The 56168-nt window shown below is 71.6% G+C and carries 52 protein-coding genes and 1 tRNA gene (1 of these 53 running past the window's edge); 23 read left to right on the top strand and 30 right to left on the bottom strand.

The window, feature by feature from the left end:
• The 3 genes from ACWD4B_RS18405 to ACWD4B_RS18395 all read left to right on the top strand — a co-directional run.
• Positions 1-18, top strand: partial view of a hypothetical protein gene (locus ACWD4B_RS18405; protein WP_451421695.1) — the 3' portion only. The gene continues 600 nt to the left of window position 1, outside the view; 18 of the gene's 618 nt are visible here — the last part of the coding sequence; its start codon lies beyond the left edge, outside the window; the stop codon is at positions 16-18.
• A gap of 375 nt (positions 19-393) precedes the next feature.
• A complete protein-coding gene (locus ACWD4B_RS18400) occupies positions 394-612 on the top strand; it encodes a hypothetical protein (protein WP_451421694.1) in 219 nt (72 codons plus the stop codon).
• 85 nt (positions 613-697) lie between these two features.
• Entirely contained in the window at positions 698-886 is a 189-nt protein-coding gene (locus tag ACWD4B_RS18395; RefSeq protein WP_451421693.1) for an antitoxin, read from the top strand.
• Between the two features lie 12 nt (positions 887-898).
• On the opposite strand, the gene ACWD4B_RS18390 is transcribed toward ACWD4B_RS18395, so the two are convergent.
• Positions 899-1465 carry a GNAT family N-acetyltransferase gene (locus tag ACWD4B_RS18390; RefSeq protein WP_451421692.1) on the bottom strand — a complete coding sequence of 189 codons (567 nt, stop codon included), beginning with the start codon at positions 1463-1465 and terminating at the stop codon, positions 899-901.
• A gap of 729 nt (positions 1466-2194) precedes the next feature.
• On the opposite strand from ACWD4B_RS18390, the gene ACWD4B_RS18385 reads away from it, so the two are divergent.
• The 5 genes from ACWD4B_RS18385 (at position 2195) to ACWD4B_RS18365 (ending at position 7663) form a co-directional block, all read left to right on the top strand.
• On the top strand, positions 2195-3814 hold the full coding sequence (locus tag ACWD4B_RS18385; protein ID WP_451421691.1) for a M4 family metallopeptidase: 1620 nt from the start codon (positions 2195-2197) through the stop codon (positions 3812-3814).
• A gap of 112 nt (positions 3815-3926) precedes the next feature.
• Entirely contained in the window at positions 3927-4421 is a 495-nt protein-coding gene (locus ACWD4B_RS18380) for a hypothetical protein (protein ID WP_336416077.1), read from the top strand.
• A 121-nt stretch (positions 4422-4542) separates the two neighbouring features.
• On the top strand, positions 4543-5538 hold the full coding sequence (locus ACWD4B_RS18375; protein ID WP_451421690.1) for a zinc-binding dehydrogenase: 996 nt from the start codon (positions 4543-4545) through the stop codon (positions 5536-5538).
• A 117-nt stretch (positions 5539-5655) separates the two neighbouring features.
• Positions 5656-7164 (top strand): MFS transporter, encoded by a 1509-nt coding sequence (locus ACWD4B_RS18370; protein WP_451421699.1) that lies wholly within the window; start codon positions 5656-5658, stop codon positions 7162-7164.
• A gap of 4 nt (positions 7165-7168) precedes the next feature.
• Positions 7169-7663, top strand: a complete 495-nt coding sequence (locus ACWD4B_RS18365; protein ID WP_451421689.1) for an N-acetyltransferase family protein — start codon at positions 7169-7171, stop codon at positions 7661-7663.
• Between the two features lie 25 nt (positions 7664-7688).
• Here the strand turns inward: ACWD4B_RS18365 and ACWD4B_RS18360 are convergent, their stop codons facing one another.
• Positions 7689-8795: an aminopeptidase P family protein gene (locus ACWD4B_RS18360; protein ID WP_451421688.1), complete on the bottom strand. Its 1107-nt coding sequence runs from the start codon at positions 8793-8795 to the stop codon at positions 7689-7691.
• 252 nt (positions 8796-9047) lie between these two features.
• Between ACWD4B_RS18360 and ACWD4B_RS18355 the strand changes: the two genes are divergently transcribed.
• Entirely contained in the window at positions 9048-11195 is a 2148-nt protein-coding gene (locus ACWD4B_RS18355) for an MMPL family transporter (protein WP_451421687.1), read from the top strand.
• A gap of 70 nt (positions 11196-11265) precedes the next feature.
• Here ACWD4B_RS18355 and ACWD4B_RS18350 read toward each other — a convergent pair.
• Positions 11266-11338: transfer RNA gene (locus ACWD4B_RS18350), tRNA-Thr, on the bottom strand.
• Positions 11339-11499: 161 nt separating this feature from the next.
• Between ACWD4B_RS18350 and ACWD4B_RS18345 the strand changes: the two genes are divergently transcribed.
• The 3 genes from ACWD4B_RS18345 to ACWD4B_RS18335 all read left to right on the top strand — a co-directional run bounded on the left by ACWD4B_RS18345 (position 11500) and on the right by ACWD4B_RS18335 (position 14042).
• Positions 11500-12636, top strand: a complete 1137-nt coding sequence (locus ACWD4B_RS18345) for an ABC transporter ATP-binding protein (RefSeq protein ID WP_451421686.1) — start codon at positions 11500-11502, stop codon at positions 12634-12636.
• A 185-nt stretch (positions 12637-12821) separates the two neighbouring features.
• Complete coding sequence (locus ACWD4B_RS18340; protein WP_451421685.1) at positions 12822-13238, top strand: hypothetical protein; 417 nt, start codon at positions 12822-12824, stop codon at positions 13236-13238.
• Positions 13239-13316: 78 nt separating this feature from the next.
• On the top strand, positions 13317-14042 hold the full coding sequence (locus tag ACWD4B_RS18335) for a nucleotidyltransferase family protein (protein ID WP_451421684.1): 726 nt from the start codon (positions 13317-13319) through the stop codon (positions 14040-14042).
• A gap of 184 nt (positions 14043-14226) precedes the next feature.
• Here the strand turns inward: ACWD4B_RS18335 and ACWD4B_RS18330 are convergent, their stop codons facing one another.
• From ACWD4B_RS18330 to cysS, 3 genes are all read right to left on the bottom strand, one after another.
• Entirely contained in the window at positions 14227-15849 is a 1623-nt protein-coding gene (locus tag ACWD4B_RS18330; RefSeq protein WP_451421683.1) for a DoxX family protein, read from the bottom strand.
• A 129-nt stretch (positions 15850-15978) separates the two neighbouring features.
• Positions 15979-16929, bottom strand: coding sequence for a 23S rRNA (guanosine(2251)-2'-O)-methyltransferase RlmB (gene rlmB / locus ACWD4B_RS18325; protein WP_451421682.1), 951 nt, complete (start codon positions 16927-16929; stop codon positions 15979-15981).
• A 59-nt stretch (positions 16930-16988) separates the two neighbouring features.
• Positions 16989-18383 (bottom strand): cysteine--tRNA ligase, encoded by a 1395-nt coding sequence (gene cysS, locus ACWD4B_RS18320; protein ID WP_451421681.1) that lies wholly within the window; start codon positions 18381-18383, stop codon positions 16989-16991.
• A 152-nt stretch (positions 18384-18535) separates the two neighbouring features.
• Here cysS and ACWD4B_RS18315 point away from each other — a divergent pair, with 152 nt between their 5' ends.
• A complete protein-coding gene (locus ACWD4B_RS18315; protein ID WP_451421680.1) occupies positions 18536-19684 on the top strand; it encodes an acyltransferase family protein in 1149 nt (382 codons plus the stop codon).
• Positions 19685-19793: 109 nt separating this feature from the next.
• Positions 19794-20990 carry an acyltransferase family protein gene (locus tag ACWD4B_RS18310; RefSeq protein ID WP_451421679.1) on the top strand — a complete coding sequence of 399 codons (1197 nt, stop codon included), beginning with the start codon at positions 19794-19796 and terminating at the stop codon, positions 20988-20990.
• 40 nt (positions 20991-21030) lie between these two features.
• On the opposite strand, the gene ACWD4B_RS18305 is transcribed toward ACWD4B_RS18310, so the two are convergent.
• The 4 genes from ACWD4B_RS18305 to ACWD4B_RS18290 form a co-directional block, all read right to left on the bottom strand.
• Positions 21031-21429, bottom strand: a complete 399-nt coding sequence (locus ACWD4B_RS18305; protein ID WP_336415321.1) for a PPOX class F420-dependent oxidoreductase — start codon at positions 21427-21429, stop codon at positions 21031-21033.
• Between the two features lie 147 nt (positions 21430-21576).
• Positions 21577-22074, bottom strand: a complete 498-nt coding sequence (ispF, locus tag ACWD4B_RS18300; RefSeq protein WP_451421678.1) for a 2-C-methyl-D-erythritol 2,4-cyclodiphosphate synthase — start codon at positions 22072-22074, stop codon at positions 21577-21579.
• Positions 22064-22816 carry a 2-C-methyl-D-erythritol 4-phosphate cytidylyltransferase gene (gene ispD, locus ACWD4B_RS18295; protein ID WP_451421677.1) on the bottom strand — a complete coding sequence of 251 codons (753 nt, stop codon included), beginning with the start codon at positions 22814-22816 and terminating at the stop codon, positions 22064-22066. Before ispD ends, ispF begins: the two co-directional genes overlap by 11 nt.
• Before the next feature lie 266 nt (positions 22817-23082).
• A complete protein-coding gene (locus ACWD4B_RS18290; protein WP_003953493.1) occupies positions 23083-23565 on the bottom strand; it encodes a CarD family transcriptional regulator in 483 nt (160 codons plus the stop codon).
• A gap of 599 nt (positions 23566-24164) precedes the next feature.
• Here ACWD4B_RS18290 and ACWD4B_RS18285 point away from each other — a divergent pair.
• A complete protein-coding gene (locus tag ACWD4B_RS18285; RefSeq protein WP_451421676.1) occupies positions 24165-24824 on the top strand; it encodes a DUF461 domain-containing protein in 660 nt (219 codons plus the stop codon).
• A gap of 85 nt (positions 24825-24909) precedes the next feature.
• On the opposite strand, the gene ACWD4B_RS18280 is transcribed toward ACWD4B_RS18285, so the two are convergent.
• Together ACWD4B_RS18280 and ACWD4B_RS18275 are read right to left on the bottom strand one after the other, a co-directional pair.
• Complete coding sequence (locus tag ACWD4B_RS18280; protein ID WP_171079114.1) at positions 24910-25590, bottom strand: response regulator transcription factor; 681 nt, start codon at positions 25588-25590, stop codon at positions 24910-24912.
• 61 nt (positions 25591-25651) lie between these two features.
• Positions 25652-26923, bottom strand: coding sequence for an ATP-binding protein (locus tag ACWD4B_RS18275; protein ID WP_336415325.1), 1272 nt, complete (start codon positions 26921-26923; stop codon positions 25652-25654).
• A gap of 190 nt (positions 26924-27113) precedes the next feature.
• Here ACWD4B_RS18275 and phoU point away from each other — a divergent pair, with 190 nt between their 5' ends.
• Positions 27114-27800, top strand: coding sequence for a phosphate signaling complex protein PhoU (phoU, locus tag ACWD4B_RS18270; protein WP_451421675.1), 687 nt, complete (start codon positions 27114-27116; stop codon positions 27798-27800).
• 318 nt (positions 27801-28118) lie between these two features.
• On the opposite strand, the gene ACWD4B_RS18265 is transcribed toward phoU, so the two are convergent.
• Positions 28119-28880 carry a phosphoglyceromutase gene (locus ACWD4B_RS18265; protein WP_336415327.1) on the bottom strand — a complete coding sequence of 254 codons (762 nt, stop codon included), beginning with the start codon at positions 28878-28880 and terminating at the stop codon, positions 28119-28121.
• Positions 28881-29034: 154 nt separating this feature from the next.
• Between ACWD4B_RS18265 and ACWD4B_RS18260 the strand changes: the two genes are divergently transcribed.
• Entirely contained in the window at positions 29035-30285 is a 1251-nt protein-coding gene (locus ACWD4B_RS18260; RefSeq protein WP_451421698.1) for an MDR family MFS transporter, read from the top strand.
• A 172-nt stretch (positions 30286-30457) separates the two neighbouring features.
• Here ACWD4B_RS18260 and ACWD4B_RS18255 read toward each other — a convergent pair whose 3' ends face one another.
• The 3 genes from ACWD4B_RS18255 to ACWD4B_RS18245 all read right to left on the bottom strand — a co-directional run bounded on the left by ACWD4B_RS18255 (position 30458) and on the right by ACWD4B_RS18245 (position 33694).
• Positions 30458-30946, bottom strand: coding sequence for a YbjN domain-containing protein (locus ACWD4B_RS18255; RefSeq protein WP_336415328.1), 489 nt, complete (start codon positions 30944-30946; stop codon positions 30458-30460).
• The gene (gene mshA / locus ACWD4B_RS18250; protein ID WP_451421674.1) at positions 30939-32309 is read right to left on the bottom strand and encodes a D-inositol-3-phosphate glycosyltransferase; all 1371 of its coding nucleotides are present in this window, start codon (positions 32307-32309) and stop codon (positions 30939-30941) included. Before mshA ends, ACWD4B_RS18255 begins: the two co-directional genes overlap by 8 nt.
• Before the next feature lie 131 nt (positions 32310-32440).
• Positions 32441-33694 carry an MFS transporter gene (locus ACWD4B_RS18245; RefSeq protein ID WP_451421673.1) on the bottom strand — a complete coding sequence of 418 codons (1254 nt, stop codon included), beginning with the start codon at positions 33692-33694 and terminating at the stop codon, positions 32441-32443.
• Between the two features lie 60 nt (positions 33695-33754).
• On the opposite strand from ACWD4B_RS18245, the gene ACWD4B_RS18240 reads away from it, so the two are divergent.
• Together ACWD4B_RS18240 and ACWD4B_RS18235 are read left to right on the top strand one after the other, a co-directional pair.
• A complete protein-coding gene (locus ACWD4B_RS18240; protein WP_451421672.1) occupies positions 33755-34477 on the top strand; it encodes a FadR/GntR family transcriptional regulator in 723 nt (240 codons plus the stop codon).
• A gap of 11 nt (positions 34478-34488) precedes the next feature.
• Positions 34489-35298 carry a class I SAM-dependent methyltransferase gene (locus tag ACWD4B_RS18235; protein WP_451421671.1) on the top strand — a complete coding sequence of 270 codons (810 nt, stop codon included), beginning with the start codon at positions 34489-34491 and terminating at the stop codon, positions 35296-35298.
• Here ACWD4B_RS18235 and ACWD4B_RS18230 read toward each other — a convergent pair.
• The 7 genes from ACWD4B_RS18230 to mshD form a co-directional block, all read right to left on the bottom strand.
• The gene (locus ACWD4B_RS18230; protein ID WP_451421670.1) at positions 35295-35717 is read right to left on the bottom strand and encodes an NUDIX hydrolase; all 423 of its coding nucleotides are present in this window, start codon (positions 35715-35717) and stop codon (positions 35295-35297) included. The two genes, ACWD4B_RS18235 and ACWD4B_RS18230, sit on opposite strands and share 4 nt — an antisense overlap.
• On the bottom strand, positions 35714-36808 hold the full coding sequence (locus ACWD4B_RS18225) for a CHAD domain-containing protein (protein ID WP_451421669.1): 1095 nt from the start codon (positions 36806-36808) through the stop codon (positions 35714-35716). The genes ACWD4B_RS18230 and ACWD4B_RS18225 overlap by 4 nt, the downstream gene beginning before the upstream one ends.
• Complete coding sequence (locus ACWD4B_RS18220) at positions 36789-39233, bottom strand: RNA degradosome polyphosphate kinase (RefSeq protein ID WP_451421668.1); 2445 nt, start codon at positions 39231-39233, stop codon at positions 36789-36791. The genes ACWD4B_RS18225 and ACWD4B_RS18220 overlap by 20 nt, the downstream gene beginning before the upstream one ends.
• Before the next feature lie 207 nt (positions 39234-39440).
• The gene (locus ACWD4B_RS18215; RefSeq protein WP_451421667.1) at positions 39441-40448 is read right to left on the bottom strand and encodes an ABC transporter permease; all 1008 of its coding nucleotides are present in this window, start codon (positions 40446-40448) and stop codon (positions 39441-39443) included.
• Positions 40445-41395: an ABC transporter ATP-binding protein gene (locus ACWD4B_RS18210; RefSeq protein WP_451421666.1), complete on the bottom strand. Its 951-nt coding sequence runs from the start codon at positions 41393-41395 to the stop codon at positions 40445-40447. Before ACWD4B_RS18210 ends, ACWD4B_RS18215 begins: the two co-directional genes overlap by 4 nt.
• Positions 41392-41811, bottom strand: coding sequence for a GntR family transcriptional regulator (locus ACWD4B_RS18205; RefSeq protein ID WP_336415337.1), 420 nt, complete (start codon positions 41809-41811; stop codon positions 41392-41394). Before ACWD4B_RS18205 ends, ACWD4B_RS18210 begins: the two co-directional genes overlap by 4 nt.
• An 89-nt stretch (positions 41812-41900) precedes the next feature.
• Positions 41901-42824: a mycothiol synthase gene (mshD, locus tag ACWD4B_RS18200; RefSeq protein ID WP_451421665.1), complete on the bottom strand. Its 924-nt coding sequence runs from the start codon at positions 42822-42824 to the stop codon at positions 41901-41903.
• A gap of 82 nt (positions 42825-42906) precedes the next feature.
• On the opposite strand from mshD, the gene ACWD4B_RS18195 reads away from it, so the two are divergent.
• The 4 genes from ACWD4B_RS18195 to ACWD4B_RS18180 all read left to right on the top strand — a co-directional run bounded on the left by ACWD4B_RS18195 (position 42907) and on the right by ACWD4B_RS18180 (position 47235).
• Entirely contained in the window at positions 42907-44727 is a 1821-nt protein-coding gene (locus ACWD4B_RS18195; RefSeq protein WP_451421664.1) for a bifunctional metallophosphatase/5'-nucleotidase, read from the top strand.
• A gap of 109 nt (positions 44728-44836) precedes the next feature.
• The gene (locus ACWD4B_RS18190; RefSeq protein ID WP_451421663.1) at positions 44837-45049 is read left to right on the top strand and encodes a hypothetical protein; all 213 of its coding nucleotides are present in this window, start codon (positions 44837-44839) and stop codon (positions 45047-45049) included.
• A gap of 121 nt (positions 45050-45170) precedes the next feature.
• The gene (locus ACWD4B_RS18185; protein ID WP_451421662.1) at positions 45171-45641 is read left to right on the top strand and encodes a hypothetical protein; all 471 of its coding nucleotides are present in this window, start codon (positions 45171-45173) and stop codon (positions 45639-45641) included.
• A 370-nt stretch (positions 45642-46011) separates the two neighbouring features.
• Entirely contained in the window at positions 46012-47235 is a 1224-nt protein-coding gene (locus tag ACWD4B_RS18180; protein WP_451421661.1) for an LmeA family phospholipid-binding protein, read from the top strand.
• Here ACWD4B_RS18180 and ACWD4B_RS18175 read toward each other — a convergent pair.
• The 7 genes from ACWD4B_RS18175 to ACWD4B_RS18145 all read right to left on the bottom strand — a co-directional run.
• Positions 47225-48631: a sensor histidine kinase gene (locus ACWD4B_RS18175; RefSeq protein ID WP_451421660.1), complete on the bottom strand. Its 1407-nt coding sequence runs from the start codon at positions 48629-48631 to the stop codon at positions 47225-47227. The genes ACWD4B_RS18180 and ACWD4B_RS18175 overlap by 11 nt on opposite strands.
• Positions 48628-49368, bottom strand: a complete 741-nt coding sequence (locus ACWD4B_RS18170) for a response regulator transcription factor (protein WP_336415344.1) — start codon at positions 49366-49368, stop codon at positions 48628-48630. The genes ACWD4B_RS18175 and ACWD4B_RS18170 overlap by 4 nt, the downstream gene beginning before the upstream one ends.
• Before the next feature lie 105 nt (positions 49369-49473).
• On the bottom strand, positions 49474-50595 hold the full coding sequence (locus tag ACWD4B_RS18165; RefSeq protein WP_451421659.1) for a S1C family serine protease: 1122 nt from the start codon (positions 50593-50595) through the stop codon (positions 49474-49476).
• 107 nt (positions 50596-50702) lie between these two features.
• Positions 50703-51725, bottom strand: coding sequence for a LacI family DNA-binding transcriptional regulator (locus ACWD4B_RS18160; RefSeq protein WP_451421658.1), 1023 nt, complete (start codon positions 51723-51725; stop codon positions 50703-50705).
• A gap of 24 nt (positions 51726-51749) precedes the next feature.
• Positions 51750-52553 (bottom strand): response regulator transcription factor, encoded by an 804-nt coding sequence (locus ACWD4B_RS18155; RefSeq protein ID WP_451421657.1) that lies wholly within the window; start codon positions 52551-52553, stop codon positions 51750-51752.
• A gap of 270 nt (positions 52554-52823) precedes the next feature.
• Positions 52824-54722, bottom strand: a complete 1899-nt coding sequence (locus ACWD4B_RS18150) for an ABC transporter ATP-binding protein (protein ID WP_451421697.1) — start codon at positions 54720-54722, stop codon at positions 52824-52826.
• A gap of 68 nt (positions 54723-54790) precedes the next feature.
• Positions 54791-56168, bottom strand: a 1378-nt coding sequence (locus tag ACWD4B_RS18145; RefSeq protein WP_451421656.1) for an ABC transporter ATP-binding protein, incomplete at its 5' end; no start/stop codon positions are given.

The raw sequence follows: 56168 nt of genomic DNA, 5'->3' as shown, positions 1-56168 counted from the left end.
GGTCCACGCGCGCGTTGAGCGAAGATGGAGCCATGGGCAAAGACTCGGCCGAGGCGCTCCGGAGGATCGCGGAGGCAGTCGAGCGGGAGCGTGACGACGCCACCCGCCGCTGCCCCGTGTGCGGTACGCAGACGCAGGTCGTTGCCACGGAGGAAGTGACGACGGGAAGCAGCAGCCCGCCGGCCGTCAATGTGAGAGCGGAGTGTGATCGGAAGTGCGCGAGCCTGCCATAGCCCGGCCGCTGGGTATCACCTGCCCGAACGGGGAGTGCGGCGGGACGATGACCAGACACGGTGACGTGTACGTCTGCCCCAAGTGCGGTTACCAGCTCTGATACAACCGGAAACCGGGGGCACCCCAGGGCCCCTCCCCCGTACCGAACGAACGGCCCCCATGACCGACCGCAAGTCCTCCCCCGCGCCGCGCGGTGCGTTCGCCTGCCAGTGGTGCCAGGGCACCGGCTTCGCGGCGCGCCCGGCCGCGTACGTGTCCGGCATCGATCCCTTCGCCGGCCCGGCCGAGACCGTGCGGCGCGCGGGGCAGTGCCGGCACTGCCGGGGCACGGGGGTGTACGACTCCGCCATGGATCCCACCCTGGACCACCCGGAGTGACCCGCGCGCCGGCCCGCGGCCGGGATGCGCCGTACGGCCCCTCCGGCGATCCTGGAGGGGTCAGGCACTCCTAAGGAGGACGGCCATGTCCATGCTCGACAAGCTCAAGGGTCTGCTGAAGGGCCACGAGGATACGGCCCGGCAGGGCGTCGACAAGGCGGGTGACGCCTTCAACGAGAAGACCCAGAACAAGTACCAGAGCCAGGTCGACACGGCGCAGCAGAAGATCAACGAGCAGCTCGGCAGCGACAAGCCCCAGGACAACCAGCCGTAGGCGGGAGCGCATTCACCACAGCTTGTCGATCTCACCCGGATAGAGCGCGATGCGGCTGTTGCGGAAGGTGTCCGCGTGCCGCCGCGCTCTCTCCGTGAAGAAGGCGCCCAGGGTGACCATGTCGAACTCCGGGACGTCGCTGGGCAGGGGATCCTCCGGCGTCCCGCCGATGAGCACGGATCCCTCCAGCACGTCCCACCCCGCGCTCCCGTAGAAGCCGCGCAGTGAGCGGTCGCAGGTGAACAGCCCCACGTCCGCGCCGCGCGCGGCCATCTCCGCACGGGCGGCAGCCACGAGCTGCCGCCCGTGACCTTTGCCCCGCTGTGCCGCGTCGGTGACGACCGCGCTGAGACCGGAGGCCCGGTAGGTGCGGCCGCCGTGGACGATGTCCTTGCTGAGGATGTCGAGCGCGGCCGGTACGGTCCCGTCCGGCGCGACGAGCAGCATCGCGACGGGCCGCAGGGCCGGGTCGTGCGGTCCGCCGCCGGGCCAGGCCTGTTCGCGCAGGGCCTCGGCCTGCGCGAAGAGTTCCGCCGGTATGTCACCGTCCTCGTAGACGTGGATTCGTGCTGCAGCCACCGTCGATCTCCCCTCACCGATCGCTGATCGGAGAGTAACCGATCGTCACACGGCACCACGGCGCCCCGTAAGGGGCGCGGGGAACTGCGCGACCAGCCACAACGCGCCCGCAGATGACATGCCGTGCTGTCCTCGGGGCTTCGCCCCGGACCCCGGGGTAGTGCGTCGACTGCAAGCCGTCGGTAGCTGGTCGCGCAGTTCCCCGCGCCCCTTACGGGGCGCTGCCGCGCGCCGACTCCCGTGGCGATTGCAGACATTCCTCGCCGACGCCCACCGGCCGGTCATCCTCCGCCAAGTGGGCCCGGTCCACCAATTCCGCCACGCACGGCTGCAGCACCGTCTCGCAGAATGGGATGCGCAGCTGCCAGGACCACGCATCCAACCGGAACCGTACGGTTCACTTCCCGCCGCCGCGCGCGACCGTAACCTCCGACTCACCCCCCGTCATATCCGGTCCGGACCGGGCGGGTAGATTTCCGAACATCGAGGCCAAACGGGCGGTCCGGCACTTGAACAGCCGATGACATTTCAAGTCACTTCCGTTCCCGCCCAGTTCACCGCATAACGGATTCCTTACTCCGTCCTTCGGATAACGCCAGATCACATCCTTGTTGCGCCCCTGCCAATGACGGGGAATCGGTGGCACGCTCGAATCAATTCGCTCCTGCACCACTCCTGCATCAGGGCAGTCGACGTGGGCTGCCCCAACCCCCCTCATAGGAGACAGAGTTGAGAAGCGTCACCACCTCCACCCGCAAGAACTCCCTGCGCGCCGCCGCACTCGTCGCCTCCGCCGCCATGGTCGTCGTGGGCGTCCAGGCCGGCTCGGCGGGCGCCGCCTCCGGGAGCCACGACAGCGGCGGGCTGCCGCTCGCGCTGTCCGCGGGACAGAAGGCTTCGGCCATCAAGGACGCGCAGGGCTCGACCTCCACGACCGCGGCGAAGATCGGCCTCGGCAGCAAGGAGAAGCTGGTCGTCCGCGACGTCGTCAAGGACGCGGACGGCACGGTGCACACGCGCTACGAGCGCACCTACGACGGCCTGCCGGTGCTCGGCGGCGACCTGGTCGTGCACGAGACCAAGAGCGGCGCGCGCAGCGTGACCAAGGCGACCGACGCCGAGATATCCGTGCCCAGCACGAACCCCCAGGTGGCGCCCTCCGCGGCGAAGAAGAGCGCGCTGAGCGTCGCCGCCGACGCGCAGAACTCCAAGACCGACTCGCAGGCGCCGCGCAAGATCGTCTGGGCCGCCGAGGGCAAGCCGGTCCTGGCGTACGAGACCGTGGTGAAGGGCGTCCAGAAGGACGGCACCCCGAGCAAGCTGCACGTCGTCACCGACGCGGCCACCGGCAAGAAGCTCTACCAGCACGAGGCCATCGAGACCGGTGAGGGCACCAGCACCTACAGCGGCAAGGTCCCGCTGACCACCACCAAGTCCGGCTCCGGCTACGCGCTCACCGACGGCGCCCGCGGCGGCCACAGCACCTACAACCTGGCGCAGGGCACCGACGGCCAGGGCACGCTCTTCACCAACTCCAGCGACGTGTGGGGCGGCGGCGCCCAGACCGCGGCCGTGGACGCGCACTACGGTGCCGCGGTCACCTGGGACTTCTACAAGAACGTGCTCGGCCGCTCCGGCATCAAGGGCGACGGCAAGGGCGCGTACTCCCGCGTCCACTACGGCGACAACTACGTCAACGCCTTCTGGGACGACGAGTGCTTCTGCATGACCTACGGCGACGGTGAGGGCAACTCCCACCCGCTGACCGCGCTCGACGTCGCCGCCCACGAGATGACCCACGGCGTCACCTCCGCCACCGCGGGCCTCGAGTACAGCGGCGAGTCCGGCGGCCTCAACGAGGCGACCAGCGACATCTTCGGCAAGGCCGTCGAGTTCTACGCGAACAACAAGGCCGTCCCGGGCAACTACTTCGTCGGCCAGCAGATCAACATCAACGGCGACGGCAAGCCGCTGCGCTACATGGACAAGCCCAGCAAGGACGGCCGTTCCAAGGACTACTGGTCCTCCAGCCTCGGCGGCCTGGACCCGCACTTCTCCTCCGGCCCGGCCAACCACTTCTTCTACCTGCTGTCCGAGGGCAGCGGCGCGAAGACGATCAACGGCTTCAGCTACAACAGCCCCACCGCCAACAACTCCAAGATCACGGGCATCGGCCGCGACAAGGCCATCAAGATCTGGTACAAGGCGCTGACCACGTACTTCACCTCCACCACCAACTACAAGGCGGCCCGCACCGGCACCCTGAAGGCCGCCTCCGACCTCTACGGCGCCACCAGCACCGAGTACAAGACGGTCGCCGCCACCTGGGCCGCGATCAACGTCAAGTAGCCGCGCACCGCTGACACGTCCCCGCAACACCCCCCACCCCGCCGCCCGTGCTCCCGCCGCCAACCAGGCGGCGGGAGCACGGGCGGCGCGTTTCGTCCGTACCATCGGAAGCGTGATCGACCTCGGCTACTCCCTCTCCCGCCGCTTCCCGGACCCCCCGCAGACGGACTACCGCACCGCCGGCGTGCACGCCCTGCGGCACGACCTCTTCTGCGGCGACGTCTACCTGGCCGACGTCAAGGCCGACCGGGAACTGTCCACAGCCTGGGGATGGGTGCCCGTGCTCGACTTCGCCTGGGCCCTGTGCGACGTCATCGAGCAGCTCGACCAGGACCCCCGCGGCAACCGCTCGGCACAGACTCAGTTCGCCGAGCTGGACTTCACCGAGTCCACCGACTGCCTGGTCTTCGAGCGCCGCTTCGGCTGGGTCGACGTCACCGCCGACTGGGCCCCGGACGAGGCCCCGCTGACCTTCAACCACCGCGCCCTGCGCCGCGAGGCCCGCGACTTCCTGCACGACCTGATCGCCGACCTGACGGACATGCACGAGGGCCTCGCCGACAACCCGGCCGTCTGGGACCTGCTCGCCCGCTTCCCTCGGGTGTGAACTCCTGTGCCTGACCGGGTAGTTGGGCAGCAACGGCAACGGTCTTGACCTCAACCATCCTTGAGGTTGAACACTCGTGATCACCGGATCGCCCGGCCCCGCCTCACGAGGAGCAACCGTCATGCACGCTGTCCGCCTGCACGCCTTCGGCCCCGCCGGGAACCTCGTGTACGAGCAGACCGCCACCCCCGAACCCGGCCCCGGCCAGGTCCGCATCGCCGTCGCCGCCTGCGGCGTCCACCTGCTCGACACCAGCCTGCGCGCCGGCGACGCCGGCGGCAGCCCCGTCCCGCTGCCCGAGCTGCCCACCGTCCCCGGCCGCGAGGTCGCCGGCACCGTGGACGCCCTGGGCGAGGGCACCGACCGGCGGTGGCTGGGCCGCCGCGTCGTCACCCACCTGGGCACCGCCCCCGGCGGCTACGCGGAGGCCGCCGTCGCCGCCGCGGAGCGGCTGCACGAGATCCCGGACGGGCTGGACGCCGCCCAGGCCATCGCCATGATCGGTACCGGGCGGACGGCGCTCGGCATCCTCGGCTTCACCGAGCTGTCCGCGGACGACGTCGTCGTCGTGACGGCCGCGGCCGGCGGGATCGGCTCGCTGCTGGTGCAGCACGCGAGGAACGCCGGAGCCACGGTCGTCGGGCTCGCGGGCGGCCCGGCCAAGGTCGCACAGGTCCGTGCGCTGGGCGCCGGCTTCGCCCTCGACTACACCGTCGACGGGTGGGCGGAGCAGGCCCGTACGGCCCTGGGCGGGCGTGCCGCGACGGTCGTCTTCGACGGGGTCGGCGGGGAGGCAGCCCGCGCGGCGGTCGGCCTGCTCGGGGAGGGCGGGCTCCACCTCGTCTTCGGCTGGTCCGCGGGCGACGGGCCGGCCGGGCCGGACCCCGAGGCGGACGCGCGGGGCATCGTGTCGCGGAGCGCGCTGGGGCCCGCGATGCTCGAACGGTTCGGCGGGGGCATGGCCGGAATGCGGCAGCTGGAGACCCTGTCCCTGGCCCAGGCGGCGGCCGGTGCGGTGATTCCGGTGGTGCAGCGGTTCCCGCTGCGCGAGGCGGCCGAGGCGCACCGGGCGCTGGAGACCAGGGGAACCGTGGGCAAGGTGGTGCTCTGCCCGTGAAAGAACGGGTCAGGGAGGGGAAAAGTCCGCACCAAACCCGACAGGCGCGGCACCCCCGCCCGGCCTAGCCTGAAAGGTACGCACAATTTCGGCCACCCAGGGGGTCGCATGCGCGACATGGACCAGCCCTTCATACCCGAGCCCCCGTCCACCCCCAGCCGCTGGTGGGCCCTGGTGATCATCGCCATGGCCCAGCTGATGGTCGTCCTCGACGCCACCATCGTCAACATCGCCCTGCCCTCCGCACAGCGCGCCCTCGGCATCTCCGACACCAGCCGGCAATGGGTGATCACCGCCTACACCCTCGCCTTCGGCGGGCTGCTCCTCCTCGGGGGCCGCGTCGCCGACCTCGTCGGGCGCAAGCGCACGTTCATGACCGGGCTCATCGGCTTCGCCGCCGCCTCCGCGCTCGGCGGGGCCGCACACGCCCCCGGCATGCTCTTCACGGCGCGCGCCCTCCAGGGCGCCTTCGCGGCGGTCCTCGCGCCGTCCGCGCTGTCCCTGCTGACGACCACGTTCACCGACCTCAAGGAGCGCAGCAAGGCCTTCGGCATCTACGGCGCCATCGCCGGCGGCGGCGCCGCCATCGGACTGATCACCGGCGGCCTGCTCACCGAGTACCTCGACTGGCGCTGGTGCCTCTACGTCAACGTCCCCATCGCCCTCGTCGCCTTCACCGGCGCCGTCTGGCTGCTGCACGACCACCGGCCCTCCCGGGCCGACCGGCCGGCCCTCGACATCCCCGGCGTCCTGCTCGGCTGCGGCGGCCTCGTCGCCCTCGTCTACGCCTGCAGCGAGGCCCAGCCCCACGGCTGGACCAGCCCCTTCGTCCTGGGGCTGCTGAGCGGCGGCGCGGTGCTGCTGGCGGCGTTCGCGTGGTGGCAGACGCGGGCGCCCAGCCCGCTGCTGCCGCTGCACGTCATCCGCGACCGGAACCGGGCCGGTTCGTTCGTGACCATGGCGCTCACCGTCATCGGCATGTTCGGCATGTTCCTGTTCATGACCTACTACCTGCAGGTCGTCCTCGGCTACTCCCCCGTCCGCACCGGCCTGGGCTTCCTGCCGCTGACCGGCGCCCTCGTGCTGTCCTCGACCCAGCTCTCGGCCCGGCTGCTGCACCACCTGCCGCCGCGCGTGCTGATGGTCCCCGGCACCCTGCTCGTCGCCGCCGGGCTCTTCCTGCTCACCTCCCTGCCGGTCGAGCCCGCATACGCCTCCCACGTCCTGCCCTCCGAGATCCTGGTCGGCCTCGGCATGGGCCTGGTCTTCATGCCCGTCATCGCCACCGCGACCGCCGGCGTGCCGCCGCGCGACGCGGGCGTCACCTCGGCCACCGTCAACACCTCGCAGCAGGTGGGCGGTTCGATCGGCACGGCACTGCTCAACACCATCGCCACGTCCGCCAGCGCCACGTACGTCGCCGCGACTCCGGGACCGCGGGGCGCCGTCGTGAAGCAGGGCATCGTGCACGGCTTCCACGTCGCCATCGGCTGGGGCGCCGGCATCATGCTGCTGGCCTCCCTCATCGCCGGGCTGATGGTCACGGTGCGCGCACCGAAGCACCAGATCGCGGCGCGGGGCGCGGCGAAATCCAGTGGCATGTGCGACTGCCCGCCCTCATCCTGACGCCATGCAGATCAGCATCAGAGACGCGCGCGACGACGACTGGGCCGCCATCTGGCCCTTTTTCCGGACCATCACGGCGGCCGGGGAGACGTACACGTATCCCCGCGACATCGACAGTGGGACGGCGCGGGCGATCTGGATGCCGGGTGCCCCCGGGCACACGGTCGTGGCGGTCGCCGAGGACGGCACCGTCCTCGGCTCGGCCAAGGCGGGGCCCAACCACATGGGCCCCGCCTCCCACATCGCGACGGCCAGCTTCATGGTCGCCCCGGAGGCCGCCGGCCGGGGGGTGGGGCGGGCCCTGGGCGAGTACGTCCTGGCTCGGGCCAAGGAGGAGGGGTACCGCGCGATGCAGTTCAACGCCGTGGTGCAGAGCAATGTGCGGGCGGTTGCGCTGTGGAGGTCGCTGGGCTTCGAGGTGATCGGGACGCTGCCGGAGGGATACCGGCTGCCTGACGGCAGTTACACGGGGCTGCACATCATGCACCGGGTGCTGTAGGGGGAGTCGGGGGTGCCCCACCCCCCTACCTCACCACCCGCATCTCCCGCCCCGTGTTGTTCAGCCTCCGCGCCCCCGACTCCGTACACACCACGATGTCCTCGATCCGCACCCCGAAGCGCCCGGGCAGGTAGACCCCCGGTTCGATCGAGAAGGACATCCCCGGGGCCAACGGCAAGTGCTCCCCCTCCACCAGGTACGGCGGCTCGTGCGTCGTGACGCCGATGCCGTGGCCCGTGCGGTGGATGAAGTACTCGCCGTAGCCGGCCCGCCGGATCACCTGGCGGGCCACGCGGTCGACGTCCTGGCAGGCCACGCCGGGGCGCACCGCCTCGAAGGCCGCCTGCTGGGCCTCCCGGACCAGGTCGTGGACCTTGCGCTCCTCCGCCGTCGGCTCGCCCACGTGCACCGTGCGGGTGGTGTCCGAGCCGTAGCCGTCCAGCAGGCCGCCGAAGTCCAGGACGACCATGTCGCCGTCCTGGATCGTCCGGTCGCCCGCCTCGTGGTGCGGGTTGGCGCCGTTCGGGCCGGATCCCACGATCGTGAAGTCGACCTGGCTGTGCCCGTGTTCGCGCAGCAGCCGGTCGAGGTCGGCGGCCACCTCGCGCTCGCGCCGCCCGGCGAACGGCAGCTCCGCGATCTGTTCGAACGTGGCGTCCGCGGCGGCGCCCGCCGCGGCCAGCCGCTCGATCTCGAACGCGTCCTTGACCGCCCGCAGCATGGGCAGCGCCTCGGTGAGCGCCTCGTACGCCGTCCCCGGGCAGGCGCGCTGGAACGCCAGCAGGTGCAGCGCCCAGGCGTTGTCGGAGACCCCGTAACGGCCGTGCGGCTCCAGCAGCTCGGCGGCGGCCGCGTACGGGTCCTCGCCGTCCGTCCAGCCGCTGATGTCCATCGCCCCTGCGCCCGCGGCGTGTTCGGCGTCCGGACGCTCCAATTCCGGTACGAACAGGCGGGGCTTGTGCCCGGGGAGGAGCAGCAGGGCGGTCAGCCGCTCCGTGTCGGCCGGGACCCGGTAGCCGCCGAGCCAGACCAGGTCGGGCCCCGGGGCGACGAGCAGGCCCGCCAGCCCCTCCTGGGCGGCGGCCACGACCGCCCGTTCCATGCGTGCGCGGTACACCTCGACATCCGTCATGGGGGCAGCGTAATCCGCCCGCAGGCGGTCGGCAGAGCGGCCTCTACCCCACGGGTGAGGCGCTCTCCTCCCCCCGGATGAGAGGGCCCCCCACCTCAGGGCCGATTTCCCCGTTCCTCCCTCTGATTCACCCGGAATCCGTTGTTTCCGGGGAACCCCGCTCCCTAGCGTGAACATGCCCGGGCCGCAAGTCCGTACGACGCTCGCACGACTCCGCCGGCCGCGTGCATCCCACCCAGTTGAAGGAGCACCATGTTCCAACGAGTCGGGCGGTTCGCCGTCCACCGGCCCTGGCTCACGATCCTCGGCTGGGTCGTCGCAGCCGTGGCCCTCGCCGTACTGGCCCCGGGGCTCAAGTCCACGACGGACGAGGCGGAGTTCCTGCCGAAGCACTACGAGTCCGTGCAGGTGGCCGACCTGCAGAAGAGCGCGTTCCCGAAGACCGAACAGCCTGCCTCCATCGCGGTGTTCCAGCGCTCCGACGGCGGCCGGCTCGGCGCGGACGACCGACGCGACGTGATCAAGGTCGCGGAGGGGCTCCAGGCGAAGCACCGCCCGGAGATAGCCAAGGTGGAGACGGGCCCGCAGGCCGTCTCCCCCAACGGCGAGATCGCCCTCGCGAACATCGTCGCGACCACCAAGGACACCTACGACAAGAAGCTCACCGACTCCGTCAAGCAGCTCCGCGAGGACGCCAAACCCCTGCTGGACGGCACCCACTTGAAGATGGGCATCACCGGCCAGGTGGCCACCAACGTGGACTCCCAGGAGTCCTCGGGCAACACCGACTCCATGGTGATGAGCGCGACGCTGCTGCTCATCGTCGTCCTGCTGCTGGTGATCTTCCGCAGCCCGCTGATCGCCCTGCTGCCGGTGATCATCATCGGCATCGTCTTCATGGTCGCCCTGGGCCTCATCGGCACCGCGGCCTCGCTCGGCGGCCTGAAGGCCGACAGCTCGATCTCCGCGATCCTCATCGTCGTCCTCTTCGGCGTCGGCACCGACTACCTGCTGTTCCTGCTCTTCCGCTACCGCGAGCACCTGCGGGCCGGGCAGGAGCCCAAGGAGGCCCTCGTCGCCGCCGTGGCCCGGGTCGGCGAGACCATCGCCTCCGCCGCCGGCGCCGTCATCGTGGCCTTCCTCGCCCTGCTGCTGTCCACGATGGGCATGATGCGGGCGATGGGCCCCTCACTGGCGATCTCCGTGGCCGTGACCCTGGTCGCCGCCCTCACCCTCGTGCCCGCGGTCTTCTCGCTCATGGGCGCCAAGGCCTTCTGGCCGTCCAAGGCATGGCAGAAACAGCCGCGGAACCGTTTCGCGAACACCGTCGGCGGCGTCGTCTCCCGCCGGCCCGGCCTCGTCGCCCTCGTCTCCGCCGGGGTCCTGGCCGCCCTCGCCGTGGGGGCGCTGTCCTTCCGGCCCGAGTTCGACACCTCCAGCCAGATGTCCCAGAAGCTGGAGTCCGTCCAGGCCATGAAGGACCTCCAGCGCGGCTTCTCGGCCGGGCAGTCCGACCCCGCGATGGTCTACCTGAAGTCCACCGACGGCGCCCGCCTCGACAAGGCGGCCGTGGAGTCCTTCCGCACCCGCCTCGCCGGCATCGACGGCGTCGGCCAGGCCGCCCCGGGCGTCCCGAACCCCGACGGCACGGTCGCCCAGTACAGCGTCGTCCTCAAGTACGCGCCCACCAGCGACAAGGCCATCGAGCTCGCCGGCGGCACCCTGCGCGACCAGGCCCACCAGGCCGCGCCCGCGGGAACCGAGGCCCTCGTCGGCGGCACCTCGGCCGTCCTCGCGGACGTCAAGAAGGCCGTGAACCACGACTACACGGTCGTCTTCCCGGTCGCGGGCCTCGCGATCATGCTCATCCTGGGCCTGCTGCTGCGCAGCCTCGTGGCCCCCTGGTACCTGATGGCCGCCGTCGCCCTCGGCTTCGGCGCCACGCTCGGCTCGACGGTCTGGCTCTTCCAGGACCTGAAGGGCAAGCACGGCCTGCTGTTCATGCTGCCGGTGATCGTCTACCTCTTCGTGGTCGCCATCGGCACCGACTACAACATCCTCATGGTCGCCCGCCTCCGCGAGGAGGTCCGCCGCGGCACGGCCCCGCGCGAGGCCGTCCGCACCGCCGTCGCCCGCTCGGCACCCACCATCGCCTCCGCGGCGATCATCCTCGCCGGCACCTTCGGCGTCCTGATGCTCGCCGACAACTCGATGCTCCAGCAGATGGGTTTCGCCGTGGCGTTCGGCATCCTGCTGACCGCCTTCATCATGGCGATGCTGCTGGTCCCGACGGTCACGTCGCTGCTCGGGCACAAGGCGTGGTGGCCGGGCCACCAGGACGAGCCCGTCACGCCCGCCCGGGCCGAGCACGCAGGCGAACTGGAGGAGGTGCGGCCGTAGCCGTACGCCCCCACACACGCACAGAGCCGCAGACCCCCGAAGGGTCTGCGGCTCTGCCGTACTTCGGCCAAGCCGCCTGTCGGACTCGAACCGACGACCTTCGCTTTACAAGAGCGGTGCTCTACCAGCTGAGCTAAGGCGGCATGTGCGATGCAGTCTACCCACAACGATTTGGTGGCCCGCGACCTGCTGACAACCGGCCAACGCCCCGGTAGCGTCCTCGACAGCCGGTCCGATTGGACTGGACCACTCCCTCTACTCGGATCGTCCGGCACGTTCCTGCCGGTGAAGGGACTGCATCACCATGGCCACGGTCACGTACGACAAGGCGACCCGCATCTATCCGGGCGCCGACAAACCCGCCGTCGATCAGCTGGACATCACCATCGAAGATGGCGAATTCCTGGTGCTCGTCGGACCCTCCGGATGCGGCAAGTCCACCTCGCTGCGGATGCTCGCCGGACTGGAGGACGTCAACGGCGGCTCCATCCGGATCGGCGACCGGGACGTCACCCATCTCCCGCCGAAGGACCGGGACATCGCCATGGTGTTCCAGAACTACGCGCTCTACCCGCACATGACGGTCGCCGACAACATGGGCTTCGCCCTGAAGATCGCGGGCGTGCCCAAGGCCGAGATCCGGCAGAAGGTCGAGGACGCGGCCCGGATCCTGGACCTCACCGAGTACCTGGGGCGCAAGCCCAAGGCGCTCTCCGGCGGACAGCGCCAGCGCGTCGCAATGGGGCGCGCGATCGTGCGCGAGCCCCAGGTGTTCCTCATGGACGAGCCGCTGTCGAACCTCGACGCCAAGCTCCGCGTGCAGACCCGCACCCAGATCGCCGGGCTCCAGCGGCGGCTGGGCATCACGACCGTCTACGTCACGCACGACCAGGTCGAGGCCATGACCATGGGCGACCGGGTCGCGGTGCTCAAGGACGGCCTGCTGCAGCAGGTGGACTCGCCGCGCAACATGTACGACCGCCCGGCCAACCTCTTCGTCGCCGGCTTCATCGGTTCCCCCGCCATGAACCTGGTCGAGGTGCCGATCACCGACGGCGGCGTGAAGTTCGGCAACAGCGTCGTGCCCGTCCCGCGCGAGGCCCTGACGGCCGCGGCCGACCGGGGCGACCGCACGGTGACGGTCGGCGTGCGGCCCGAGCACTTCGACGTGGTCGAGCAGAACGGCGAGGCGGCCCGCTCGCTGGACAAGGAGGCCGCGGACGCGCCGGCCGGTCTCGCGGTCACGGTGAACGTGGTCGAGGAACTCGGCGCGGACGGCTACGTGTACGGCACGGCCGAGGTCGGCGGCGCACCGAAGGACCTCGTGGTGCGCGTCAACGGGCGCCGCGTGCCGGAGAAGGGCTCCGTGCTGCACGTGGTGCCGCGGCCGGGCGAGGTGCACGTGTTCTCGACGTCCTCGGGCGAGCGCATCGGCGACTGAGCGTGACCGGTGCGGGCGGCCAGGGTGACGGCCGTCCGCATCGCCCGCCGTGTCGAGACATGCCCTGACACTCCTCGCTTTTCGACTCCCGTACGTCAACACGGTGAACAAACGGCAGCCCGTGACGTCGCTCGACCGGGTGACTAAATGTCGCCGCATCATTACCCCTCGCTACCATCTGCGGCATGAACCAGGCCGCCCGCCGCATCGGCAGAACTCTCGCTCTCGTCCTTCCCGTCGTTCTGGTGCTCTCCGGGACCCTCGCGGTCACCCGTGTCCCGTGGGCGGCCCCGAACGCCGAGTCGCAGGTGCTCACTGCTTCTTCCGGCACCGCCTCCAGCCAGGCCAAGGCCCGCGCGCCGCACGAGGTGCTGCGCGACCGGCTGCTGACGGAGTTGCAGCAGAAGAACCCCGGGGTCGCGCTCACCGACCTCCAGCGGGAGACGGAGAGCCGTCCCTCGCTGGCCCGCTACTGCGGGCAGATCGCCCGCGCCCTCGGGCGCGCGGCCGTCGCCAAGTACGGCTCCAGGAAGGCCCAGGGCTTCTCACGGCCCGTCTGCGACACCTCCTTCGCCTCCGGCGTCGTCGCCCAGGGCCACTGAAGCCACCGAACCGCACAGGCCTGCGGGAAGCTCCGGGCCGGTCCCTCCCGGCCCGGAGCCACCGCATATCGTGCGGGCATGACCAGTACCCACGCCTTTTCGTACCCCACGCAAGCCGTGATCCTGGCCGGCGGCCAGGGGTCACGGCTTCGTCCGTACACCGATGACCGCCCCAAGCCGATGGTGGAGATCCCCGGCACCGGCGTCCCGATCATCGGTCACCAACTGGCCTGGCTCGCCTCCGAGGGCGTCACGGACGCCGTCGTCTCGTGCGGCCATCTGGCCGAAGTCCTGCAGGACTGGCTCGTGTCGGCCGAACTCCCCCTCCGCGTCACGACGGTGGTGGAGAAGGAGCCGCTCGGCCGCGGCGGCGGACTGAAGCACGCGGCCGCCTCACTGCCCCACCCCGACCAGGCCTGGTACGCCACCAACGGGGATATCTGGACCCGCTTTTCGCTGCGCGAGATGGCCGCCTTCCACCAAGAGCGCGACGCCACGGCCACGTTGGCGCTGGCACGGCCGCGGATCCCCTGGGGGGCCGTGGAGACCGACGAGTTCGGGAACGTCCTGGACTTCATCGAGGCGCCCCCGTCGCCTTATCTGATCAATGCCGGCGTCTACGTCTTCTCGGCCGGTTTCCGGGACCTGCTGCCGGAGCGCGGCGACCACGAGCGGGCCACCTTCCCGCGCCTGGCCCGCGAACGCCGCCTGGCCGGCTTCCCGCTGCCGCACGGCGCGTACTGGCGGGCCATCGACACGGCGAAGGACCTGACGGAGGCCGCGCGGGAGCTGCGCGGCGAGTGACGAAGGCCCGGCCCCCGGACGAATCCGGGGGCCGGGCCCCGTAAGGGGCGCGGGGAACTGCGCGACCAGCCAGGACGCGCCCGCAGCCGACGCTCCCGGGGCTCCGCCCCGGACCCCCAGGTGGTGCGTCGGCTGCAGGCCGTCCGTGGCTGGTCGCGCAGTTCCCCGCGCCCCTTACGGGGTGCTACCCGAGGAGACCCCCGAGCGCACCGCCACCGTGGCCGCCGGACGAACCCGACGAACTGCCGGACGAGTCACCCGTGCTGCCGGCGGAGCCACCCGCGGACGACGAGCTGCTGCGCGGCGCAGCCGGAGCCGGCTGCTGGTGCGGCGTCTGCGGCGCGCTGTGGACGCCGCCGTGGCCGGGGGTACCCGCGCCGCCCGGGGTGCCTGCGGGGCTGTGCGAGGTGCCCGGGGCGCTCGGCGTCGCCGACGGGCCGGACTGCTTGTGGCCGGTGGGGCTGGGCTTGACGGCACCCGGCGTGGTGGCACCGTGCGCACCGGGGGTGGTGGACGAGGAACCGGGCCGCTGCGGCAGGTGCGTACCGGGGAGGCTGTTGCTGGGCGGAGCGGCCGGGAGGCCGGGGGTCTGGACGGACCGGGAGGAGCGCACGGCCCCGCCGAGCATCGAACCGGTCAGCAGCGACAGGCCGATGAGGACGGTGGCCATGACCGTGCCGCGGCGCAGGACGCGCCGCCGCAGGGCCCAGAGCTCGGCGCGCGGGCCGAGCCGCCGCCAGGCCTCGCCGACGAGCTTGCCGTCGACGGAGTAGCACGGCGCCCCGGCGATGACCAGGGGGCTCCAGGCGGCCAGACAGATGATGTCGGGCGCCTGGTAGACGGGGGCGGTGCGCCAGCTGACGGTGACGAGCAGGACGGCCGACAGCAGCATCCCGACGGCCCCGGCGAGCCGCTGCCAGAGGCCGAAGATGGTGAGGATGCCGACGATGATCTGCAGGAAGGCGACCGTCAGCCCGGAGCCCACGGGGTGGCTCAGGGCGAGCGAGCGCAGCGGCGCGGCGACGGCCCAGGGGTGCAGGGCCGTGAGCCAGGCGACCATCGAGCCGCGCTTGCCGCCGTCGAAGTAGACGGGGTCGCACAGCTTGCCCATGCCGGCGTAGATGGAGATCAGGCCGAGGAAGATGCGCAGGGGCAGCAGGACGACGCCGAGGTTCATCCGGCGGTCCGGGTAGTAGGCGTGCCGGGCGGAGTCGCCCGGGCGCTGCCTGCGCGGGATGTCCTCGTCGTCCTCGGTCTCGTAGTCCGAGCCGGGTTCGTCGAACTGGGAGTATCCGTACGGGTCTTCGTCGCGCGCGCCGCCGTTCGGGCGGACGCGGGGCAGGAGTCGGGTGGCGTCGGCGCCGGCCGGGCCGGTGGGCCCGTCGGGGCCGCGGGGTCCGATGACGGTGGCCGGGGCCTCGTCGACCGCGATGCGCGGCAGCACCTGGGTGGCTCCGCCATCCCCTCCACCGGCCGTCCGGGCGGGACCGGAGAGTCCGGACTCCCGTACGGCGTCGAGGAGTTGGGTGGATGCCGAATCGCCGGGCCCGGTCCGCCCGCTCCACACCACGGGGGCGCGGCGCCGGGCCGCGCTCTTGAGGGTGGGCAGCCCGTCCGTCCGGTCTGCGCCGGCGAACTGCCGGGCGGCGCGCGGGGGCCGCGCGAGCTGCACGCGGAAACTCAGGTGGTTGACGGAGACCTGCGCCGGGTCCGACGGGACCTTCACCGTACTCAGCGCGGGCTGGTCGTCGTACCCCGAAGAGCTTCCCCCCGTAGGCGTGCGGGGTGTTCTGGTGTCCACACTCATCTAACCGAGTGACTTGAGATTAGGACACTGCCTTGACCGCCCCGATGTGTCCGAGACCCGTCAAGATCATCAACTGCCGCGCCCCTTCCGGCGGATCGGCGCTCGCGCGCTGACCCGCCGGGGCACGGCTCAGGCGCGCCGGCGCGCGGCCTCGTACAGCACGACACCGGCGGCGACACCGGCGTTGAGCGACTCCGCGCCGCCCGGCATCGGGATCCGCACGCGGAAGTCGCAGGTCTCGCCGACCAGACGGGAGAGACCCTTGCCCTCGCTGCCGACGACGATCACCACGGGGCCCTCTAGCGCCTCGAGTTCGTGCAGCTCGGTGTCGCCGTCCGCCGCGAGGCCGACGACCATGAGGCCTTCCTTCTGGTAGGCCTCCAGGGCGCGCGTCATGTTGGTGGCGCGGGCCACCGGCGTGCGGGCGGCGGTGCCGGCGGAGGTCTTCCAGGCGCTGGCGGTCATGCCGGCCGCGCGGCGCTCGGGGACGACCACGCCGTGGCCGCCGAAGGCGGAGACGGAGCGGACGACGGCGCCGAGGTTGCGCGGGTCGGTGATGCCGTCGAGCGCGACGATCAGCGGGTCCTCGCCGTTGTCGAAGGCCTCGGCGGAGAGGTCCTCGGGGTGCGCGTAGTCGTACGGCGGCACGGACAGGACCAGGCCCTGGTGGTTGAGGCCGTTGGTCATCCGGTCGAGCTCCGGACGCGGGGCCTCCATGAGGTTGAGGCCCTTCTCCGTGGCGAGCCGGATGGCCTCGCGCACGCGCTCGTCGCTGTCCACGAACTGCTGGACGTAGAGCGTGTTCGCGGGCACGCCCTCGCGCAGCGCCTCGACCACGGAGTTACGGCCGACGACGAGCTCGTTGGTGCCCTTGGGGCCGCCGCGGCGCGGGGCCGGGCGGCGGGCCGCCTGCTTGGCCTGGGCGTTGGCCACACGGTTCTTCTTGTGCCCCTTGCGCATGCTCGCGGGGGGCGTGGGGCCCTTGCCCTCCAGGCCTCGGCGCCGCTGGCCGCCGCTGCCGACCTGCGCGCCCTTCTTGTTGGACGTGCGGCGGTTCCTGCGCTGGCTGTTGCCGGCCATGGGTCACCTGTTTCCTACTACTGCAGTTACTGCGTGAACGTTCTTACGAAAAGTGTCGCTCAGCCGAGCGTCCAGCGCGGGCCCGACGGGGTGTCCTCGATCACGAGGCCGGACTGCTGGAGCTGGTCGCGGATGGCATCGGCGCTCGCCCAGTCCTTGCGGCCGCGGGCCGCCTCGCGCTGTTCGAGCACCAGCCTGACCAGCGAGTCCACCACACCGTGCAGGTCCTCGCCACGGCCGTCTCCGGCGGCGGCCCACTGCTCGTCCAGCGGGTCCAGGCCCAGCACGCCGAGCATCGCGCGCACCTCGGCCAGGCGGGCGACCGCGGACTCCTTGTCATCGGCGCTCAGCGCCGAGTTGCCCTGCCGCACCGCGGTGTGGACGATCGCGAGCGCCTGCGGGACGCCCAGGTCGTCGTCCATCGCCTCGGCGAAGGCGGGCGGCACCTCGGCGGCGGGCTCGACGGCCCCCGCCTTCTCCACCACGCGCTGCATGAAGCCCTCGATCCGCGCGAACGCCGCCTCGGCCTCGCGCAGCGCGTCCTCGCTGTACTCGATCATCGAGCGGTAGTGCGGGGTGCCCAGGTAGTAGCGCAGCACGATCGGACGCCAGTGCTTGACCATCTCGGAGACGAGCACCGAGTTGCCCAGCGACTTGGACATCTTCTCGCCGCTCATGGTCACCCAGGCGTTGTGCACCCAGTACCGGGAGAAGGTGTCGCCGAAGGCCTTGGCCTGGGCGATCTCGTTCTCGTGGTGCGGGAAGATCAGGTCGATGCCGCCGCCGTGGATGTCGAAGGCCTCGCCCAAGTACTTGTGCGCCATCGCCGAGCACTCCAGGTGCCAGCCCGGACGGCCGCGGCCCCACGGGGTCTCCCAGCTGGGCTCGCCCTCCTTGGCCGCCTTCCACATCGCGAAGTCGCGCGGGTCGCGCTTGCCGGTCTCGCCCTCGCCGGACGGCTGCAGCAGATTGTCCAGCTCCTGGTTGGACAGCTCCAGGTAGCCCGGGAAGGAGCGCACGTCGAAGTACACGTTGCCGTCGACGGCATAGGCGTGACCGCGCTCGATCAGCCCGCGCATCATCTCGATCATCTCGGGCACGTGCCCGGTCGCCCGCGGCTCGACGGTCGGGCGCAGGCAGCCCAGCGCGTCGTAAGCGGCGTTGAACGCGCACTCGTTCTCGTAGCCGATCGACCACCACGGGCGACCCTGGTCGGCAGCCTTCGCGATGATCTTGTCGTCGATGTCCGTGACGTTGCGGACGAACGTCACGTCGTAGCCGCGGTAGGCGAACCAGCGACGCATGATGTCGAAGTTCAGACCGGAACGGATGTGCCCGATATGCGGCGCCGCCTGCACGGTCGCGCCACACAGGTAGATCGAGACACAGCCCGGTGCGATCGGGGTGAAGTCACGGATCTGCCGGGCGCTGGTGTCGTACAGGCGAATAGTCACGGAACCAGGGTAGTGGGCCCTGGGCAGTGCCTCGCTCCCCCGGGAGGAAGCGGGATGCAATCCGGCAACTCGACCGCCGGTCTTTGACCTCTATTTACGATCTGCACATCATAAGGAGCCGCACGGCAACTTCCGGGGACCCAGGAGGGACGTTGCACTCCACCGTGCACTCCACCGTCATCAGCCAGCAGGAACGATCGCCCGCTCCCGTCCCGCCCCCGGCCCGCAGAAGACCGCAGGGACGGCTCGCCGCACTGGACGGTCTGCGACTGCTGGCCGCTCTGATGGTCGTCGCCTATCACTACGTCGCCTTCAACAGCGGAGCCTGGCCGGCACCCTCGGAGAAACTCTTCCCCGTCGCATACGTGCCCGCCTCCTACGGCTGGCTGGGCGTCCAGCTGTTCTTCCTCATCAGCGGCTTCGTCATCTGCATGAGCGCCTGGGGAAAGGGCGTCGGGGATTTCGCCGTATCGCGCGCGACACGGCTGTATCCGGCGTACTGGTTCGCCGTTCTCGCCGTGTCGCTCGCCGTCTCCCTCTTTCCGGTCGTCAACGACGCACCGCGGCTGAGCAACATCGCCGTCAACCTCACGATGCTCCAGGACCCCTTCGGAGTGGCTCCGGTCGACGGCGTCTACTGGACGCTGTGGGTGGAGGTCCGCTTCTACCTACTCTTCGCGCTCGTCGTCGCCTGGCGCGGGCTGACCTACCGGCGGGCCGTGGCCTTCTGCCTGCTGTGGGGCGTCGCCGCGGCCGTCGCCTCCACGGCCGGCAGCCCGCTGCTCACCACCCTGCTGATGCCCGGCGACGCCTGGTACTTCATCGCCGGCATCGCCTTCTACCTGATGCACCGGTTCCGCCCCAACCTGCTGCTCTGGCTGATCGTCGCCGGCTGCTTCCTGGCCGGCCAGCACTTCGTGCTGGAGGCGCACCGCAACGCCGAGCACTACATGGGCCACCGGGTCCCGCAGTGGCCCAGCGTGCTGCTCCTCGCCCTCTTCTTCGGCGCCCTCGCCGCCGTGGCCCTCGGCCTGACCCGGCGCATCACCTGGGGCTGGCTGTCCACGGCGGGCGTGCTGACCTATCCGCTGTACCTGCTGCACGAGCGGATGGGCTGGATCGTCATCAAGTACGCCGACGGCCTGCTGCCCCGGCCACTGCTGCTCGTGACGCTGGTCACGGCCATGCTGGCGGCCGCCTGGCTGGTCCACCGCCTGGTGGAGCGGCCCCTGGCCCGCCTCGTACGGCAGGGGCTGCGGCGCGCTCTGGCGGAGATCCGGGCCGGGCACGCGCAGGCGTGAACCGGCTCCCGGGCCCTGGGTCTGTCGCGGCACGCGGGACGGCGGGTGTGTCAGCATGCTCGGAACGGGCCCGCCGCGGCGGGCCGACACCTCTACCGGAGAGGACGACATGCGTTTCGCCAACCGCGGCGAAATCGATGGCGGCCGACCGGCCGCTCCCGGGAAGACCCCAAGGCTCTACGCCCTGGACGGACTGCGCCTCGTCGCCGCCCTCATGGTCGTGCTGTACCACTACACGTACCTGACCGGCGGCTGGGGCACCCGGGACACCAGACGGATGTTCTCCGCCATCGAACCGATAACCCGCTACGGCTGGCTGGGCGTGGAAGTCTTCTTCCTCATCAGCGGCTTCGTCATCTGCATGAGCGCCTGGGGACGCCCGCTGGGCGACTTCGTCGTCTCCCGCGCCTCCCGCATCTACCCCGCCTACTGGGTCGCGGTGGCCCTCACCGGGACCGTGGTGATGACCTGGCCGCAGGTGCGCTCCCTGGCGGGCTGGGAAACGGTCGTCACGAACTTCAGCATGCTCCAGCACGGCCTGGGCGTCTGGGACGTGGACGGCGTCTACTGGACGCTCTTCGTCGAGCTGAAGTTCTACGTGCTCTTCGCACTCGTCGTCGCCAGAGGCGTCACCTACCGCAGATGCGTGCTCTTCTGCGGCATCTGGACGGTGGCCGCCGCCACGGCCCCCGCGGTGAACAACAAGCTGCTCGACCTGTGGGCGATGCCGCTGTACGCGCCCTACTTCATCGCGGGCATCGCGTTCTATCTGATGCACCGGTTCAAGCCGACCGCCCTGCTGTGGGGCATCGTCGTCGTCTCGTACCTGCTCGCCAACCACCACGTGGCCAAGCGGGTGCACGACAACGCCAACCATGTGATGGCCCTGTTCCCCGCCCAGCTGGGCGTGCTGGCGGCGTTCGTCGTCATGTCGCTGGTGGCACTGCGGAAGCTCGACCGCGTGCAGTGGCCCTGGCTGGCCACCGCGGGCGCGCTCACCTTCCCCCTGTACCTGCTGCACCAGTACATCGGGATGACGGTCATCTACGGGCTGCGCGAGAAGGTGTCGCCGCCGCTGCTGGTGACCGGGCTCATCGCGGTGATGCTGGGCGCCGCGTGGCTGTTGCACCGCTATGTCGAGCGCCCGCTCGGCAAGTGGCTGCGCAAGGCGCTGCTGAAGGGCATGGAGGAGGTCCGGCGCAACACGCCGGAACGGGGCCCGCGCCCCACCGTGCAGGAACCGGTGGCCGCGCCGCGACAAGCGTACGGCTACGCGGAAGTGCCGCGCGCCGCGGCGGACCGCTGACCGAAGGGCCCGCCCCCACTCCGGGGGCGGGCCCTTCGGTTCACAGCGAGCCGACCACCTTGCGCGGGGTGATCCGCACGACGACCCGCTGGGCGTCGTCCTTGGCCGCAGGGTTGAAGTCCGCGTAGTCCTTGCCGGTGTACTTCCGCGCCAGCTCGTCGATCAGCTCCTGGCCGCCCTCGGTGCCGAGCGTGGCCGTGCCACGCACCTCGGCGTACGTGTACGGCGCGTTCGGCGGGTTGATCATGACGGTGACACGGGGGTCGCGGCGGAGGTTCTTCTCCTTGCGGCGGCCCACGGTGGTGGAGACGAGCAGGTCGTCGCCGTCGCGCTTGAGCCAGGTCACGGAGAGCTGGGGACTGCCGTCGGGCTGGACCGTGGCGACGGTGGCGAAGACGGGGTTGTCGTCGACGTACTTCTTGAGGTCGTCGGAGAGCACGAGGGCTCCTTCCGGAGGGGTGGGGCGGGGGCGGGGGCGGAGTGATCTTTTCTTTCCCCTGACCCGCCCCTTCCCGAAACCGGTGCTTCGCCCCGGACCCCGTCGGGTGCGGGTCGGCTGTGGTTGCTCGCGCAGTTCCCCGCGCCCTTACGGGGCGCGATACACCAGCGCCGTCGCCACCGCCGCCAGGCCCTCGGCGCGGCCCGTCAGGCCGAGGCCGTCCGTCGTCGTACCGGACACCGAGACGGGCGCCCCGACGGCCGCCGAGAGCGCCTTCTGCGCCTCGTCCCGCCGCTTGCCGATCTTCGGGCGCACCCCGATCACCTGGATGGCGACGTTCCCGATGTCGAACCCGGCCGCGCGCACGATCCGCGCCGCCTCCGTCAGCAGGGCCACGCCGGAGGCACCGGACCACTCCGGCCGGTCCGTGCCGAAGTGCGCGCCGAGGTCACCGATCCCGGCGGCGGAGAAGAGCGCGTCGCACGCGGCGTGCGCGGCGACGTCGGCGTCGGAGTGGCCGGCGAGGCCCGTCTCGCCCTCCCACAGCAGGCCCGCGCACCACAGCTCGCGGCCCTCCTCGAAGGCATGCACATCGGTGCCGATGCCCACCAGGGGCATCAGGACCCGGGGGGACTCAGAAGCCATCGTTGGCCCTCCTGCGGGCGAGTACGGCCTCGGCCAGGACGAGGTCCAGCGGGCGGGTCACCTTGAAGGCCTCCTCGTGGCCGGGGACGACCACGACCTCGACGCCCAGCTGCTCGACCATGCCGGCGTCGTCCGTGGCGCCCTCACCGTCGAAGACGGTCTTCTCGTGGGCCTCCTGCAGCGTCGCGCGGTCGAAGCCCTGCGGGGTCTGGACGGCGCGCAGCCGTGCACGGTCGGGCGTGGCCACGACGGGCTCGGGCCCGCCCTCGCGCGGCTCGACCTGCTTGACGGTGTCCGCGAGGGGCAGCGCGGGGACGACGGCGGGCGCGCCGTCGCGCACGGCCGCGGCGACGGCGTCGACGGTGTCGACCGGCACCAGCGGGCGGGCGGCGTCGTGGACCAGGACGACGGTGACGTCGCCGGGGAGGGCCGCGAGGCCCAGCCGCACGGACTCCTGGCGGGTGGCGCCGCCGGGGACGACCAGGATCTCGGTGCGCTCGCCCAGCGGGAACTCGTCCAGCAGGCTGCGCACCTCGGCCGTGCCCTCGGGCGGGGCGACGACCACGACGAGGGAGACCGCGCGGGAGGCCGCCATGGCCCGCACCGCGTGGACCAGCATCGGAGTGCCGTTGAGGGCACGCAGGGCCTTGGGCGCGCCGGGGCCCAGCCGGACGCCCCGGCCGGCGGCCGGGATGACGGCGGCCGTGCGCGAGGGGGCGGCTGCGGTGGCTCGATCAGACATGGGGATGGCGTTCAGGTTTGCTTCCTCGGCCGAATTGGGTATGGCCTCAGCGTGCCGGGCACGATGCCCCGACCAGCCCCTTCCGTGACACTGGTCGGGCCGGCTGCCCGGGCCCGGCACACCGAGTACGGCGCAGCCGGAGCCGGAGATGCCGCAGCGCCCGTCGGATGACGTACGTCATCACGCGGGCACCGCGGCATTGCATTGCGTCCAGTAAGTCGCCGAACCGTATGGCGTCAAGCTCGTGCGTCAGGTCAAGCTGTACGTCAGGACGCGAGAACCTCGTCGAGCAGGGCCTCGGCCTTGTCCTCGTTGGTGTTCTCCGCGAGGGCGAGCTCGCTGACCAGGATCTGCCGCGCCTTGGCGAGCATCCGCTTCTCACCTGCGGAGAGACCGCGCTCGCGCTCCCGGCGCCACAGGTCGCGCACGACCTCGGCGACCTTGATCACGTCGCCGGACGCGAGCTTCTCGAGATTCGCCTTGTAGCGACGGGACCAGTTCGTCGGCTCTTCCGCGTAGGGCGCGCGGAGCACCTCGAAGACCCGGTCGAGCCCGTCCTGGCCGACCACATCGCGTACGCCGACGAACTCGGCATTGTCCGCCGGCACCCGAACCGTCAGGTCACCCTGGGCGACCTTCAGCACCAAGTAGGTCTTGTCCACGCCTTTGATCTGGCGAGTTTCGATGGCCTCGATCAGCGCGGCCCCGTGATGGGGATAGACCACGGTGTCGCCAACCTTGAACGTCATGTGACAGGTACCCCTTCCGTGGCTATCCAGTCTAACACGTGAACTGCCCGTTCTGAATGGCGTTTCCGCAGGTCAGGGCATATCTCGGGGCTTGACAACAGCAACCGCGACGTGCTGCGGAGGGCTTCCGGAAGCGGGTATTCGCAGGTCGGAGCCGGTCTCCGGGTGGGACGAAACGCGCGCGTCACCCACCCCGGGCGGGGCCCGCAGGCGGCTGAACGTCCCGTTTTGCCGGGGTCCGGTCGGCCGAGTTCCGGTACTCCGTTCGGGGCGCGCCCGGCCTTCCGCATGCCGATTCCGGAATTGATCAAGCCGTACTTGATCAATTCCGGAAGTTCTTCCCGGCGGCCTTCGCATTCTGCGCCGATAATCCGCGCGAGCGCCCCCGCGCACTCCATGAACGACTTCCCGCCCTCCGCACCGGCGATATTCGGCCGTGCCGGACCGGGGTCCGGCGAGGGGCGCGCGGGAGGGGGCGGACGAGCACCGGAGTGGACCATGGGGCGGGTCGGGTGCGGTGCCTCCACGACGGCTCGGTAACCTAAGCGCGCTGACACACCCTTTATCTCGTCTACCTCGTCCAAGGAGATGCCGCCGCCGTGAGCAGCAGCCTTCGACGCGGCACTCTCGCCGCTACCGCCCTCGTGCTCTCGATCGCCCCGCTCTCCGCCTGCGCGGCGGGCAACAGCGCGCAGACGCTGGGGGTCAAGCCGGACAACGCCGAGACCTCGGTCGGCGACATCAAGCTGCAGAACATCAACGTCATCACCCAGCCGGACCAGGCCGCCAACGGCCCCGCCGTGGTCACCGGCAAGATCTTCAACAACGGCCGCACGGACCAGCAGCTGCGCTCGATCACCTTCCCGGGCAAGAACGTGACGGTGAAGCTCAGCCCCGCCAAGGGCGCCGGCGCGCTGGTGGTGCCCGCGGGCGGCTCGCTGACCCTGGGCGGCAAGGACAACGCCTCCGCCCTGCTCCCGAAGGGCCGTGAGGGCTTCAAGGACGGCGACTCCCAGCAGCTGGCCTTCGACTTCAGCAACACGGGCGAGGTGAAGATCGGCGCCTTCGTGTACCCCGCGAAGAGCTTCTTCAAGGACTGGGGCCCGAGCAACCCCGCCCCGGCGCCCGCCGCCTCCCAGGCCTCCCAGCCCGCCCAGCAGCAGCCCGCCAAGCCGGGCCAGCCCGGGCAGCAGCAGCCGGGCGCCACGCCGAGCGCGAGCCAGTCGGCCCAGGCCGGCCAGCAGCACGCCGGGCACTGAGCCCGGGACCGCGAGAAGGGGAGGGCCCGGAAGCATCCGCTTCCGGGCCCTCCCCTTTGGCGTTCCGCCGTGCGAGCCGTACGGCCTACGGCTCGAACTTGTAGCCGAGCCCGCGCACCGTCACCAGGTAGCGCGGGGCGCCCGGGTCCGGCTCGATCTTGGCGCGCAGGCGCTTGACGTGCACGTCGAGCGTCTTGGTGTCACCGACGTAGTCCGCGCCCCAGACGCGGTCGATGAGCTGCATGCGCGTCAGCACGCGGCCCGCGTTGCGCAGCAGCATCTCCAGCAGGTCGAACTCCTTGAGGGGCAGGTCGACCTTGCCGCCGGAGACCGTGACGACGTGCCGGTCGACGTCCATCCGGACGGGGCCGGCCTCCAGGGCCGCCGGGGTCACCTCCTCGGGCTCGCCGCGGCGGCGCAGCACGGCGCGGATGCGGGCCACCAGCTCCCGGGAGGAGAAGGGCTTGGTGACGTAGTCGTCGGCTCCTATCTCCAGGCCGACGACCTTGTCGATCTCGCTGTCCTTGGCCGTGACCATGATCACGGGCACATTGGAGCGGCTGCGCAACTGCCGGCAGACCTCGGTGCCGGGCAGGCCCGGCAGCATCAGGTCGAGCAGGACCAGGTCGGCGCCGTTGCGTTCGAACTCGTCCAGCCCGTCGGGCCCGGTCGTCGCGATGGCGACCTCGAAGCCCTCCTTGCGGAGCATGTAGGACAACGCGTCGCTGAAGGATTCCTCGTCCTCTACAACGAGCACTCGGGTCACGGAAAGACCTCCGGTCGGGTCTCTGGGGAGTACGCAGTGGGGGAAAGGGGGGCCTCGAGTGTCATGGGTGGACCCCCGGGGCGGGAAGGGATTCGGGGACGAAGGGGTCGTCGGCCGGGTCGTCGAAGGCGGAGCCGTCCGGCACGCGGCTGCGGACCCGCTCGGCCCGTTCGCGGTCGCGGACGGAGCCGGCCTCGGGCAGCCGGAGGGTGAAGGTGGAGCCCTGGCCCTCGGCGCTCCACACGGTGACCTCGCCGCCGTGCGAGGCGACCACGTGCTTGACGATCGACAGGCCCAGGCCCGTGCCGCCGGTGGCCCGGGAGCGGGCGGGGTCGACGCGGTAGAAGCGCTCGAAGACGCGCTCGCGGTCCTTCTCCGAGATGCCGATGCCCTGGTCCGTGACGGCGAGCTCGATGAGGTCGCCGCCGGGGGCCGCCACCCGGCGGGCGGCGATGCCCACGCGGGTGCGCGCGGGGCTGTAGTTGACGGCGTTCTCCACGAGGTTGCCCAGGGCGGCGGCGAGCTGGCCGCGGTTGCCCCAGACGTGCAGGTCGGCGGTGCCGCCCGCAGCCATGGTGATCTGCTTGGTGCCGGCCTGGTGGCGGCAGCGGTCGATGGCCTCGGCGACGAGCTCGTCCACCCGGACCGGCTCGGCGTCCTCCAGCGGGTCGTCGTTCTGCACCCGGGAGAGGTCGATGAGCTCCTGGACCAGGTTGGTCAGCCGCGTCGACTCGATCTGCATCCGGCCCGCGAAGCGGGTGACGGCCTCGGGGTCGTCGGCGGCGTCCATGACGGCCTCGGAGAGCAGGGAGAGCGCGCCGACCGGGGTCTTGAGCTCGTGGCTGACGTTGGCGACGAAGTCGCGGCGGACGGCCTCGATGCGGCGGGCCTCGGTGAGGTCCTCGACGAGCAGCAGCACCAGCCGGGAGCCGAGCGGGGCGACCCGGGCGGAGACGGCGAGGGCGTCGCCGCGGCCGGTGCCGCGGCGCGGCAGGTCGAGCTCGACCTGGCGTATCTCGCCGTCGCGGCGGGTGTCGCGGGCCATCTGCAGCATGGGCTCGACGGCGAGCCGGCCGCCGCGGACGAGCCCGAGCGCGTACGCGGCGGAGCTGGCCTTGACCACGGCGTCGCCCTCGTCGAGCACGACGGCGGAGGAGCGGAGCACCGACAGGACGGTGTCCACGCCGGGCGGCAGGACGGCGTCGGTGTGCAGGGAGCTCCGCGTGGGGCGGGCCTGGTCCCGCTCGCTCCAGCGGAACGCCAGCATGGCGATCACGCCGGTGCACAGACCGGCGACCGCTGCTGCGGCGGCGACCGCCGCGTTCACGTTCATGCATCCAGGTTATGCGGGCGCACCGACACCTCCACAGCCAAACGGGGGGCACCTCGAACACACGTTGCCGAGAGTTCACCTTCAAGTCAGGACTGGTTCACTCCTGATGACGGAAGCCGTCGGATTCCGGCCGGAACGTGGGACCGTGACGGGGCAACCCGTTGGACTCCGAGCGAGAGAAGGACAGGACATGCGGGACGCGTACCACGAGGAGCTGGATTCGATCGGCGAGGGGCTGGTCGAGATGGCCCGGCTGGTCGGGTCCGCGATCGGGCGCGCCACCACGGCGATCCTGGACGCGGACCTCAAGCTGGCGGAGTCCGTCATCGCGGCGGACGCCAGGGTCGACGACCTCCAGCGCGACCTGGAGGCACGGGCCATCGCCCTGCTGGCGCGGCAGCAGCCGGTCGCCACGGATCTGCGGATCGTGGTCACCTCGCTGCGGATGAGCGCGGACCTGGAGCGCTCGGGCGACCTGGCCCAGCACGTGGCCAAGCTGGCCCGGCTGCGCTTCCCGGAGACGGCGGTGCCCTCGGACCTGCACTCCACGGTGCTGGAGATGGGCCAGCTGGCCCAGCGGCTGATGGCCAAGGCGGCCGAGGTGATCATCACCAAGGACGTCGACCTGGCGCTCCAGTTGGAGCAGGACGACGACGCGATGGACCTGCTGCACCGCGCGCTCTTCCAGCACCTGATGGACGACCGTTGGCAGCACGGCATCGAGACGGCCGTGGACGTGACGCTGCTGGGCCGCTACTACGAGCGCTTCGCCGACCATGCGGTCTCGGTGGCCAAGCGCGTGGTCTACCTGGTCACCGGGGAGCACGCGGACGAGATCGTGCAGTCGTCCGGCGCGGGCTCGGGCGAGAACGCGTAGGGCGCGTGGCCGGAGTGTGCGCCTGCAAGTGCCACTGCACGCCGTGAATGCGCCTGCACGCCCGCTCATACGTACGCGACAGGCATTGACGGTCGCTCCGTGCCGCCCTTGACTGGGTTGGACAGGCAGACCACTCCATCGAGGAGGTACCGAATGAGCGGCTGTCAGTGCGGACCTGGATGCGGCTGCGGATGCCAGAACGGCGGCTCTTGCCAGTGCGGTGGCGGCTGCGGCTGACGCCTCGGACACGTCACTCACGGGGAGAGCCCCCGGCCGGGATTCCGGCCGGGGGCTCTTTCCGTCGCGCAGCGGGAAGCGCTACTTCTTCTTGCCCTGGTTCTTCACGGCCTCGATGGCGGCCTTGGCGGCCTCCGGGTCGAGGTACTTGCCGCCGGGGACGACCGGGCGGAAGTCGGCGTCGAGCTCGTAGGCGAGCGGGATGCCGGTGGGGATGTTCAGGCCCGCGATGTCGGCGTCGGAGATGCCGTCGAGGTGCTTGACCAGGGCACGCAGGCTGTTGCCGTGCGCGGCGACCAGGACCGTGCGGCCGGCCGTCAGGTCGGGGACGATGCCGTCGTACCAGTACGGCAGCATGCGGGCGACGACGTCCTTGAGGCACTCGGTGCGCGGGCGGAGCTCCGGCGGGATCGAGGCGTAGCGCGGGTCGTCGCTCTGCGAGAACTCGGTGCCGTCCTCGAGGGCCGGCGGCGGGGTGTCGTATGAGCGGCGCCAGAGCATGAACTGCTCCTCGCCGAACTCGGCCAGGGTCTGGGCCTTGTCCTTGCCCTGGAGGGCGCCGTAGTGGCGCTCGTTCAGCCGCCAGGAGCGGTGGACCGGGATCCAGTGGCGGTCGGCGGACTCCAGTGCGAGCTGCGCGGTGCGGATCGCGCGCTTCTGGAGGGACGTGTGGACCACGTCCGGGAGCAGGCCGGCGTCCTTGAGGAGCTCGCCGCCCCGGACCGCCTCCTTCTCGCCCTTCTCATTGAGGTTGACGTCCACCCAGCCGGTGAACAGGTTCTTGGCGTTCCACTCGCTCTCGCCGTGGCGGAGGAGGATCAGCTTGTACGGTGCGTCGGCCATGCCCTTGAGCGTAATCGACTGCGCGGGCGGCCCGCGCGCCCCCGCCCGGCGCCGGTCACTTGATCACGATCGTCAATTCAATGGCGTGCACACGTCGAAGCTGTGTAAGTTGCGGATTACTTGATCACCACTTACACAGGGGGCACGGGTGAGCTTGGGAACGGCGGTGCGGCGGAGCGTCTCGGGGCTGCCGCGGGAGTTCTGGTGGCTGTGGACCTCCACACTGATCAACCGGCTGGGCTCCTTCGTCTCCACGTTCCTGGCGCTCTACCTGACCCTGGAGCGCGGCTACTCGGCCTCGTTCGCGGGGATGGTCGCGGCGCTGCACGGGCTCGGCGGAGTGATCTCCTCCATAGGCTCCGGCGTGCTCACCGACCGCCTCGGGCGGCGGCCCACCCTGCTCGTCGCCCAGACCTCGACCGCCTTCTCGGTCGCGCTGCTGGGCTTCATGCAGGACCCCGCGGCCATCGCGGCCGTCGCCTTCGTGGTGGGCATGGCCGCCAACGCCTCGCGCCCGGCCGTGCAGGCGATGATGGCCGACATCGTCGCCCCGCAGGACCGGGTCCGGGCGTTCGCCCTCAACTACTGGGCCATCAACCTCGGTTTCGCCTTCTCGTCGCTGGCCGCGGGGCTGATCGCCGAACACAGCTATCTGATCGGGTTCCTGGCGGAAGGGACGATGACACTGGCGTGCGCCGTGCTCGTCTTCCTCAAGCTGCCGGAGTCGCGGCCCGAGCGGACGTCCTCCGGTGCGGCCGGCGGCGAACCGGCCGTCGGGATGGGCACGGTGCTCCGCGACCGGCGCTACATGAGCGTCGTCGGGCTGTCGTTCCTCATCGCCCTGATCTTCCAGCAGAGTTCGGTCGCGCTGCCGGTGGCCATGGGCGGGAGCGGCTTCTCCAGCGGCGACTACGGGATGGTCATCGCGGTGAACGGCGTGCTGATCGTGGCCCTGCAGATTCCCGTGACCCGCTTCATCGAGCACCGGGACCCGCAGCGGCTGCTGGTGCTGTCCGCGCTCCTCGCGGGGTACGGCTTCGGGCTGACCGCGTTCGCCGGGTCGATCGCGATGTACGTCCTGACCGTGTGCGTCTGGACGGTGGCGGAGATCGTCAACTCGCCCACGCAGATGGGGCTGGTGGTGCGGCTGTCGCCCACGCACGGGCGCGGGCGCTACCAGGGCGTCTACACGCTGTCGTGGTCGGTGGCGGCGCTGGTGGCGCCGCTGGCCGGCGGCACGGTGATCGACAACTTCGGGGCCGCGACGCTGTGGGCGGGATGCGCGGTGGTCGGCACCGTGGCCGCCGCGGGGTACTGGCTGCTGATGCGGGGGCTGCCTGCCGCAGGCTCCGCCGGGGGTGCGGTGGCGGCACCGCAGGCCGAGGAGGAGCGGGTGTCGGGGTGAGGACCTCGGCAGCGCCCCGTCAGGGGCGCGGGGAACTGCGCGACCAGCCACCGACGGCCTGCAGCCAACGCATCACCCCAGGGGTCCGGGGCGAAGCCCCGGGACGTCGGCTGCGGGTGCGTCGTGGCTGGTCGCGCAGTTCCCCGCGCCCCTGACGGGCGCCGGACACGCCCTAGTTCTCACCCCGCGTCAGACGCGCGAACGCGTCCAGGTTGCGCGTCGACTCGCCCCGCGACGTGCGCCACGCGTACTCCTTGCGGATCGCCGACGCGAAGCCCATCTCCAGCAGGGTGTTGAAGCTGCCGTCCGCCGCCTCCAGGACCGTGCCCAGGATGCGGTCGATCTCGTCCGGCGTGACCGCCGGCAGCGGCAGGCGGCCCACCAGGTAGACGTCGCCCAGGGGGTCGATCGCGTAAGCGACGCCGTACAGCCGGGTGTTGCGCTCCAGCAGCCAGCGGTGCACCGCCTCGTGGTTCTCGTCGGGGCAGCGCACGACGAAGGCGTTGACGGACAGCGAGTGCCTGCCGACGAGCAGGGAGACCGTCGTCGAGAGCTTGCGCGTGCCGGGGAGCTTGACGACGTACGAACCGTCGGCCGGGCTCTCCCATTCGAGCCCGGCCTCGCGGAGCGCCTGCTCGATCGTGGTCTTCGCGTCAGACATGGGTCGAGCGTAGGCGACGGCGGCGCTCGTGCATCGCTGCGGTGTAGACGTCGGCCGTGGCGGCGGCCGCCGCGCCCCAGCCGAAGGACTGCGCGTGCCGGGCGGCCGCGGCGCCCATACGGTCCGTCAGCTCCGGCGCGTCCGCGAAGCGGGCGAGCGCCTCCGCGTAGTCGGCCGGGTCGTGCCCGGGTATCAGGAAGCCGCTGACCCCGTCCCGGACGGCCACCGGCAGGCCGCCGACCTCCGCGGCCAGCACCGGCGTGCCGCAGGCCTGCGCCTCGGCGGCGACCAGGCCGAACGACTCGCTGTAGGACGGCATGACGAGCACGGACGCCGCCCGGTACCAGTCGGCGAGCTGCTGCTGGCCGACCGGCGGGCGGAAGCGGACGACATCGGCGACGCCCAGCCGGGCGGCGAGCTTCTGCAGCCCCTCCGGCTTGGCGAGGCCGCTGCCGCTGGGGCCGCCGACGACCGGCACGACCATCCGCGAGCGCAGCTCGGGCCGCCGCTCCAGCAGCACGGCGACCGCACGCAGCAGCACGTCGGGGGCCTTGAGCGGCTGGATGCGCCCGGCGAACAGCGGGATCAGCGCATCGGCCGGCAGGCCCAGCCGTGCCCGGGCGGCCGCGCGGCCGTCGGACGGGCGGAAGCGGTCGAGGTTGACCCCCGGGTGCACGACGGCGACCTTGCCGGGATCGGCGTCGTAGTGGTGCACGAGCTCCTCGGCCTCGCCGCCGGTGTTGGCGATGAGCCGGTCGGCCGCCCGGACGATCTGGGTCTCGCCGATGACCCGGGTGTCGGGCTCGGGGGTGTCGCCCTCGGCCAGGGCGGCGTTCTTGACCTTGGCCATGGTGTGCATGGCGTGGACGAGCGGCACGCCCCAGCGCTCGGCGGCGAGCCAGCCGACGTGGCCGGAGAGCCAGTAGTGGGAGTGGACCAGGTCGTAGTGGCCGGGCCGGTGGCCGGCCCAGGCCTGCATCACGCCGTGGGTGAAGGCGCACAGCTGCGCCGGGAGCTCCTCCTTGGCCAGGCCCTCGTACGGACCGGCGTCGATGTGCCGGACGAGGACGCCGGGGGCGAGCTCCACGACGGGCGGCAGGGCGCCGGTGGTGGCGCGCGTGAAGATCTCGACCTCGATGTCGATGCTCGCGAGCCTCTTGGCGAGCTCGACGATGTAGACGTTCATGCCGCCCGCGTCGCCCGTGCCGGGCTGGTGCAGCGGGGAGGTGTGAACGCTGAGCATGGCGATGCGGCGCGGCCGCCGGGGGGTGCCGATGCGCCGGATCTGGGGCAACTGGGGCTTGTGGAAGGGGCCGAGCGTTCGGCCGCGGCGGGCGCCGAGCCGGGATGCGTACTGGCTCACCTGCGTATTCCTCCGTGTGCCTGGGACGTGCACCACTCTCTCGTTCACCGGGGCCAACGCTGCGGAGGCGGTCTCCCCTTCCCACTTTGCCAAAGCGTGATGTAGCCATCCACCCCACCCCCTCGGTCGTCTCAGTCGTCACCCCGGCAGCGGGACAGCAGCACGCCGGCCACCAGCTGGGCCGCGGCCGTCACCAGCAGGGCCGCCATGGGTGCCGTCCAGCCGCCGGTGGCGCCGTGCAGCAGGCCCACCGCCAGCGGGCCGAGCGCGGCCAGCAGATAGCCGAGGGACTGGGAGAGCGTGGACAGCGCCGTGGTCTCCGCGGGGCTGCTGCCGCTCTGCGCGATCACGGCGAGGACCAGCGGGAACGAGCACATCCCCAGCCCCACCAGCACCGCCCACACCATGGGCAGGGCGACCGGCGCCAGCAGCAGACCGGTGAACCCCGCGAGCATCGCCAGCGAGACACCGACGAACGCCCCGCGCAGCCGACCCGGCCCCTTGGCGGCGGCGAGCACCGCGAAGGACACGGGGATGCCGACCGCCTGCGTGACCGCCAGCACCGCGCCCGCCGCACCCGCGGACATGCCCTGCCCCGAGAGCAGGGACGGGAGCCAGCCGACCACCGCGTAGGCGTTGAGCGCCTGGAGGCCGAAGTAGACGGTGACCAGCACGCCCAGCCGGGTGCGGGCGACGGCCCGCAGGGATATCCGCTCGCCGGGCCCGCCCGCGGACGCGGACGCTGCGCGCGGCGCCCGGGCCCGCACCACGGCCCACACCACCAGGGCGGCCACGGCCGGCACGGCCCAGACCGCGAGCCCCAGCGACGGCGAGCCGACGGCGGAGGCCAGCGGTACGGACACGGCGGAGGCCGCGGCCGCGCCCAGGGCGAGCGTGGTCGTGTAGACGCCGGTCAACAGGCCCGTGCGGCCGGGGAAGTGGGTGCGGACCAGCGTGGGCAGCAGGACGTTGCACAGCGCGAGGCCCGACATGCCGAGCGCCGTGCCGGCGAGCAGCGCCCACACGGCCGGCACCGCCCGTATCGCCAGGCCCGCCGTGAGCACGGCGAGGGCCAGCAGCACCGCGCGCTCGGCGCCGACGCGCCGGGCCAGGGCGCCCGTGCCGGCCCCGGCGGCCGCGAAGCACAGCGTCGGCAGCGTGGGCAGCAGGGCCGCCACCGCGGAGGGCAGGGCGAGATCCGTCCGCAGGGCTTCGAGGAGGGCGGAGGCGCTGCTGATGCCGAGGCGGAGGTTGAGGGCGATGAGCACCACGGCCACGGCGGTGAGCCGGACGGCGCGGGCGCGGCGTGGGCCGGGAGGGGCGAGCATGACGGACGAGGCCGGGGCGAAGTCCCGGGGCGGAGCAGGCGAAGGCGCGGAGGACATACGTCAAACGTAAGACGTCCGACGTTTTATGTCCATGCCCCGAACGGGTACCGTGAATCCATGACTCTGGAACCGGTCCGCCGGCCGGCCCTGTCGGCCGAGGTCATCGAGGCGCTCCGGGCCCGGATCGCCTCCGGCGAGTGGCCCGTCGGCTCCCGCATCCCGCCCGAGCCCGAGCTGATGCGCCAATTGCAGGTCGCGCGCGGCACCGTCCGCGAGGCGGTGCGCGCGCTCGCCCACGCGGGGCTGCTGGAGGTGCGGCGCGGCGACGGCACGTACGTCCGCGCGACCAGCGAGCTGTCCGGTGCGGTCTCCCGCCTCTACGGTCACAGCGGCCTCGGCCAGCTGCTCGAAGTGCGCGAGGCCCTCGACACGCAGGCCGCCCGGCTGGCCGCCGTGCGGGCCGAGGAGGCCACGCTCGACGAACTCGCCGTGGTGCTCCAGCGGCGCGGCGACGCCTGGCGCGCCGGGGACTTCGAGGGCTGGGTCGCCGCCGACTGGGCCTTCCACTCCGGGATCGCCGAGGCCGCCGGCAACCCGCTCCTGTCCGAGCTCTACTGCAACCTCGCCGAGCCGCTGCACGCCGCCATGGCCGACACGTGGTCCACGCCCGGCTTCGAGGGCGCGGACCCGGTGGGCCACGAGTCGCTGCTGGCCGCCCTGCGGGACCGGGATCCGGACGGCGCCGCCGAGCAGGCCGGCGCCAACGTCGCCGACACGCGCGCGTGGGACACCCGGGCCCAGGAACCGCGGGCACACCAGCCGCACGCGGCACGCCCTTAGGCTTGTTCATCATGAGTTCCCGTACCGCCGCCCCTCCCCGCCGGCCCATAGGTTCGGCGACGCGCGGTACCACCAACCCGAACCGGCTGCGCCGCATGGACCGGTGGATCGCCGCCGCGTACGGCCCCGAGCTGCGGCGCAGCGCCGACCCGGTGGCCGTGGACCTGGGCTACGGGGCCGCGCCCTGGACGGCCGTGGAGCTGCTGGGGCGACTGCGCACCGTGCGGCCGGACGCGGAGGTCGTCGGGGTCGAGATAGACCCGGAGCGGGTCGCGGCGGCGCAGCCGTACGCCCGGGACGGGCTGGCCTTCGCGCACGGCGGCTTCGAGGTGCCGCTCGCCGGCGCGCGGCGGCCCGCGCTGATACGGGCCGCGAACGTGCTGCGGCAGTACGGGGAGGACGAGGTCGCCGAGGTCTGGGCACGGCTGTGCGGGCGGCTCGCGCCGGACGGACTGCTGGTCGAGGGCACGTGCGACGAGATAGGGCGGCGCCACGTGTGGGTCGCGCTCGGGCCTGAGGGGCCGCGGACGGTGACGTTCGCCGCGCGGCTCGGGTCGCTGGGGACGCCGTCGGATCTGGCCGAGCGGCTGCCGAAGGCGCTCATACACCGGAACGTTCCGGGGGAGCCGGTGCATGCGTTCCTGCGGGACTTCGACCGGGCGTGGGCGGCGGCCGCGCCGTACGCTGCGCTGAGCGCGCGGCAGCGGTGGATTCGTTCCGTGGCGGAGCTCCGGCGGGACTGGCCCGTCGTGGACGGGCCGCAGCGGTGGCGACAGGGTGAAGTGACCCTGGCCTGGGAGGCGTTGGCGCCGCGGGGTTAATCCCCCGGCAACGCCCTCAGCAGCTCATCCACCAGCTCCCGGTCCCGCCGCTGCGTCAGTCGGGCCCTCGCCGCCTCCGGTCGCAGCCACAGCAACCGGTCCACCTCCCTGTTCGGTTCGAAGGAGCCGCCCGTCGCGCGGGCCGCCCAGTAGTGGACCTCCTTCGGGCGGCCTGCGGCGAGGTAGCGGGCCGTGGGGAGGGGCGGGCCCGGTTCGCAGTGCATGCCCGTTTCCTCCAGGACCTCGCGCATCGCGCCCGCCAGCGGGCTCTCGCCCCGCTTGAGCTTGCCTTTCGGCCACGACCAGTCGTCATACTTCGGCCGGTGGACGACGGCGACCTCCACCGCGCCGTCCGCCCCCTCCCCTTCCGCGTACCGCCACAGCACGCAGCCGGCCGCGCGGACGACCGGTGCGCTCACGGTGTCCCCGTGAGGCGCTGCCAGACGCGGCCGAAGCAGTAGCGCGCCGCCTCCACCTCGTGCCGCTGGTCCGCATGCAGTACCCCGAGGGCGTACGCCGTGGCGGGGGCGATGCGGGCCGTGCGGGCCGCGGAGGCGGCCGCAGCCGCGGCCTCCGCCGCGTCGCGGTGGCGGTCGAGGGCCTGGCTCGCGCTCAACAGGCGCACGGAGAGGGAAGGTTCGGCCTCCGTCTGCTGCTGCTCGTCGAGCACTTCCTGCGCATAGCGGCGCAGCCGCACCAGCCGGCGCACCTGGTGCCAGGGCGCGTCCTGGCGCCCCTCCGGCGGCGGCGCGTCGGCGGCGGCCGTCGCGGCCAGGCCGTGCACCAGCGCCTCGGAGTTGTACGGGAGCCCCGCCACCGACAGCGGCAGCGCGGCCACCGCCTCCGTCATCCGGGCGTGCGTCTGCTCGGCCAGGCGCGGCAGCGCGTCGCGGGCGGGCAGGCCCCCGGCGGCCGGGTCGAGCGGTACGTCGGAGGCCAGCACCGCCACCGCGTCGGCGACGCCGTGGAAGCGCGAGGACCCCAGCGCCTGCAGCGCCGCCGAGTGGGCACGCGTCCGCGCGAGCGTCAACTGCCGTTCCAGCAGCGCCCCGGCCCGTGCCGCGCCCACCGTCAGGCCGCTGCCCCTGCCGTCCGCCTCCTCCGTGCCGGACAGCCGGTGCAGGGCGCCCCGCAGCCGTGCGAGCCGTGCCGCGTACGCGTACTCACGGGCGAGGATGTCGGACAACCAGGCCAGCTCGCCGCGCAGTTGGTCCGTCCACGCCGTGTCGGTCAGCGGGCGGTACACGTGCAGCGTGCCCGAGATGCGGCGCGCCGAGCGGCGCAGCAGGCGGCTGGCCTCTCCCGCGTCCTCCGCGTCCGCCCCGCTCTCCCGGTGCAGCCGCAGGCTGCGCAGGAACTCCGTTGCCTGGCCGTGCAGATAGGCCGACAGGACGTCCGCGGCCGTCCCGGCCGCATCCACCGTCTCCTGCACACTTTTCGCCGTTGTCACTTCCTGCCCCCCGGGTACCGGGACGCTGCCGACGGGCGGGTCATGGGGTAGCCGAGCCACGCCTGCGCCTCCGGGCGTCGATGAGCATCTCCTGCACGTTCCTCAACGGCTGTCCGTCCCCGTCGGTGGCGTGCCGCGTCCAGTTGCCGTCCGCGCCCAGGTGCCAGGAGGCGGTGCGGTCGGACATGCCCACCTCCAGGAGGCGGCTGAGCGAGGCACGGTGGCCGGGGTCGGCGACCCGTACGAGCGTCTCGATGCGCCGGTCGAGGTTGCGGTGCATCATGTCCGCGCTACCGAGCCATACTTCCGGCTCGCCGCCGTTTCCGAAGGCGAACACGCGGGAGTGTTCCAGGAATCGTCCGAGGACGCTGCGCACCCGGATGTTCTCCGACAGGCCCATCACACCGGGCCGCAGGGCGCAGATGCCGCGGACCCAGATGTCCACGGGCACCCCGGCGCGGGCCGCGCGGTAGAGGGCGTCGATGACGGCCTCGTCGACCATCGAGTTGACCTTGATGCGGATGTAGGCGGGGAGCCCTGCACGGTGGTGGGCGACCTCCTTGGCGATGCGTTTGACCAGCCCGTCGCGCAGCGATCTGGGGGCGACCAGCAGCCGCCGGTAGGTCTCGCGCCGCGAGTAGCCGGACAGCCGGTTGAAGAGGTCGGAGAGGTCGGCGCCCACCTGCGAGTCGGCGGTGAGCAGGCCGAAGTCCTCGTACAGGCGGGCCGTCTTGGGGTGGTAGTTGCCCGTGCCGACGTGCGAGTAGCGGCGCAGCGTCTCGCCCTCCTGGCGGACCACCAGGGAGAGCTTGCAGTGCGTCTTGAGCCCGACGAGCCCGTAGACGACGTGGCAGCCGGCCTCCTCCAGCTTGCGCGCCCACTTGATGTTGGCCTGTTCGTCGAAGCGCGCCTTGATCTCGACGAGCACAAGTACTTGTTTGCCGGACTCGGCCGCGTCTATCAGGGCGTCCACGATGGGCGAGTCGCCGGACGTCCGGTAGAGCGTCTGCTTGATGGCCAGGACGTCGGGGTCGGCGGCCGCCTGCTCCAGGAAGGCCTGGACGGAGGTGGAGAAGGAGTCGTACGGGTGGTGCAGCAGCACGTCGCGCTCGCGCAGGGCCGCGAAGATGTCGGGCGGGGAGGCGGACTCGACCTGGGCCAGGTCGCGGTGCGTACCGGCCACGAACTTGGGGTACTTGAGCTCCGGCCGGTCGAGCGCGGCGATGCCGAAGAGCGCGGTGAGATCCAGCGGACCGGGCAGCGGGTAGACCTCGGCGTCGGAGATCTTCAGCTCGCGCACCAGCAGGTCCAGGACGTACGGGTCGATGGTCTCCTCGACCTCCAGCCGCACGGGCGGGCCGAAGCGGCGCCGCATGAGCTCCTTCTCCAGCGCCTGCAGGAGGTTCTCGGCGTCGTCCTCCTCGACCTCCAGGTCCTCGTTGCGCGTCACCCGGAACATGTGGTGCGCGAGCACCTCCATGCCGGGGAACAGCTCCTCCAGGTGCGCCGCTATGACGTCCTCCAGCGGGACGTAGCGCTGCGGCGAGGCCTCCAGGAAGCGCGACAGCAGCGGCGGCACCTTCACGCGTGCGAAGTGCTCGTGCCCGCTCACGGGGTTGCGGACGACCACTGCCAGGTTGAGCGAGAGGCCGGAGATGTACGGGAAGGGGTGCGCGGGGTCGACGGCCAGCGGGGTCAGCACGGGGAAGATCTGCTGCCGGAAGAGCGTAAAGAGCCGCTCCTGCTCCTTCTCGGTCAGCTCGGGCCAGCGGATCAAGTGGATGCCCTGCTCGGCCAGTTCGGAGGCCACGTCCTGCTGGAAGCAGGCCGCGTGCCGGGCCATGAGCTCGCGCGAGCGGGTCCAGATGAGCTCCAGGACCTCGCGCGGCTGCAGCCCGGAGGCGGAGCGGGTGGCGACCCCGGTGGCGATGCGCCGCTTGAGGCCGGCGACGCGGACCATGAAGAACTCGTCGAGGTTGCTCGCGAAGATCGCCAGGAAATTGGCGCGTTCCAGCAGCGGAGTGGCCGGATCCTCCGCCAGTTCCAGCACCCGCTCGTTGAACGCCAGCCAGCTGCGCTCCCGGTCCAGGAACCGTCCCTCGGGCAACGGGTCCTCCTCGGGGCGCCGCGGAGCACCCTCCCCCTCGGGCTGCTCGCGCTCCGTGAACCCGTCCTCGAAGGTGTCGTCGTACCGCACCTCGTACGCGTCCAGATCGACGTCCAGGTCGGGCTCCAGGCCGGGCAGGTCCGCCGAGTCGTCCGTGCGCGGACGGTGGGCCGCGACGAACCCCGCGGAGGACTGCGGCCTCCCCGAACGACCTCCGTGATCTTCCTGTTCGCCGTGCGGTCGGTCCTGTGCCGGAGCGCTGGAGGACTGGGTCATACCTTCATTGTTCCGCGCCGACGGCAGGTCGGGCGCGCCGGAGAGGGGCGCCCTGGCGGCGCGGAGCCGTCTTGCGGGTGCGTGGGGCACAGCGGGCTGCATTCGGCCAGGCTCGCAACCGCTCGTGAATCACGGGTAACGCGCACATGGCGCGCAGGAAAGCGGGGTACTGCGCCACGGCGACGGCCGGGGCACGGCGGTGGCCTGCACGGACGGGTGCACGGGCAGGTGCGCGGACGACGGCACGAACGGCTGCGCGGGCGCATGCACGGATCGTGTGCACGCGCCCGCGCAATGCGGCCGGACGGCTCAGCGGTACATCCGGCGCAGCAGCCGCACCGCAACCGCGGTGATGACCGCCGCGACGGCCAGGGAAACCCCCGCCTCGGCCCACTGGAGCGGCCAGAAGTTGCTGTACGGATGGAAGTCGAGGTACCAGCCGGCACCGTCGTGCTGGGCGAGGCACTGCTGCGGGGAGACGCCGATGCCGCAGTGGGGCTCCGCGAGGTGCTCGCCCGTACGGGTGACGATGCCGCGCTCCAGCATCCATGTACGGTCCCGGATCAGCCCCGGCTGGTCCAGGGACGGCTGCGTCACCGGGCTCACCAGGTGCGGGCGCAGGGTGTCCAGCAACGCGCCCGCCAGCACGAGGTAGCCGACCAGCGCCGCGCCCATGGCGGGGATCGTGCGCTTGACCAGCAGGCCCGCCAGCGCCCCGACGGCGATGCCGAGCAGTGCGTGCGCGACGGGCGCGGGGCCCAGCATGTCGAACGAGCGGTACCAGGCCTGGCCGGGCAGCAGCACCTCCGGCACGGTCTGCCAGGCCGAGGTGTAGGCGGCCGACAGCAGCGAGCCGCCGGCCAGCACGGCCACGGCGGGCACGGACAGCTTCACCGCGAACCAGCGCAGCGGCGAGACGGACTGCGTCCACGCGAGCTTGTACGTACCGCTCTCCAGCTCGCGCGCGACCACCGGCCCGGCGACGAACATGCCCGCGGCCGGCGGCAGAAGCTGGAGCGTATAGCCGAGATAGTGCAGCAACTCACCGGCCGTGCGCCGGAAGTAGTCCACGGTGGCCTGGGCGGTCGGGCAGTCCGCGGAGGTGATGCAGGCGTCCCGGATGGCCCGGCTGTCGATGAAGTCGTCCATCCCGAAACCCAGCCACACCAGGCCGACGACGAGCGCGGCGAGCGTGCTCGCCGCGCACCAGACGGTGACGCGGTGCTGCCGGAGGACGAGCCAGGGCAGCCCGCGCAGCCCGGCGCGGGGACGGGCGCCGACGGGCGCAGCGGCGAGCGGGGTCGCGGTGGCCGTCATGCCGCCTCCTTCGGTGCGGGAGCGATCGTGCGCGGTTCGGCGGTCGGGGTGAGCAGGGGCGGGGCGTCCGGGGAGCGCAGGTGGGCGAGGAGAAGCTCCTCCAGGGACGGTTCGGCGACCTCCCACTCCCCCGCGACCGGCCCGTCGGTGCGCAGCAGCGCGGTGATCTGACGTCCGGTCACGCGCGACTCGACGACCGTGTGCCCGGTGAACTCCCGCGGCAGGCCCTCGGATTCGTGCCGCCCCATGACGAGGGAGTGCACCGAGAGCAGGTCCTCCACCTCGCCCGCGAGCCGGATCCGGCCATCCGCGACCAGCAGCAGGTAGTCGCAGACGCCGTCGAGCTCGGCCAGCACGTGCGAGGCCATCACGACAGTGGTGGACTGCTCGGCGGCCGCGGTCATCAGGGCGGCCGTCATCTCGTGCCGCACGAGCGGGTCGAGGTCGCTCATCGGCTCGTCCAGCAGCAGGAGTTCGGGCCGCTTGCCGAGCGCGAGGGCGAGGGCGACACGGGTGCGCTGGCCGCCGGAGAGCGAACCGATGCGGGCGGCGGGCGGCAGTCCCCCCGCCGCCACGATGCGCTCGGCCGTCGCCCAGTCCCACGTGGCGGGGTTGAGCTCCTCGCCCACGCGCAGGGTCTCGCCGACCGTGAGGTGCGGGTAGAGCGGCTTGTCCTGGGCGACGTAACCGATACGGGGCCGGACGGCTCGGTCGGACGGCTGCCCGCCGCCGAGCACGTGCAGGGCGCCGGCGGTGGGCCTGCGCAGCCCCGCGGCCAGCGACAGCAGCGTGGACTTGCTCGCTCCGTTGGGCCCGACGAGGGCGCAGATCCGCCCGGCGGGAATACGGAAGGAGCAGTCGCGCAGCGCCCAGCCGCGCCGGTGCTTCACCCCCAGGCCGGCCGCCTCCAGGGCGGTCCGGTCCGGGAGGTACGTCAGGTCGGTCATCCGGTTGCGGTCCCCTCGCTCGGACGCCGCGCGGGGTCACCGAAGTGCTCGTCCAGGACGGAGGCGACCAGTGCGGCCACGTCCTCCCGGTCGAGCCCGGCCGCGCGGGCGCGTTGCGTCCAGTCGGCCAGCTCGCCGCGCAGCGGCGAGTCGGCACCGGCCCCGGGCCGCGCCAACGACCGCCGCACGAAGGTCCCGAGCCCCGGCCGTGCCTCGACGAGGCCTTCGCGGTCGAGCTCGCGGTAGGCCTTCAGGACGGTGTTGGGGTTGATGGCCGTGGCGGCCACGACCTCTTTGGCGGTGGGCAGCTTGTCGCCGGGGGCGAGCAGGCCGAGGCGCAGGGCCTGCTTGACCTGCTGGACGATCTGCAGGTACGTGGCGACGCCGGTGCGCCGGTCGATGCGGAAGTCGACCACCGGAGCATCACCCTTTCACTACTTGATTAGTGAAAGGGTGATGCAGGGGGCCGGAAGCTGTCAAGGAGAGGCGCCCCGGGGCACCCGCCTCAGCTCTCCGTCCGGTACATCAGATCCGTCTCGTGCGTCACGAACCCCAGCCGCTCGTACACCGCCACCGCCGCCACGTTGTCGGCATCGACGTACAGCATCGCCGTCGGCAGCCCCTGCGCCGCCAGGTGCCGCAGGCCCACCGTCGTCAGCGCCTTCCCCAGGCCGCCGCCCTGGGCGCCCGGGCGCACCCCGAGCACGTACACCTCGCCCAGGCCCTCGTCCTCGTGCACCTTCGTCCAGTGGAAGCCGACGATCCCGCCCCCGCGCTCCGCGAGGAAGAAGCCCTCCGGGTCGAACCACGGCTCCGCCTTGCGGTCGTCCAGGTCCCGCTGGGTCAGCGAACCCTGCTCCGGGTGGTGGGCGAAGGCGGCCGCATTCACGGCCAGCCACTCCGCGTCGTCCACGCCCGGACGGAACGTCCGCACCGTCACCCCCTCCGGGAACACCGGCTCCGCGAGGTCCAGGCCCTCCAGCGGCCGCCGCATCTGCCGCAGCTCGCGGAACAGGCTCATGCCCAGCACCTGCGCCAGGTGCCGCGCCGCGGGGTGCCCGCCGTGCGCCCACACCCGCAGCCGCTTGCCCGACTCCTGCAGCAACGCATTGCCCAGCGCCCGCCCGTGGCCGCGCCCCCGGTGCACGGGGTGCACCACGAACTCGCCCGCCGGGGCCTCCACCGGGTCGCTCTCCTCCAGCTGTCCGTACCCCACGAACTCCCCGGCCACATCGCGCACCAGGACGTGCCGCACCCCCTCACGCCGCCCCTTGAGCTGCAGACGGCCCTGTTCGGAGACGGCCTGCTGGCCGTCCTCGGCCGCCGCGGCGGCCACCATGTCCAGGACGTCGCGCATCTGTTCGTCCGTCAGCTCGTCCAGCACCACGATCCGGCGCTGCCCGCTCACGTCATTCACCACGTTGCTCATGGGCCCGAGCCTACGAGCCCGCGGCGGGCAACCGTATGCTGCGGCCGACCTGCCAAACCCCACCACCCACAAAGGGGAACTCATGTCAGCGAAGCCGCCGATACGGCGACTCGCCCGACGGCTGACCGCCACGGCAGCCGTGCTCGCCGCGACGGCCGGTGTCCTGTCCACGGTCACCGCCCCCGCGAGCGCCCACGACCGCGGCCCCGGGAACGGCCGGCACGACCGGACCGTCGACGTCCAGATGCTGTCGTTCAACGACTTCCACGGCAACCTGGAGCCCCCGCAGGGCTCCTCCGGCACCGTGACCGAAGCCGAGCCGGACGGCACGAAGAAGGTCGTCCCGGCGGGCGGCATGGAATACCTCGCCAGCTCGCTGCGCACGGCCCGCAAGGGCCACGAGTACTCCGTCACTGCGGCCGCGGGCGACCTCATAGGCGCCAGCCCGCTGATGTCCGGCCTCTTCCACGACGAGCCGACCATCGAGGCGATGAACAAGCTCGGCCTCGACGTCACCTCCGTGGGCAACCACGAGTTCGACGAGGGCCGGACCGAGCTGACCCGCATGCAGAAGGGCGGCTGCCACCCCAAGGACGGCTGCTACGAGAAGGGCCGGAAGTTCCGCGGCGCCGACTTCCCGTACCTCGCCGCGAACGTCACCGACGAGAAGACCGGCAAGCCCATCCTCAAGCCGTACACGGTGTGGAAGCACAAGGGCGTGAAGATCGGCTTCATCGGCGTCACGCTCAAGGGCACCCCCGACGTCGTCACCGCCGAGGGCGTCAAGGGCCTGAAGTTCGGCGACGAGGTCCAGACGATCAACAAGTACGCGGACGAACTCAACCGCCAGGGCGTCAAGGCGATCGTCGCCCTCGTCCACGAGGGCGGCTACCCGGCCTCCGGCTCGTACAACTACAACTGCGACACCCCCGGTGCGGGCGCCGGCATCTCCGGCCCGATCGTCGACATCGCGAAGCACGTCACCCCGAAGGTGGCCGCCCTCGTGACCGGTCACACGCACGCGGCCTACAGCTGCACCATCCCCGACCCGTCGGGCGCACCGCGCACCGTGACGTCGGCCGCGTCCTTCGGCCGCCTGTACACGGACACCACGCTGACGTACGACCTGCGGACGAACGACATCGTCCGGACCGCCGTCAAGCCGCCGCACGCCGTCAACCACGTGGTCAGCCGGCAGCAGCCGAAGGCCAAGGACATGACGAAGCTGATCGGCCGGTGGAACAAGCTGGCCGCACCGGTGGCCGACAAGCCGGTCGGCTACATCTCCGCCGACATCAACGGCCGGGGCGCGGGCAGTTACGAGGAACCGCTCGGTGACGTGATCACCGACGCCCAGCTGGAGGCCCTGTCGCCCGCCGCCAAGGGCGGCGCCCAGATCGCCTTCATGAACCCCGGCGGCATCCGGTCCGACCTCGCCTACAAGGCCTCCGGCAACGAGGGCGACGGCGTCGTCACGTACGGCGAGGCGTTCACCGTCCAGCCGTTCACCAACATGATGCAGCTGAAGGACCTGACCGGCGCGCAGGTCATCAAGGTGCTGCAGCAGCAGGTCACCGGCCCCAACGAGGCCGAGCCGAAGATCCTCCAGGTGAGCAACGGCCTGACGTACACGCTCGACCTGACGAAGAAGGGCGCCGACCGCATCGTCACGTCCTCGGTGAAGCTGAACGGCACGCCGATCGACCCGGCGAAGACGTACCGCGTCGCCGCGAACGAGTTCCTGATGGGCGGCGGGGACGGCTTCCCGGTCTTCAAGGACGGCACCAACAAGCTGGTCGGCCCGTCCGACCTGGACGTGTTCGTCACGTACCTGACGGCGCACTCGTCGAAGACCTCGCCGCTGGCGCCGCCGAAGGCGGAGCGGATCACGGTCATCAAGTAGCGGCGCACAGGCGCGCGGTGCAGCGGGTGAGCGCGCGGCTGGAGTGAGTTGCTCCGAGGGGCGGTAGATCCGGGTGCGGATCTACCGCCCTTTGGTTTTGGAGGAGTTCATGATGAAGCAGGTGCAGCGGGTACTGGCGACGGTTGCCGTGACGGCCGTACTCGGGTTGGGAGGTGGGGCGTTGGCGACGCCGGCCGCGGCGGCGGATGTGGACGTCAATGCTCTTGGAGGGGCGGCCACCGCGGTCGTGGACAGCTTCCTGGGCGCAGGGCTCCTCGGCATCGAGATCGTCCACCTCCCCATCTCCCTCGACAACATCTGACCGATTTCCGGCCGTATACGGAGTTGGCCGGAATCCCCGCCCCCGCATTGCCGAGCACGCAACGACCCGGAATGATCACGTCCCGTATCGATCCGATCACTCACAGGACTGGAGACGAGACGTGGCATCCCGCTTTGCGTTACGCGCCCTCGCCGCGACCGTGGCCGTGGCGGCCCTGGGCGTGCCCGCGACATCGGCGTACGCGGCCACCGCGCCGCAGCCGGCTGCGAACGCGACGACGGTCGCGGACGACAACCCCTTCCGGTGGATGGAACTGGACGGCCTGAAGGCCGAGTTCCATTTCATGTGCCCGGCCGGGCACTGCGTGGGCTACTGGTCACTGGCCCTGGCGGACCAGGCGGCCGCGAAGCCGTACGCGGGCGGGGAGTTCTTCGTGTACGCGCCCGCGACGGGCGAGTTCGGGTTCTTCCTGAACGGCGACATCGCGGAGCGCACGGTCCAACGGCCCGGACAGGTACGGGTGATCGACAGCGAGTTCCTGCACACGCACCCGCGCGTGGAGATCCGCTACGGCAACCCGAACCACCCGCGGGCGGCCCGAGTGGTGGCATCGGCGACAACGCTGATGTGACGCAGAACGTCTGCCGGCGCACATCTTCAGCCACACCCGCGCGTCGTGAAGATGTGCGCCGGCAGAGGCCGGACGACGTGCACAGCCGTCGCGTGGTCGTCGCGACTCCCCCGAAACCCCCGAGTTCCTGCCATGAGGTACACGTTACGGCCACATTCCGCGAAGACGCGGAAACCCCGGCACAACGGCCGAAAAGTGTCCCGCTTTTTGCGCGTATTGATGCTAAGACTCGCGTTCGAGGCATCGCCCGGATACGGCCGGTTTCCCCAACGGCCGGAACAGGTAAGGCGTTTGTTAACGTACTGGCGGTAGCCCTTGCGTCCGAGGGCCGCACGCATGGTGGGATGTGGTGATGCGAACCCCCACGCGCATGCCTCCCCGTCCCTCCAACCCCTATGACGAACTCGCCTCGCTCGCCGATCCGGAACCGGTGACCGAACCGATCACCGAACCGATACCCATAGCCATACCGGAGCCGGTGCCGATATCCCTCGGCGAACGCGACGACGAGCCCTGGTCGCCCCCCGACCACCGCCGCGCCAGGCGGCCGCGGCCACGCCGGCGACGGCGCCGGCCACGCCGTAAGCACCGTCTCCTCAAGCTGCTGATCGCCGCCGGTGCGCTGGCCGTGATCCTCGTTCTGGCCGACCGGTGTGCCGCGATGTACGCGGAGAAGAAGGCGGAGCAGAAGCTCCAGCATGCCTTGCACCTGGAGGCCGCGCCCCAGGTCGACATCCGCGGATTCCCCTTCCTGACCCAGGTGCTGGACAAACGACTCACCCGGGTCGACGTGACCGTGCCGCACCTCGCCGCCGACCGGGTGTCGATCGCCCGCGTGCACGCCTCCGCACAGGACATCCGGCTGACCGGAAGCCTGCCGAACGACGTGCGCGGAGCCGTGGTCGGGCAGATGGAGGGGAACGTCCTGCTGTCGTTCGACGACATGAACCGTGAACTCGCCGCTTCGCAGGTCAAATTCAGTGACGACGGCGGCAATGTCATCGCCGCCCGCGGCTCGCTGAACGTCGCCGGGCAGGAGCTGGTGCTCCGGGCCCAGGCGCACCTGCGCCGGGTCGGCGACCAGGGCGTGTCCACGGACATCGACGGCATGAGCCTGGACCTGCCCGGCATCGCCGTCTACCGCCCCGGGGGCGGGGACAAGAGCCTGCTGCTGCACCGGGAGACGGCCGAGCGCATCAGCCGCGACGCGGCGCGCGTCAAGGCGCTGTTCTCGGTGCCGTCGATCGCGCAGCGGCTCGGCCTGTCGCCGGACGACGCGGCCGCCGTGCTGGACGACGAGGACCGGCTGCACGAGGTCACCGGGGCGCCCCGCTTCGTCGACCGGCTGATGCAGGTCAATCTCATCGACGTCGTGGCCGACCATCCGTGGCTGCTGGGGAAGGTGGGCATCGACCCCAAGGTGCTCGACGGCGTCACCCGACTGCGGCCGCCGGAGCTGAGCGACCGGCTGTCCTTCTCCTTCCGGCTCCCGAAGGAGGCCGAGGATCTCCATCTGCATCTGGACAAGTTGACCGTCCAGCGTGACGGGGTTCGCGCCGACGTGTCGGGCAGCGGGCTGGCCTTCAGCCAGTAACGCCCAGCGCCGGCGGCTCCACCGGTGCCCCCGGCAGCCGGAGCGACGCCACCGTGCCGCCGCCCTCCGCCCGGCGCAGGGTCACCGTTCCGCCGGCCTGCTGCACCGTGCGGGCCACGATCGACAGGCCCAGGCCGCTGCCCGGCAGGCTGCGGGCCGACGGCGAGCGCCAGAACCGGTCGAAGACGTGCGGGAGTTCGTCCTCGGGGATGCCGGGGCCGTGGTCGCGCACGGTCAGTTCGCCGTTCGTCAGTCGTACCTCGATCACGCCGCCCGCCGGGCTGAACTTCACCGCGTTGTCCAGCAGGTTCACCAGCGCCCGGTCCAGGGCGGCCGGCTCGGCGCGGACGTACCAGGGCTGCAGGTCCGCGTCGATCGTCAGGCCGGAGCCGCGCAGCCGGGCCCGGCCCAGGGCCCGTTCCGCGGCCTCGTGGAGGGCGACCACCTGCAACGGGCCGCTGCCCGGGGCCGCTTCGGGGCGGGAGAGCTCCTGCAGATCGCCGATCAGGGCGGCCAGTTCCGTCATCTGGGCCTTGACGCTCGCCAGCAGCTCCGCCCGGTCCTCGGGCGGGATCGCCCGGCCCGTCTCCTCGCTCCTCGCCAGCAGGTCGATGTTCGTCCGCAGGGACGTCAGCGGCGTGCGCAGCTCGTGCCCGGCGTCCGCGATCAACTGCTGCTGACGTTCGCGGGAGGAGGCGAGCGCCGCCGTCATGGAGTTGAACGACCGTGACAGGCGGGCGATCTCGTCGTCGCCCTCCGCTGGGATGCGGACGGCGAGGTCCTCGGTGCGGGCGATGTGCTCGACGGCGCCCGTCAGCTGGTCCACCGGCCGCAGGGCGGCGCGCGCGATCCACAGGCCGGCGGTGGCCGCGCCCAGGACGCCGATGCCGGCCGTGATCACGAGGACCAGGGCGAGCGAGTTGAGCGGCTTGTTCACCACGTCGAGCGGCTGGGCGACCGAGACCGCCGCGTTCGGCAGCTTCGCGGTGCTGTAGGTCGCGACGCGCATCCGTTCGCCGTCGACGGTCCGGGAGTCGTGCAGCACCACGTCGTCGACAAGGCCCTGGGCCACGGCCAGGTCCGTCCCGGTCACCTTGACCTGCGTCTTGCCCGGGGTCGTGCAGACGGCGCCGCCCGCGGTGACGATCTGCACGGTGTACGAGGTGGGGGGCAGCCCCTGGGCCGGGACGCGGTTGCTGCAGTTCGCGACCAGGTCGCGCATGTAGTCGGAGGGCACGTTGACGTTGGCCAGCGTCGTGTCCTGCTGGTGGGACAACTGCTGCTTGGTGACCAGCCAGCACGCCCCCGCCGCCACGGCGACGGCGAAGGCGACGGCCCCTGCCGTCAGCAGGGCCAGTCGCGAACGCAGCGGGAGCTTGCGGAGCCTGCGGATCATTCGCTGCCGCCGTCTCCCCGCAGGACGTAGCCGACGCCCCGGACGGTGTGCACGAGGCGCGGCTCACCGCCCGCCTCGGTCTTGCGGCGCAGGTACATCACGTACACGTCCAGGGAGTTGGAGGAGGGTTCGAACTCGAAGCCCCACACGGTCTTGAGGATCTGCTCGCGCGTGAGCACCTGCCGGGGGTGGGCGAGGAACAGCTCCAGCAGCGTGAACTCGGTGCGCGTGAGCTCGACGGAGCGGGTTCCGCGCGTCACCTCGCGGGTGGCGAGGTCCATGCGCAGGTCGGCGAAGGAGAGGATGTCGGCCGTGTCGGCACCCGGGGCGGCCGCCGCGCTCGCGTACGAGCTGCGGCGCAGCAGGGCGCGGATCCGGGCCAGCAGTTCGTCCAGCTCGAAGGGCTTGACGAGGTAGTCGTCGGCGCCGGCGTCCAGGCCGGTGACGCGGTCCCCGACGGTGTCCCGGGCGGTGAGCATGAGGATCGGCACGGTGACGCCGGAGGCGCGCATCCGGCGGGCGGCGGTGAGGCCGTCCATGCGGGGCATCAGCACGTCGAGGACGATCAGCTCGGGCCCGTAGGAGTCCACCTTGGCGAGGGCGTCCAGCCCGTCGACGGCCAGTTCGGTCGCGTAGCCCTCGAAGGCCAGGCTGCGGCGCAGGGCCTCGCGGACGGCGGGCTCGTCGTCGACGATCAGGATGCGGGAGGGCTGGTCGCCGTGCTCGGCGGGGCTCATCGGCTTACCTCACGGGGTCACGGGGGTCACGTCTGCGGTCACAACTGCGGACGTCTGCGGGCAGGATCCCTCTCAGCCTCGCACGTCACCCTGCCCCCTCGGGGATCAGTTGCCGCTGCCGCCCGCGCGGAGCTTGGCGAGGTCGGCCTTGACGGTGTTGACCGGGATCGCGAAGCCGAGGCCGACGCTGCCGGCGGAGTCACCGGACGCGGAGCCCGAAGCGGGGGCGTACATGGCCGAGTTGATGCCGATGATCTCGCCGCTCATGTTGATGAGCGCACCGCCGGAGTTGCCGGGGTTGAGGGAGGCGTCGGTCTGGATGGCCTTGTACGTGGTCTTGGACGAGCCGGTGTCGCCGTTGTACTGGTTGCCGCCGAACTCGAACGGCCAGCCCGGGAGCCCGCGGCCGTCGCGGCCCCGGCCCTGGTCCTGCCCCTGGCTGCCCTGCTCCTTGGCGACGGTGACATCGCGGTTGAGGGCGGAGACGATGCCGCTGGTGACGGTGCCGGTCAGGCCCTCGGGGGAGCCGATGGCGACGACCTGGTCGCCGACGCGCAGCTTGCCGGAGTCGCCGAGCTTGGCCGCCTTGAGGCCGCTCGCGCCCTGGATCTTGATGAGGGCGAGGTCCTTGTCGGGGTCGGTGCCGACGACCTTGGCGGTCTTGGTGCTGCCGTCGCTGAGGGAGACCTGGACGGTGTCGGCCCCGGCGACCACGTGGTTGTTGGTGACGACCTCGCCGTCGCCCGTGACGATGACGCCGGAGCCGGTGGACTGGCCCTGGCCGGTCGTGGCCTTGATCTCGACGATGCTGGGGCTGACGGCCTGGGCGACCCCGGAGACGCCGGAGACCTTCGAGGAGGCGTTCTCGACGGGCGTGCTCTGGCTGGTGCCGCCGGAGCCGCCGGTGAACTCGCTGACGAGGGCCGCGGCGCCGCCGCCGGCCACGGCCGCGACGAGCGCGCAGGCGGCCAGCAGGCCGATGGGCCCGCGGGCGCGGCCCCGGCGGCGGCCGCCGGGCTGCGGTGCGGGGACGGGCGCGGGCTGGGCGAAGCCGACGTGGCCGCCGCCGTCTCCTCCGGCGCCACTGCCGCCGCCGGGCCAGACGGTGGCGCCGCCGGGCGTGGTGACGGGGGCCTGCGGCGGCTGGGCCGGGGGCGCCGGCCAGCCGAAGGGCTGCTGCTGGTGGTCAGGGTCCTGGTGGCCGTAGCGGCGAGTGCTGTCCGTCATGTGTACGACTGTGCGCCCCGTTCATGAGAACAGTCTGAGTGCGTACTGAGAAGCCCGGCAGAACACGGCGCCCCGTCAGGGGCGCTCGAGATCCGCCAAACGCGGCGCTAGCCGCAGCCGCACGAGCGCCGGATCACCAGTGCCGAGGGGAACTGTTTCAGCCGCTCGCGCCGCGTCCCCGCGTAGCGGAGGCCGTCGTCGAGCACGAGGTCCACCGCGGACCGCGCCATGGCCTGCCGGTCCGACGCCACCGTGGTCAGCGGCGGATCGGTGAGCGCCGCCTCCTTCACGTCGTCGAAGCCGGCGACGGCCAGCTCGCCCGGCACGTCGATGCGCAGTTCGCGCGCGGCCCGCAGGACGCCGATGGCCTGGTCGTCGGTGGCGCAGATGAGGGCGGGGGGCCGGTCGGGGCCGCTGAGCAGCTCCAGGGCGACCTTGTAGGCCTCGTAGCGGTTGTAGGGGGCCTGGAAGAGCCGGCCCTCCAGCGACTTGCCGGCCTCCCGCATGGCCCGCCGCCAGCCCTCGACGTGGTCGGTGACCGGGTCGCCGACGGCCGGGGTGTGTTCGGTGCCGCCGAAACAGGCCACGTAGGGGTGGCCGTGTTCCAGGAGGTGCCGGGTGGCGAGCTGGGCTCCGCCGATGTCGTCCGTCACCACGGCGACGTCGTCTATGGCGTCCGGCCTGCGGTGCATCAGCACGACGCGGGCGTCCCACGCGTCGATCTCGGTCGCCGCGTGCTCGCTGGGGCCCTGGCTGATGAGGATGAGGCCCGAGACGCGCATGCCCAGGAAGGCCCGCAGGTAGTGCACTTCGCGCTCGTCGAGGTAGTCGGAGTTCCCGACGAGGACCATCTTCCCGCGCTCGGCCGCCGCCTGCTCGACCGCGTGCGCCATCTCCGCGAAGAAGGGCTGGCGCGCGTCCGGGACGATCAGGCCTATGAGGTCCGTCCGGCGGGAGGCCATCGCCTGGGCGACCCGGTCGGGCCGGTACCCCAGTTCCTTGATCGCGGCCAACACCCGCTCCCGCGTCGCCGGTGCCACCGGTCGCGGTCCGTTGTTGATGACATAGCTGACCACTGCGGTGGACGTCCCCGCCAGCCTCGCCACATCGTCCCGCGTCACCTTGGCCACGCGCGGCAGTCTACGCGGGTCCACCTAGGGTTTGGCAGGTCGTGATGACTTCGTAGTGAGGGCCCGCGAAGGCTCGGGGCCGCAGTCCTCGGGGCCGGCCGCGGGCCCAGTTCCCTTACCGGATCCGGACCCCTCCGACCGGCCCTCCGGCTCCGGCTTCTCCGGGAGCACGAAGCGGTATCCGACGTTCCGGACGGTGCCGATCAGGGACTCGTGCTCGGGGCCCAGCTTGGCCCGCAGCCGCCGGACGTGCACGTCCACCGTGCGCGTACCGCCGAAGTAGTCGTAGCCCCAGACCTCCTGGAGCAGCTGGGCCCGGGTGAAGACCCGGCCGGGATGCTGGGCGAGGTACTTGATCAGCTCGAACTCCTTGAAGGTCAGGTCCAGGACCCGGCCCTTGAGCTTGGCGCTGTAGGTGGCCTCGTCGACGGAGAGGTCGCCGGTGCGGATCTCCATGGGGCTGTCGTCCATGGTGATCTGCTGCCGGCCCATCGCCAGCCGCAGCCGGGCCTCCACCTCGGCCGGGCCCGCGGTGTCGAGGAGCACGTCGTCGACGCCCCAGTCCGCGGTGACGGCGGCCAGGCCGCCCTCGGTGACCACGAGGAGCAGGGGACAGCCGGGGCCGGTGGAGCGCAACAGCTGGCAGAGGCTGCGGACGTGCGGGAGGTCGCGGCGGCCGTCGATCAGTATGACGTCGGCGCCGGGCACATCCACCAGTGCGGGGCCCTCGGCGGGGGCCACGCGCACGCTGTGCAGCAGCAGGCCGAGCGCCGGGAGCACCTCGGCAGAGGGCTGGAGCGCATTGGTCAGCAGCAGCAAGGAGCTCATCGTCGGTTCCTCCGCTCTGAGGGCTTCCGAATGCACAAAAGGACCCGGGGGCGACTCTGCCCGGATCCTCTCTGCCCAGCAGGATAACCCACAGGACATTCGACGGCACGGAAGATTTTGCACAGCCTTGTGTTCCGTCGGTCACTTCGGGTGGTCATGACCGTGCCCTCTTGACGGACGGTTCCCCGCGCCCGAAGGGGCGCGGGGCTGTTACATCCTGCGGCTCCGCCGCGTGGGCGCGACCAGCCACAACAGACCCGCAGCCGAAGCTCAGGCCTCTTCCACGACCGGCTGCGCGAACTGCGCCTCGTAGAGCCGCGCGTATGCGCCCCCGGCGGCGAGCAGCGCATCGTGAGTGCCCTGTTCGACGATGCGGCCGGACTCCATGACGAGAATGACGTCCGCATCCCGGATGGTCGACAGCCGGTGCGCGATGACGAAGCTCGTACGTCCCGTGCGCAGCCGGCCCATGGCCTGCTGGATGAGGACCTCGGTACGGGTGTCCACCGAGCTGGTCGCCTCGTCCAGGACGAGGATCTCCGGCTCGGCCAGGAAGGCCCGGGCGATGGTGATCAGCTGCTTCTCGCCGACGGAGACGTTGGAGCCCTCGTCGTCGATGACGGTGTCGTAGCCGTCGGGCAGGGTGCGCACGAAGCGGTCGACGTGCGTGGCCCTCGCCGCCTCGACGATCTTGTCCATGGGGACGTCCTGGGCGCCGTAGGCGATGTTCTCGGCGATGGTGCCGCCGAACAGCCAGGTGTCCTGCAGAACCATGCCGATGTGCGAGCGCAGCTCCTCGCGGGACATCCCGGCGACGTCGATGCCGTCGAGCGTGATGCGGCCGCTGTTGACCTCGTAGAACCGCATGAGCAGGTTGACCAGGGTGGTCTTGCCCGCGCCGGTCGGGCCGACGATGGCGACGGTCTGGCCGGGGCGCACGGTCAGCGAGAGGTCCTCGATGAGCGGCTTGTCCATGTCGTAGCGGAAGGAGACCTGCTCGAAGGCGACCTCGCCGCGGACGTGCTCCGGCCGCACCGCGTCCGCCGCGTCCGGCGACTGCTCGTCGGCGTCGAGGAGTTCGAAGACCCGCTCGGCGGAGGCCACGCCGGACTGCACCAGGTTGGCCATCGAGGCCACCTGTGTGAGCGGCTGGCTGAACTGGCGCGAGTACTGGACGAAGGCCTGGACGTCACCGATCGACAGCGCGCCGCTCGCGACCCGCAGGCCGCCGACGACGGCGACCATCACGTAGTTGAGGTTGCCGATGAACATCATCGCGGGCTGGATCACGCCGGAGATGAACTGGGCCTTGAAACCGGCCTGGAAGAGCTCCTCGTTCTCCTTGCGGAAGGTCTCCGCGGACTCCCGCTGGCGGCCGAAGACCTTCACCAGCGAGTGGCCGGTGTACATCTCCTCGATGTGGGCGTTGAGCTTGCCCGTCGACTTCCACTGCGTGACGAACTGGGGCTGCGCCCGCTTGCCGACCTTGGTGGCGACCACGATCGACACCGGCACGGTGACCAGCGCGACCAGGGCGAGCAGCCAGGAGATCCAGAACATCATCGCCAGCACGCCGACGATCGTCAGCACCGAGGTGACGATCTGGCTCAGCGTCTGCTGGAGCGTGGTGGCGATGTTGTCGATGTCGTTGGTGGCACGGGAGAGCACCTCGCCGCGCGCCTGCTTGTCGAAGTAGCTCAGCGGCAGCCGGCCGAGCTTCTCCTCGACCTCCTCGCGCAGCCGGTACACGGCCCGCTGCACGACCGTCGTGGCGATCCGGGCCTGGACGAACCCGAACAGCGAGGCGGCGACGTAGATCAGGAACACCCACAGCAGGACGACGCCGACGGCGTCGAAGTCGATGCCGTGGCCGGGGGTGAAGTCCACGCCGGACAGCAGGTCCGCGATCTTGTTGTTGCCCTGCTGCCGCATGTGCGCCAGGGCCTCGGCCTTGGTCGTGCCGGCGGGTATCTGGTGCCCGATGACACCCGCGAAGATCAGGTCCGTCGCATGGCCGAGGATCTTCGGCCCGATGACGGTCAGCGCCACGCCGGCGACGCTGAGGAACAACCCGACCGAGATCAGCCCGCGTTCGGGGCGCAGCTGCGCGAGCAGCCGACGGCTGGAGCCGGCGAAGTCCATGGACTTCTCGGTGGGCTGGGCGCCCATCCAGCGCGCGGGCCCGCTGGCCGGCGCGGGACCTCTGCGCTGCGGGGGGCTCTGGTTCCCGTCGGAACTCACGCGGCCTCCTCCTCCGTGAGCTGGGAGAGCACGATCTCCCGGTACGTCTCGTTGGACTCCATGAGTGCGGAGTGGGTGCCGGTGCCGACGACGCGGCCCTCGTCGAGGACGACGATGCGGTCGGCGTCGCGGATGGTGGACACGCGCTGGGCGACGATCAGCACGGTCGCCTCGCCGGTCTCGCGGGCCAGGGCGGCCCGCAGCCGGGCGTCGGTGGCGTAGTCGAGCGCGGAGAAGGAGTCGTCGAAGAGGTAGATCTCCGGCTTGCGGACCAGGGCCCGGGCGATGGCCAGGCGCTGGCGCTGGCCGCCGGAGACGTTGGAACCGCCCTGGGCGATGGGCGCTTCCAGCCCGTCGTCCATGGCCTCGACGAAGTCCCGGGCCTGGGCGACCTCCAGGGCCTTCCAGAGCTCCTCGTCGGTGGCGTCGGGGCGGCCGTAGCGCAGGTTCGAGGCGACGGTGCCGGAGAAGAGGTACGGCTTCTGCGGGACGAGCCCGACGGCCTCGGAGAGCACGACCGGGTCGAGCTCGCGGACGTCCGTGCCGTCGACGAGCACGGTGCCCGCGGTGGCGTCGGACAGCCGGGGGATCAGACCCAGCAGCGTCGACTTGCCGCTGCCGGTGGAGCCGATGACGGCGGTGACCTCGCCGGGCCGTGCGACGAGGGAGACGTCCTTGATGACCGGCTCCTCGGCGCCCGGGTAGCGGAACTCCACGCCGCTGAGCTCCAGATGGCCGTGCCGGCGCAGCTCGGTGACGGGCGCGAGCGGCGGGACGACGCTGGATTCGGTCTCCAGCACCTCCTGGATGCGCTCGGCGCACACCTCGGCGCGCGGCACCATCATGAACATGAAGGTGGCCATCATGATCGCCATGAGGATCTGCATGAGGTAGCTGAGGAACGCCGTCAGCGCGCCGATCTCCAGCTGCCCGCTGTCGATGCGGTGCCCGCCGAACCACAGGACGGCGACCGACGAGAGGTTCACGATCAGCATCACGGACGGGAACATCAGCGACATCAGCCGCCCGGCCCGCAGCGAGACGTCCATGAGCTCCGCGTTCGCCTTACGGAATCGTTTCCGTTCGTGCGTGTCGCGGACGAAGGCGCGGATGACCCGGATACCGGTGATCTGCTCGCGCAGCACGCGGTTGACGGTGTCGATGCGCTCCTGGACGCCCCGGAAGACCGGGCGCATCCGCCAGATGATCAGCGAGACGACGACGCCCAGCGCCGGAACGATCAGCAGCAGCAGCGCGGACAGCGGAACGTCCTGGTTGAGCGCCAGGCCGATGCCGCCGATGCACATGATCGGCGCCGAGACCATCAGTGTGAACCCCATGAGCGTCAGCATCTGGACCTGCTGGACGTCGTTG

The organism is Streptomyces sp. NPDC002536 (genome assembly GCF_053594995.1).
This window is presented reverse-complemented; position numbering and strand designations above follow the sequence as displayed.

What these genes read in the sequence shown, in the direction of transcription:
- ACWD4B_RS18195 (WP_451421664.1), top strand. Translation starts at nt 42,907, where the DNA reads ATGTCAGCGAAGCCGCCGATACGGCGACTCGCCCGACGGCTGACCGCC.
- phoU (WP_451421675.1), top strand. Translation starts at nt 27,114, where the DNA reads ATGCGGGACGCGTACCACGAGGAGCTGGATTCGATCGGCGAGGGGCTG.
- ACWD4B_RS18395 (WP_451421693.1), top strand. Translation starts at nt 698, where the DNA reads ATGTCCATGCTCGACAAGCTCAAGGGTCTGCTGAAGGGCCACGAGGAT.
- ACWD4B_RS18150 (WP_451421697.1), bottom strand. Translation starts at nt 54,722, where the DNA reads ATGGGCGCCCAGCCCACCGAGAAGTCCATGGACTTCGCCGGCTCCAGC.
- ACWD4B_RS18370 (WP_451421699.1), top strand. Translation starts at nt 5,656, where the DNA reads ATGGACCAGCCCTTCATACCCGAGCCCCCGTCCACCCCCAGCCGCTGG.
- ACWD4B_RS18330 (WP_451421683.1), bottom strand. Translation starts at nt 15,849, where the DNA reads ATGAGTGTGGACACCAGAACACCCCGCACGCCTACGGGGGGAAGCTCT.
- ACWD4B_RS18210 (WP_451421666.1), bottom strand. Translation starts at nt 41,395, where the DNA reads ATGACCGACCTGACGTACCTCCCGGACCGGACCGCCCTGGAGGCGGCC.
- ACWD4B_RS18400 (WP_451421694.1), top strand. Translation starts at nt 394, where the DNA reads ATGACCGACCGCAAGTCCTCCCCCGCGCCGCGCGGTGCGTTCGCCTGC.
- ACWD4B_RS18245 (WP_451421673.1), bottom strand. Translation starts at nt 33,694, where the DNA reads ATGTCCTCCGCGCCTTCGCCTGCTCCGCCCCGGGACTTCGCCCCGGCC.
- ACWD4B_RS18275 (WP_336415325.1), bottom strand. Translation starts at nt 26,923, where the DNA reads ATGAACGTGAACGCGGCGGTCGCCGCCGCAGCAGCGGTCGCCGGTCTG.
- ACWD4B_RS18290 (WP_003953493.1), bottom strand. Translation starts at nt 23,565, where the DNA reads ATGACGTTCAAGGTTGGCGACACCGTGGTCTATCCCCATCACGGGGCC.
- ACWD4B_RS18265 (WP_336415327.1), bottom strand. Translation starts at nt 28,880, where the DNA reads ATGGCCGACGCACCGTACAAGCTGATCCTCCTCCGCCACGGCGAGAGC.
- ACWD4B_RS18215 (WP_451421667.1), bottom strand. Translation starts at nt 40,448, where the DNA reads ATGACGGCCACCGCGACCCCGCTCGCCGCTGCGCCCGTCGGCGCCCGT.
- ACWD4B_RS18155 (WP_451421657.1), bottom strand. Translation starts at nt 52,553, where the DNA reads ATGAGCTCCTTGCTGCTGCTGACCAATGCGCTCCAGCCCTCTGCCGAG.
- ACWD4B_RS18355 (WP_451421687.1), top strand. Translation starts at nt 9,048, where the DNA reads ATGTTCCAACGAGTCGGGCGGTTCGCCGTCCACCGGCCCTGGCTCACG.
- ACWD4B_RS18240 (WP_451421672.1), top strand. Translation starts at nt 33,755, where the DNA reads ATGACTCTGGAACCGGTCCGCCGGCCGGCCCTGTCGGCCGAGGTCATC.
- ACWD4B_RS18340 (WP_451421685.1), top strand. Translation starts at nt 12,822, where the DNA reads ATGAACCAGGCCGCCCGCCGCATCGGCAGAACTCTCGCTCTCGTCCTT.
- ACWD4B_RS18180 (WP_451421661.1), top strand. Translation starts at nt 46,012, where the DNA reads ATGCCTCCCCGTCCCTCCAACCCCTATGACGAACTCGCCTCGCTCGCC.
- mshD (WP_451421665.1), bottom strand. Translation starts at nt 42,824, where the DNA reads ATGAGCAACGTGGTGAATGACGTGAGCGGGCAGCGCCGGATCGTGGTG.
- ispF (WP_451421678.1), bottom strand. Translation starts at nt 22,074, where the DNA reads ATGGCTTCTGAGTCCCCCCGGGTCCTGATGCCCCTGGTGGGCATCGGC.
- ACWD4B_RS18255 (WP_336415328.1), bottom strand. Translation starts at nt 30,946, where the DNA reads ATGTCTGACGCGAAGACCACGATCGAGCAGGCGCTCCGCGAGGCCGGG.
- ACWD4B_RS18345 (WP_451421686.1), top strand. Translation starts at nt 11,500, where the DNA reads ATGGCCACGGTCACGTACGACAAGGCGACCCGCATCTATCCGGGCGCC.
- ACWD4B_RS18360 (WP_451421688.1), bottom strand. Translation starts at nt 8,795, where the DNA reads ATGACGGATGTCGAGGTGTACCGCGCACGCATGGAACGGGCGGTCGTG.
- ACWD4B_RS18235 (WP_451421671.1), top strand. Translation starts at nt 34,489, where the DNA reads ATGAGTTCCCGTACCGCCGCCCCTCCCCGCCGGCCCATAGGTTCGGCG.
- ACWD4B_RS18310 (WP_451421679.1), top strand. Translation starts at nt 19,794, where the DNA reads ATGCGTTTCGCCAACCGCGGCGAAATCGATGGCGGCCGACCGGCCGCT.
- ACWD4B_RS18165 (WP_451421659.1), bottom strand. Translation starts at nt 50,595, where the DNA reads ATGACGGACAGCACTCGCCGCTACGGCCACCAGGACCCTGACCACCAG.
- ACWD4B_RS18365 (WP_451421689.1), top strand. Translation starts at nt 7,169, where the DNA reads ATGCAGATCAGCATCAGAGACGCGCGCGACGACGACTGGGCCGCCATC.
- ACWD4B_RS18375 (WP_451421690.1), top strand. Translation starts at nt 4,543, where the DNA reads ATGCACGCTGTCCGCCTGCACGCCTTCGGCCCCGCCGGGAACCTCGTG.
- ACWD4B_RS18220 (WP_451421668.1), bottom strand. Translation starts at nt 39,233, where the DNA reads ATGCAGCCCGCTGTGCCCCACGCACCCGCAAGACGGCTCCGCGCCGCC.
- rlmB (WP_451421682.1), bottom strand. Translation starts at nt 16,929, where the DNA reads ATGGCCGGCAACAGCCAGCGCAGGAACCGCCGCACGTCCAACAAGAAG.
- ACWD4B_RS18170 (WP_336415344.1), bottom strand. Translation starts at nt 49,368, where the DNA reads ATGAGCCCCGCCGAGCACGGCGACCAGCCCTCCCGCATCCTGATCGTC.
- ACWD4B_RS18190 (WP_451421663.1), top strand. Translation starts at nt 44,837, where the DNA reads ATGATGAAGCAGGTGCAGCGGGTACTGGCGACGGTTGCCGTGACGGCC.
- ACWD4B_RS18175 (WP_451421660.1), bottom strand. Translation starts at nt 48,631, where the DNA reads ATGATCCGCAGGCTCCGCAAGCTCCCGCTGCGTTCGCGACTGGCCCTG.
- ACWD4B_RS18335 (WP_451421684.1), top strand. Translation starts at nt 13,317, where the DNA reads ATGACCAGTACCCACGCCTTTTCGTACCCCACGCAAGCCGTGATCCTG.
- ispD (WP_451421677.1), bottom strand. Translation starts at nt 22,816, where the DNA reads ATGTCTGATCGAGCCACCGCAGCCGCCCCCTCGCGCACGGCCGCCGTC.